The organism is Acidaminococcus sp., from assembly GCF_050873445.1.
In the GTDB taxonomy this organism is placed as follows: domain Bacteria; phylum Bacillota; class Negativicutes; order Acidaminococcales; family Acidaminococcaceae; genus Acidaminococcus.
The window spans coordinates 57,672-105,165 of sequence record NZ_JBNMIU010000001.1; the positions used below are offsets into that span (position 1 = coordinate 57,672).

Sequence of the window (47,494 nt, forward strand, 5' to 3'; positions counted from 1 at the left end):
GCATCGGCGTGGATCCCTATTATTATCTGTACGAAGCCGAGCGGAAGGGGCACCTTTCTACCATGACCGCTGTCAGCCGGCGCATCAACAGCCATATGTCTGATTATGTGGTGGCCCAGACCCTGCGGGAGATGATCCGGGGGGATCTGCGGATGCGGCAGGCCCCGGTGGTGCTGCTGGGCATTACGTTCAAGGAGGACTGCCCGGATACCCGGAATTCCCGGTCCATGGATATCTACCATCAGCTGAAGGAACTGGGATTTACGGTGCAGGTGGTGGATCCCCAGGCGGACATGCGGACCTTGCCGGAAGAGATCCGGAAAGACATGATTCCCCTGGAACAGGTCCGGAACGCACAGGTGCTGCTGTTTGCGGTGCGGCACAGAGAATTCCGGGCGCTGAAACTGGCGGATCTGGATGCCATGTATGATCCGGATACACCGTCGAAGATCCTCATCGACGTAAAGGGCATGTACCACCGGGACGTGCTGGAACAGGCAGGGTATCAGTACTGGAGGCTGTGATATGCATCTGAAGAAGCATCTGCTGGCGATATTCAGTGTACTGGTGGTGCTGGGGCTGTTTTATTTTTATGCGATTTCGGATATTTTCCATCCCAAACAGATTGCTACCTACGAGAATTTCACGGCCATCGGAGAAGAGTACAACGCAGACCAGGAGCTGCAGCAGGCCAGAAAAAAATATGCGGACTCCCGGGAACAGGCAAAAGTCCTACAGGCCAGTCCCAGTCCGGGGCAAAAAGTCATCGCCCTGACCTTTGACGGCATGGAGAGCCGGGGGAACATGGAAGCCATTCTGAAGGCCCTGCAAAAACATGGCTGGCACGCCACCTTCTTTGTGGAAGGGTCCAATGCGGCCCGGGAAAGCACGGTGATCCAGAAGCTGGTCCAGGATGGCCAGGAACTGGGGAACTACAGCTTCGTGGGCATTGACAAGGCTGAACGGCTGCCGGCGGACCGGCTGCTGGAACAGTTCGTGAAGACCCAGAAGGTGCTGCAGGTGACCAGCGGCAAGCCGGGCACCCTGCTGAAACTGCCGGATACCCGGTATCTGCCGGCGGTGCTCCGGGCGGCCAAAGCCAGCGGTCTGGACTATGCGGTGCAGAGCACTGTGACCCTGCGGCCGAAAGAACTGGGCCAGCAGGGGGCCTTTGAAAAGGTACTGGCCCGGCTCCCGTCCGGGTCCATCCTTTCCCTGCGGTTGGATCATCCGGTGCCTCTGGTGAAGAAAACGAAAAAAGAGGCGGATGTACCCGCCATTGACAAACGGCCCACCATCAGTGATGCGGCGCAGACTGCAGTCAGCGATGTGCCCCTGGTACAGCTGCTGGAGCAGTTCTTCGATCTGCTGGCGGCCCGGGGATATACGGTGGTTCCGGTGGGAACCCTGATTCGATAATGGTGCTGGAAAGGAAGCTGTAGAATGAAATTCCTCAATCATAGAAAAATCATTTTGATCACCTCCTTCCTGGCAGCGCAGAACCTGCTGGGCTGGGGAATGCTGCCCAGTGAAGCGGCGGTACTGTCCCCGGAGGAACAGGCTGTCCATGAAGCAGAGCTGAATCTGATCGCGGCCCAGAAGCGGCTGATCGAAGCCCAGCGGGCGCTGATTGCCAAACAGCGGCGGGAACTGGACAGACGGGGAACGTCTGCAGCCGGACGGACGATTCCTGCGGCAGAGGTACAGGAACCGGAAAATCCCATGACCGGGTCCTTCTTTGATGGAACGGCGGACAGTGGGGTGTCAAGTGCTCCTGTGGCAGCAGAGCCGCCTGTGGAACAGCCCAGACGGGAACAGCTGCCGAAAGCCCTGGAACCGGCGGTACTGCCCCAGAAAGTGGTAGCAAAACCCGAAGATGCGGCGGTACCTTCTCTGCAGGGAAAAGCACCGGCCGGCTACGGACGGGCAGTCATCAGTTCCCTGCTGAAGCAGAACAGGGGACAGCTGGCCAGGGAAGAAAAACAGCTGTATACCACGGCTCAGGCGGTACCTTTTACGTTTACCGGCTTCAGTCGGAAGGAAAGCGTGGATGCGGTACTGCGGGCACTGAAAGCCATCGGGGGCCGGGGGACGTTTTTCATTACAGAAGGAGAACTGAAAAAATATCCCCAGACGCTGCGGGCTGTGATCGATGCCGGACAGGAAGTGGGCATCTGCATCTATCCCAAAAAGTCAGAGAATACGGCGGATATTGTGGCGGATATCCTGCGGACCCGGCAGGAACTTCAGGCCTATGGGGTGGATACCCGTCTGGTACGGCAGTTCTCCGGGACCATCCGGCCGGAGACCCGGGAAGCGGTGGCGGCAGCCGGATGCCGGCTGATCAGCAGTTCGGTGAATGCCGTCCAGAGCCGGCACAAGGATTACACCAGCCCGGAAAAGATCCTGGGCGAAATCTACGGACCCGCAGTGAAATCGGCCAACAGGGGCGGCATCATCCAGATCCGCATGGACTGGTATACGAAGCCCGACCTGGCAGCGGAGCTGCTGCTGTATTTGAAACGGAAGAAAATCGACAACATTGCCTACAACGGATTCGGAGATGTGAGCGGGGTGAATCCGGCCAACGATTCCGCCTACCGGATTACCAGCGTAGGGGATATCCTGGCGGACAAGGCCCATCTGTGGCAGTATCCGGTGCCGGAAAAGGACTGGCTGCCCCAGCTGAAACGCCGGCCCCTGCTGGAGCACGGAGCCTCCCATGAGGAACTGATCGATGAACTGTCCAAACGGTATATCGGAGAACCTACGGTGAAGGAAGACCGGTCCATCGGACTTACGGCCAAAGATTTCCAGAAACTGGATCTGACCGGGACGGTAAAAACCGAGGAACCGGTGGTGTTCTTCACTTTTGATGACTGGGGCTATGATGATTCGGTGAACAAGGTCCTGTATGTGCTGCGGAAGCATCACGTTCCAGGTACGTTCTTCGTGCTGACCCATAATGCAATCTATAATCCCAACCTGCTCCGGGCCATCGCCCAGCAGGGCTGTGATATCGGCAGCCATACCAATCTGCATAAGCCCATGGCTACGGAAGATGCCCACGGAAAGGAACAGCCCACGGAAAGCTACGAAGAATATTTCCGGGATGTGGATACCTCCTACAGGCGGCTGGAAAGTACTCTGGGCGACATGCACTGGGCCAACGGCCGTCCGGTGCTCACTAAGATGCTGCGCCCGCCCACCCTGGCCATCAGCGCCATGGGCGTACGGGCCATCCTGGAAAACGGGTTCGAGTACATTGTGAACGGCCATACTTCCACGGAAGACTATGCGGCGCCGGACCTGGTGACTGAACTCCAGCGGATCCGGGATGGCCTGTACTATCGTGGCAAAGTCCGCAATGGTGCGGTGTTCGTGATGCATATGACCAGCGGAGCCCGGTATACTCCCATGGCCCTGGATGTGCTCCTGACGGAGAATGAGAAGAAACCGGAGGGGGATCCTACCAAGTTCAAAGTGGGCCTGCTTTCGGATTACCTGAATGATGGGTATTCCCAGGCCAAGAGTGAACAGCAGCTCCGGGAAGAGAAAAATCGGATCAAGTGGTGGTAAGTTTATGGCAAAGAAAATCCATGGAGAAGTACTGGAAGATGTACTCATGCGGGAACGGCCGGACCGGCGCCTGCTGCCCCATGTGCCGGGGAAGCGCCGCAGCGGCCACAGCAGGCGGGCTTTGCCCGACGAGATCCTGGAAAAATACAGCTATCTGAAGTTTTCCAGCGGGGAAATGGCCAACGAGCGGTACCTGGTGGATTATCCGGTGCGTATCAGTATCGGGGGACGGACCTTCCAGGGAGTGGCGCAGGATATTTCTGTCACCGGGATGGGGCTCATGGTCACGCCGGAGGAAGCGCGGAACCTGATCAAAGCAGGGAAGGCAAAGCTTTCCTTCGAAATCACCCCGGGTACCATGCCGGAAGGAATGGAAATGAAGGTGAAAGTGGACGCTCACGTAGTGCGGCCTTCTGCAGAGCAGCTGGAAGCCGACCTGGCCCGGCAGCAGGCGGAGGGAAAGGACACGGATAAAGTCCTGGTGGGCCTTTCTTTCGACCAGAATCTGCTGGACGTGAGCCAGCACAACAGCCGGTTCGATGTGCCCTTCGTGTCCAGCCTGCTGGCCATCATTTTCCTGTGCATCGTCCTTATGCGGACGGAATCCATCATCTATTTCAAATTCGATAAGTATCTGTACCTGTACAGCATCATTGCCAGTACGTTTTTGCTGGTCAAGTACATCTTCGGGGCCTTCTACCGTCCGGTGAAGGTGGATCCCAATTACACCCCCGGGGTGACTATCATCGTACCCTGCTTCAACGAGGAGACCTGGATCCGGCGGACCATTCTGTGCGCCATGGACCAGTTCTATCCGCCGGACAAGCTGGAAGTGATGGTAGTGGATGACTGTTCCACGGATCATTCGGTGGAGAAAATCAAAGAGACTATTGAAGAAATCAGGATCAAGGAAGGGCCGGAAACGGCAGAGCGGGTCAGCTGCCTGGTACAGCCGGTGAACAAGGGCAAGCGGGATGCACTGGCCTGGGGTGCGAAAAAAGCGAAACATGAGCTGGTGGTATTCGTGGACAGCGACAGCTTCCTGGATCCCTACGCCGTGCTGAACCTGGTGCAGCCTTTCAAGGATGCCCACTGCGGCGGGGTGTCGGGACGGACGGATGTGGCCAATACGTATACCAACTCCCTGACCAAGATGCAGTCCGTGCGGTACTACATCGCCTTCCGGGTGATGAAGGCCGCCGAGGGTCTGTTCGATGCGGTGACCTGCCTGTCGGGGCCTCTGTCCTGCTACCGGAAGGATCTGGTGCTGAAGTATACCGATGCCTGGATCAACCAGCGCTTTCTGGGCCACAAGGCGACCTTCGGGGACGACCGGGCCATGACCAACCTGATCCTGCGCCAGCATCATACGGATTATCAGGACACGGCCATCTGCTACACCATCGTACCCAACGACTATGATGTGTTCCTGAAGCAGCAGATGCGCTGGAAACGGAGCTGGCTGCGGGAAAGCCTCATTGCCTCCACGTTCATGTGGAAGAAGGAACCTTTTGCTTCAGTTTCGTTCTACATGGGGGTGCTGGTGCCCATTGTGGCGCCGCTGTGCGTGTTGTACAACCTGATCTACATTCCCCTGATCCACCGGATCTTCCCCTTCACCTTCATCTTCGGCATGTTCCTTATGGCCGGGCTCATGAGCGCCTGCCAGTTGCTGCTGCGGCGGAGCAGCACGTGGCTGTACGGCCTGTGGTTCTGTCTGTATTATGAACTGGTGCTGCTGTGGCAGATGCCTGTGGCCTGGTTCACGTTCTGGAAATCCACCTGGGGTACCCGAATGACTCCGGCGGATGTGGCGGAAGCAGAGCGGAAAGCAAAGAAGAAGGCCGAGAAAGAAGCACGGAAACAGGGAGGAGGAGACCACCATGCTGGCTGATGAGGAGTATACCCGCCAAAAAGACCGGCACAAGAGGAAACGGGCCATCCTCCAGGGCATCATCCTGGTGGCACTGGTGGGTGTCTGCATCGACGCCCTGTTTGTGTTCTCCACGTATAAACCCTATGCGGCAGACCAGGTGTCCGGCCAGGACCGGGGCTTCGTGGCGCTGAGCTATTTTGGCGTGGACCGGACGGGCAGTTCCGACCTGATCGGTTCCGACCTGCTGGATGAGCATCTGACTGCCCTCCAGCAGAACGGCTTTGTGACCATCACCGGCAAGGATATCGAGAACTACTACAAGAACGGCCAGAACCTGCCGGCCCATGCCCTGTTCCTGAATTTCGAGGACGGCCGCCGGGATACAGTGGTGTTTGCGGAAAAACTGCTGGAAAAGCACAATTACCACGGCACCGTGTCCACCTATGCGGACAACCTGAAAGGAGACGACAACAAGTTCCTGCGCCCCAAAGAGCTGCTGGACCTGACGAAGTACGGCTACTGGGAGCTGGGCAGCAACGGGTACCGGCTGTATTTCATCAACGTGTTCGACCGGTGGGATCATTACCAGGGGAACATGAACCCGGTGATCTATTCCCACATGGCCTCCGTATTGGGGCGGAAATACAATCACTACCTGATGGACTACATCCGGGATGACAAGGACTTCCCTGTGGAAAGTTATCAGGCCATGAAGGACCGGATCACCGATGACTATACCATGCTGCGGGATACGTACACTGAAAAACTGGGTTATGTGCCCGCTGTCTATACCCTGATGCACGCCAACACCGGCCGGTTCGGCAACCATCCGGACGTGAGCGCTGTGAACGAAAAGTGGATCCGGCAGCTGTTCGCCATGAACTTCAACCGGGAAGGGTACAGCGTGAACAACCGGAAGAGCAGTATCTATGACCTGACTCGTATGGAGCCCCGGGCCTACTGGCCGGTGAACCACCTGCTTATGCGCATTAAGGACGATGGGTATCCGGACATCCGGTTCGTGGACGGGGACCCGGAGCAGTACGCCCAGTGGAACGTACAGAAAGGGGCGGCCGAGTTCAAGGACCAGGCTATCTACCTGACCACGGACAGCAAACAGAGCGGTCTTATGGAACTGAGGGACAGGGACAATCTGCAGGATGTGCGGCTGACCGTGGCCCTGAAGGGGAACCAGTTCGGCACCCAGAAGATCTATCTGCGGGCCGGAGAAGGTCTGAACCGCTATGTGACAGTAGGCCTGGTGAACAACCATCTGGTCATTGGTGAGAAGTACGGATCTGCCGAAAAGACCCTGCAGGATCTGGATCTGCAGCTCTTCGACGGGCAGTCCTATGATTCTGTGGAACAGGATCAGAAGGCTGTGGCGGAACAGGAACGGGAAGTGATGCTGCGCTATGCGCCCAATACCACTGTGGCCCAGAATCAGCTGGAGCAGCTGCAGAAAGTGCAGCAGCAGAAGGCCAGGACTGTGGAGGAAGGGTCGCCGGAATACCATCCCACCCTGAGCTACCACAAGCGGGGGAACCGGAAGCTGGAAATCGAACTCCACGGCAACCTGCTGACGGTCAGCGTGGATGGAAGGGCGGCTGCGGCCAATCTCAATGTGTCCGTGACGGGGCCCGGACGGCTTTATCTGGAAAGCCGCTGGCCCGGGTACGGCTACAGCCAGACCAACCTGGCGGACGATGTGTACGACGGGGTGTTCGATGGGCTGAAGGTACAGCAGTGGAAGCCGGAAAAAGGTGACAAGGCGCCGGTACTTTACGACCTGCACTATACCGGCTGGAAGAATGTGAAGTACCAGGTCAGAAAGAACGGCTATCGGGTACTGGATAAAGTACTGAGCTTTGTGAAATACAGGATGAGGTAAGACTATGAAAAAATGGATGAAAATCGGTTCCGGGGTATTCCTGGGCTGCGCTCTGGCAGCAGCGGGGGTAGTGCTCTCGCTGCTGCCGCCCCGGGTGACATCGGCCAGGCAAAGGCCCCAGCCTGCTTTCAATAATAATGCCTGGGTGGCGTCCTGGGACGAGAAAGAGGGCAGCAGCGAGGCGAAGGAGATCAGCAGCCAGCTGAATAGCCTGAGCTATTTCGGCGGGGCCCTGGACAGTGAGGGGAATGTGATCGTACTGGGGCCGGTCCGGCAGTTCCGGGAGGAAGTTTTTCCCCGATATAAAGTGCAGGTGAAGAAATATCTTTCCGTGGTGAACGATGTGTATACGGACAGGGCCAAAGGGACGGCAAAGCTGAAGGATACGGATCTGCTCATGACGTTGCTGGCGGATGCGCCGGCCCGGAAGGCCCATATGGACAAACTGTTTGCAGCCGTGAAAGACTACGGCTACGACGGGCTGGAAATCGACTATGAACGGGTGTGGCGGAATCCGGTGGTGGCCTACCGGTATGTAAAATTCATTCAGGAACTGAATCAGGAGGCAGAAGCACGGAAGGTGCCCCTGCGGGTGATCCTGGAGCCGGAGGTGCCTGCCAATACCCTGGTGTTCCCGGAAGGGCCGGAGTACGTGATCATGGCCTACAACCTGTACGGTCTCCATACCACCCAACCCGGTCCCAAGGCGGATCTGGCCTTTGTGGACAAGGTCATGGGGAAGGTGCGGAATCTGCCCCGGCCTCACAGCATTGCCTTCGCTACCGGCGGCTGTATCTGGACGGAGGGGGAGAAAACCCGGTTCGTTACGGAAAAAGAGGCTGCAGCCCTGGGGAAACAGCTGAAGGCCGAACCCCAAAGAGATGAAAAGAGCCAGGCCATGGTGTTCAGGGGCAAGGACAAACAGGGCCGCCAGGTGGAAGGATGGTATGCCGATGCCCAGACCCTGCGGGCATGGAAATACAGTGCCCTCCAGCAGCAGGCCGATGGCATCAGCCTGTGGCGGCTGGGAGGGAATGAAAAGATCAGGGAATATTATCCCGGGATGGATCGAAAGTAAAAAAAGTCCGGGCCTTGAACCTGGAGACAAAAAAAGAGCTGCCGTTTCGATGGCAGCTCTTTCGCGTTGCAGCAATTATTTTACTTCGTGGATCCAGCCTTTCGGTCCTTCGATTTCGCACATCTGGATGCCGCGCAGGGTCTTGTACAGTTTGGTCAGCACAGGGCCCATTTCGTCCATACCGCTGGGCAGGCAGATTTCCTTGTTGTTGGCTCTGTCCACGATCTTGCCCACAGGGCAGATGACGGCAGCAGTACCGCACAGACCAGCTTCTGCAAAGTCGCCTACTTCGGAGAACTTCACCGGACGATGTTCCACTTTCATCCCCAGCATATCCTCGGCGATGGTGATCAGGGAGCGGCGGGTGATGGAGGGCAGGATGGAGTTGGATTTCGGAGTGACCAGGGTACCATCCTTGGTGACGAACAGGATATTGGCGCCGCCGGTTTCTTCCACGTAGGTCCGGCTTGCCGGATCCAGATACATGTTTTCATCGAAACCGTTCTGGTGAGCCAGGATGTACGGATACAGGCTCATAGCATAGTTCAGACCGGCTTTGATGTTGCCGGTGCCCCGGGGTGCCGCACGGTCGAAGTCAGCCACGCAGACGGTGATGGGTTTTACGCCGTTCTTGAAGTAGTTGCCTACGGGAGTACCGAACAGACGGAATTGATATTCATCAGAGGGTTTTACGCCGATGACCGGGCCGGTAGCGAACAGATACGGACGCAGATACAGGGCACCGCCGCTTTCGAAAGGAGGAATCCAATCCTTGTTGGCACGGACTACTTCGTCGACGGCTTCCATGAACATTTCTTCAGGAACCGGCGGCATTTCGATCCGTTTGGCGGAGTCTACCATCCGTTTTGCGTTCTGGTCCGGACGGAAGGTGACCGTACGGCCATCTTTGGTCTTGTAAGCTTTCAGGCCTTCGAAGACCTGCTGACAGTATTGCAGGATACCGGAACATTCATTCAGTACCACGTTGGCATTGTCGGTCAGGCCGCCTTTGCCCCATTTGCCGTCTTTAAAATTGGCTACATACCGTTGGGAGATGGGCTGATAAGCAAAACCCAGGCTTTCCCAGTCTAAATTCACTTTTGACATAAAAACCCCTCATTTCTTTTATGGAACTATAATGTTACAAAATTGAATTTTGTATACCACACATATTAGTCTTTTGCAACGGCTTTGTCAACAGAATCTGGAAAAAGAGTTTTTATGCACTTTCTCTGTACTATCATACTTCTCATTGTCTACGAGGATTGCAGAGAACCGCCGGGAGAATTATAATAAGGATAAAAAAACAGTCACCGATCTGACTTCCTATTAATAGGAAACAGAGAGGAGACCGGACTGAAGCGCGAGGTGGTTCCCATGACCAGAAAATTGTATGAAAATGATTCTCTGCTGCAGACCTGTGAAGCCCAGGTGCTGTCCTGCGAACAGAAGGATGATCATTATGAAGTGACATTGGACCAGACGGTGATCTTCCCGGAGGGGGGCGGACAGCTGTCCGATCAGGGCTGGCTGGATGCCGTGCCGGTGTTCTATGCCTCCGAGGCAGGGACAGATGTACATCACTGGACGAAGACGCCGGTGGAAGTGGGAAAAAGAGTCCAGGTGAAACTGGACTGGGCCGTGCGGCTGGACCGGATGCAGCAGCACTGCGGGGAACACATCCTGTCCTACGCCTTCTGGAAGACCTGCGGGGCCAACAACGTGGGCTTCCATATGAATGAAGACAGCGTGTTCATCGACCTGGACAAGGAAATCGATGAAGCGGCTGCCGAAAAGGCGGAACAGATGGCCAATGAATGTCTTTGGGCCAACGAACCCATTACCCTGCACTATGTGGATTCCACGGAACTGGGCAAATACCCGCTGCGGAAGAAAAATGAAAAACTGCGGGGTACCGTGCGGCTGGTGGACATCAAAAACGGGGATATCTGCACCTGCTGCGGCACTCACCCGCCTTATACGGGCATGGTGGGGTCCATCCAGATCATCCGTTTCGTACACCACAAGGGCGGCAGCCGGGTGGAATTCTTGTGCGGGGCCCGGGCACGCAAAGAGATGCACAAGCGGAACCGGATCCTGGAGGATACCAGCAACTTCCTGTCAGTGAAGGCGGACGAAGTACTGCCTGCCGTGGAGAAGCTGCACCAGGAGATCCTGGACCTGCGGGGCAAGGTACGGGAAAAGACACAGGAACTGATCCGCTTCCAGCTGCCGGAACTGCTGGAAAAGGCCCCGAAGATGGCGGACGGTACCCGTCTGCTGGTATTGACCATGGAAGGCACGGCTCAGGAAGGGAAAAGTGCCATGAAGCTGGCCTCTGCGGAACCGAAGGTACTGGCTGCCGTGTTCACCAGGGACGGGGAGCGGCTCATGTACCAGTTTGCCCTGAGCGACGGCGCCACCGGCGACTGCAAGGCATGCTGCCAGCTGGCCAATGCGATGTTCAGCGGCAGGGGCGGCGGAAGACTGCAGAGCGCCCAGGGAGGCGGTACTGCCGGGGACGACTGGCAGGAAAAAATCAAGGAGCTGGAAAGCAGGATCCTTGCGGGGGCATGACGCATAGCGCAGCCCAATAAGGCTCTTGCAACAATTGTAACAAATATGCTATAATCTAAGTCGCTGTGATTGCACAGCACCCTATAACACACACGCAGAGTCAGGACGCGGCTGTCCTCTTTTGCCGAGAGGCCAAGCGAAAAATGCTCTGCGGAGGTAAAACAGGAGGAATTACAATGGCAATCGTATCTATGAAACAACTGTTGGAAGCAGGCGTACACTTCGGTCATCAGACCCGTCGCTGGAACCCCAAGATGGCTCCGTACATCTTCACCGAACGGAACGGCATCTATATCATCGATCTGCAACAGACCGTGAAGAAAGTGGAAGAATGCTACAGCTTCCTGCGTGAACTGGCTGCTCAGGGCGGTACCGTACTGTTCGTCGGCACCAAGAAACAGGCTCAGGCTGCTATTAAAGAAGAAGCTGAACGCTGCGGCATGTTCTATGTGAACGAAAGATGGCTGGGCGGTATGCTGACCAACTTCAAGACCATCCAGACCCGTATCAAACGGCTGCATGATCTGGAAAAAATGGAAGAAGAAGGCACCTTCGACGTTCTGCCGAAGAAGGAAGTCATCGTCCTGCGCCATGAAATGGCCAAACTGGAAAAATACCTGGGCGGTATCAAGAACATGAAGAAGCTGCCGAGCGCTCTGTTCGTAATCGATCCCCGGAAGGAACACAATGCCATCCTGGAAGCCCGGAAACTGCATATCCCCATCGTAGCTACCGTTGATACCAACTGCGATCCGGATGAAGTGGATTACCTGATGCCTGCCAACGACGACGCCATCCGTGCCGTTCGTCTGCTGACCAGCAAAATGGCTGATGCTGTCCTGGAAGGCAAAGCCAGCGCTGTGGACGAAGAAGCTGCTGCCGCTGAAGAAAAGGCTGCTGCTGAAGATAAAGACGCTGAATAAGATTTCTATCCGTAAAGTACAGGAGGAATACTGATGGCAATTACTGCTAGTATGGTAAAAGACCTGCGTGAACGTACCGGCGCAGGCATGATGGACTGCAAAAAAGCCCTGACCGCCACCAATGGCGATATGGATGCGGCTATCGATTTCCTGCGGGAAAAAGGCCTGTCCAAAGCTGCCAAGAAGGCCAGCCGTGTGGCTGCTGAAGGCCTGGTAGAAGCTTATGTGGACGAAGCCAATAAAGTAGCCGTCCTGGTCGAAGTGAACTGCGAAACCGACTTCGTAGCCAACACCGATGAATACCGGAACCTGGTCCTGTCCATTGCCAAACACATCGCTGCCAACAAACCGGCTGATGTGGATGCTCTGAAAGATCAGACCTTCCTGGGAACTGACAAGAAAGTCAGCGAAGTCATCACCGAAGCCATTGCCAAGATCGGCGAAAAGATCGACATCCGTCGTTTCACCGTTTACGAATATGGCAATGATACCCTGGGTCATTACATCCATGGCGCCGGCAAGATCGGTGTCCTGGTTGATCTGGAAGGCGGCGACGCTGAAGTCGCCAAGGATGTGGCTATGCACATCGCAGCTGCCAACCCGTCCTACCTGGATCGGACCCTGGTTCCCACTGCTGAACTGGATCACGAAAAAGAAGTCCTGTCCGAACAGGCCAAGAACGAAGGCAAACCGGAAAAGATCATCGAAAAGATGGTCCAGGGCCGGATCCAGAAGTTCTACAAGGAAATCTGCCTGGTAGATCAGGAATTCATCAAAGACCCGGACAAATCCGTGGGTGCTCTGCTGAAGGAACACAATGCCAAGGCCAAAAGATACGTCCGGTATCAGCTGGGCGAAGGCATCGAAAAGAAAAAAGAAGACTTTGCTGCTGAAGTAGCCAGCTTCGTTAAATAACAATCCTGACAAGGGGCTTTCGCTTGGGCGGCAGCCCCTTGTTTTATAAACCTTTAAGATTTCGGTCTTGCAGGAAATGGTAATTTCACCTATAATGAGATGGAACGGACTTGTGGATATTTCGAGTGAGGGTTCGAAAAATCTCTACAGATGGAGAAACAATCCGGATGCAAGAGCGACGGAACTCGGTAGGAGGTACTGTCAGTGTCGGGTAAAAGAAAGTTCAAACGTGTCATTCTGAAACTCAGCGGGGAAGCCCTGGCCGGAGAAAAAGGCTACGGCATCGATCCCAAAACGGTAGACCATATTGCGGCGCAGATCCAGGCTGTCCACGAAAGCGGGCTGGGCGTGGCTGTCGTCAACGGCGGCGGCAACATCTGGAGAGGACTGGCCGGTGCCTCCAAGGGCATGGACCGGGCTACGGCCGATTACATGGGGATGCTGGCTACGGTGATCAATTCCCTGGCACTGCAGGATGCCCTGGAAACCCGGGGTGTTCCCACCCGTGTACAGACCGCCATTGAAATGCGGGCCATTGCCGAACCGTACATCCGCCGGAGAGCGGTGCGGCATCTGGAAAAGGGCCGTGTGGTGATCTTCGCCGCCGGTACCGGCAATCCGTACTTCTCTACGGATACCACGGCTGCCCTGCGGGCCGCTGAAATCGAAGCGGATGCCATCCTGATGGCCAAGAAAGGCGTGGATGGGGTCTACGACAGCGATCCGGCCAAAAATCCCAATGCTGTGAAATTCGATCATCTGGACTATATCGAAGTGATTCAACGAAATCTGGGTGTCATGGATTCTACCGCCATCAGCCTGTGCATGGATAACCATATCCCTATCGTGGTATTTAACATCGATAAGGAAGGCAATATCTTGAAAGCCGCTGCCGGCGAAGAAATCGGAACCCTGGTAGGAGGATTCTAAAATATGGCAACGATTGCAGAACTGCAAACCAAGACCCAAGAAAAAATGGACAAAGCCCTGAAAGCCCTGCGTGTGGAACTGACCAACATCCGTACCGGCCGTGCCACTCCTTCCCTGCTGGATCAGGTGAAGGTGGACTACTACGGAGCACCTACCCCGGTGACTCAGGTAGCCAACGTGTCTGTACCGGAACCCCGGATGATCATGATCCAACCCTGGGACCGGAGCCTGTTGAAAGTGATTGAGAAAGCCATCATGACCAGCGATCTGGGACTGAATCCCAATAACGATGGTCAGGTGATCCGCCTGAACCTGCCCCTTTTGACGGAAGAACGCCGTAAGGAACTGGTGAAGGTCGTGAACAAGAAAGGCGAGACCAGCCGGGTTGAAATCCGGAACATCCGCCGGGACTTCAACGAAGCTGTCAAGAAGATGCTGAAGGCCAAAGAGATCACGGAAGACGATTCCAAGGCCGCTCTGGACAAATCCCAGAAGCTGACCGATGAATATACCAAAAAGATCGATGACACCTTAGCCCAAAAGGAAAAGGAAGTCATGTCGGTGTGATGGACACCTCCCAGAAGGCGCCCGATGTACTGGCCCGACCGCTGGCCTATGCTCTCCGGAAACTGGAGAAGACGGGCTGGCAGGTCAAGGTGGTACGGGCAGAGCCTTATTTCCATCATCAATCGCAAGTCTGGCAGGATGCTTCCGCTTACGTACTGCGGCAGACTGTCCTGTCTGACCATACATTACAAATTCTTGTTGGTTGCAAATTTGAAGGGAGGTGTACTGACAATGGCACACAAAATTAACCAAGACGAATGCATCGGCTGCGGTTCCTGCGCTGGGACCTGCCCGGTAGGTGCAATCTCTGAAGACAACGGCAAGTACAAGGTTGACGAAGCTAGCTGCATCGATTGCGATGCTTGCTCCGGCGCTTGCCCGACTGGCGCTATCAAAGCTGAATAAGCTTGTAGCGTATTGCGCAGCCCGCAAATGCAGGCTGCGCAAATTTTTTTATAAGGGAAGGTTTGTATGCTGAAAAAAATATTGGGATTGACCTTGCCGAAATTCAAAGATCCGGAAGGACGGGAAATCGATATTTCCAAGATCCGGCCGGAACTGGTGCCTCAGCATGTGGCCATCATCATGGACGGCAATGGGCGGTGGGCACGGGCCCAGGGAAAACCCCGCACCTTCGGCCATGCAGCCGGAGCCAGGACCCTGCGGCGCATCGTGAAATTTGCTGATAAACTGGGCATCAGGACCCTGAGTGTGTATGCCTTTTCCACGGAAAACTGGAAACGGCCCATTACGGAAGTCCATTTCATCATGGATCTCCTTGTTGAATACCTGACCAAGGAACTGGAAGAATTCAACCAGTACAATGTGCGGATTCGCTTCATGGGTGCACGGGAGGGACTGCCCGACATCGTGAAGGAAAAAATGGACCACGCACTGGAAGTGACCCGCAATAACACGGGTATCATCTTGAATATTGCAATCAATTACGGCGGGCAGCGGGAGCTGGTAGGCGCTATGAAGGAAATTGGCGCCCTGATAAAAGAAGGTCAGCTGCAGCCGGAAGACATAAATGAAAAGACCATTGAAGAGCATCTGTACACCCGGGGACTGCCGGCACCGGATCTTTTGATCCGCACCGGCGGCGATCTGCGGGTGAGCAATTTCATGCTGTGGCAGATTGCCTACTCCGAGTTCTGGACCACGCCGGTCTTCTGGCCGGATTTCTCCGAAGAGCTCCTGGTAGAGGCAGTGCTCAGCTACGAGAAACGGGATCGCCGGTTCGGCGGTTTGAACCAGAAATAAGAGGCGAAGATTATGGGACAACGAATCCGGACGGCCATTGTGGCCATTCCGATTGCACTGTGTTTGATCAAACTGGGCGGCCTGCCCTTTGCCCTGGGTGTACTGCTGCTGGGCGTGGTGGGCTTCCGGGAATTCCGGAATATGCTCATGCAGGATGGTATCAAGGTCTACCGGGCAGCCGGAGTGATCGGCACTTTGATGCTGATCATGGCGGCCGGAGTGGGGCACAGCGAATGGCTGCTGCCCCTGGTGACCCTGTTTTCCCTGCTGGTGATGCTGGAAGGGCTGTATGAGTATGCCCAGGGGCATTTTCCCGAGAATACCGGGCTCACCTGTATGGCCCTGGTGTACCTGGGTCTGCCTTTTGCCCATTTCATCCTGCTGCGAGAACTGACGGGCCCGGTACACACTTTGCCTCTGTGGGGCCGGATGAGCCTGGGAGAAGCCCTGCTCTGGACGGTCATGTTTGCCACCTGGGCCAGTGATACCTTTGCTTACTTCGGCGGCCGTGCTTTCGGCAAAACGAAGCTGCTGCCCAGAGTGAGCCCCAAGAAGACCCGGGAGGGGGCCCTGTGCGGGTTCATCGGGTGCGTAGCCACGGTGTGGCTGCTGGGGAATGTATGGCTGGGATATCCGCTGCTGCCCATCCTGCTGCTGGGCATCGGCATCGGCATCTTCGCACCGCTGGGGGATCTGGTGGAAAGCATCCTGAAACGGTCCTGCGCTATCAAGGATTCCGGGAACTTCTTCCCCGGCCACGGGGGTGTGCTGGATCGGTGCGACAGCCTGATCTTCTCCGTACCCTTTGCGTACTATTTCATTACCTTATTTTTGCTGCCTTAAGGAGGTCCTATGAAGAAAATCGCGATTTTGGGGTCCACCGGTTCCATCGGGACCCAGACCCTGGATGTGGCAGCGGCCAACCCGGAGCACCTGACGGTGGTGGCCCTGGCGGCCCATCAAAACGATACCCTGCTGGAGGAACAGATCCGGAGGTTCCGTCCTGTAGTGGCGGCTCTTTCGGACGAGAAGGCTGCGCAGCGGCTGCGGCAGCGGTATGACGGCCCTACGGAAATCCTCAGCGGACCGGAAGGGGTCATGGCCGCGGCCACCTGCAGCGATGCGGATACGGTGGTGGGAGCCATGGTAGGTTATGCGGGGCTGAAGCCTACGCTGGCCGCCATTGACGCCGGAAAAAACATCGCCCTGGCCAACAAGGAAACCCTGGTGGCAGCCGGCAGCCTGGTCATGGATGCCATCAGGAAAAAAGGTGTGCACCTGACACCGGTGGACAGTGAGCACAGTGCCATTTTCCAGTCCCTCCAGGGGAACCATCATAAAGATTTGAAACGAATCCTGCTGACGGCTTCCGGGGGTCCCTTCCGGGGTAGGAGCCGGAAAGAACTGGAAAAGGTGACCGTGGAACAGTGCCTGCATCATCCCACCTGGACCATGGGCACCAAAGTGACCATCGATTCTTCCACCCTAGCCAACAAGGGTCTGGAAGTGATCGAAGCCCACTGGCTGTTCGATGCGCCCTATGAAAAGATTGTTCCCGTCATCCATCCCCAGAGCATCGTCCATTCTCTGGTGGAATACAGTGACGGAGCGGTCATTGCCCAGCTGGGGGTAGCGGATATGAAGCTGCCCATCCAGTATGCCCTCAGTTATCCGGATCGGTGGCCTGTGGCTTTTGACCAACTGGACCTGGTCCAGTGCGGGTCCCTGACATTCTTTGCTCCGGATACGAAGGTATTCCGGGCGCTGCCCCTGGCCATCGAGGCCGGAAAGACGGGCGGCATCCTGCCCTGCGCGTTCAACGCAGCCAATGAAGTGGCGGTGGCGTCCTTCCTGCAGGGGAAGCTCACGTTCCTGGGGATTGCCGACCTGATCGAAAAAGTGCTGGAGGCCACACCGAAGGTGCCGGCGGATTCCTATGAGACAATCGTGGAAGCCGACCGGAAGGCCCGGGAACGGGCAGAAGCCTTTGTGCGGCAGGCACAGTAGGAGGAAGAAACTTTGCTGACTATCCTGGCGGCTGTCGTATTGTTCGGTGTGCTGATTACGGTCCATGAACTGGGCCATTTCCTGGTGGCCAAAGGCACGGGGATGCTGGTAACGGAATTCTCCATCGGTTTTGGCCCCAAACTGCTCCAACGGAAAATCGGGGAGACGATGTATTCCCTGCGGCTGTGCCCCCTGGGAGGGTATAACCGGATCACCGGTATGGAACCGGGAGAACCGGTGACACCCCGGGGGTTCAATGGTCGGCCCCTGTGGGCCCGGATGCTGGTGATCCTGGCCGGGCCCTTCATGAACTTTCTGCTGCCGGTAGTGATCTTCTTCGGAGTGTTCGCTGTCAGCGGCCTGACTCTGCCGGTGGACAAGCCCGTGGCAGGGTCTCTCATGGCCGGCTATCCCGCTGTGGAAGCGGGTCTGCAGGAAGGGGACACAATCCTGCGCATCAACGGTACGCCCCTGACCCATTGGAAGGACATCAACAGCCAGGTACAGGCCAATGGACCGGTGCCGGCGAAACTGCTGGTGCAGCGGGGCGACAGCCAGTTGGAACTGACACTGAAACCCCGGTATGACGGGGAAAGCGGACGGTTTCTGATCGGTGTGAGACCGCCGGTGGAACACCGGGACCTGAGCATCGGGGAAAGCATGAAGACGGCAGTCACATCTGTGTGGAAAATCTCTGCCGCCATGGTGGACGGCCTGCGGAAAATCGTCACAGGCAAGGTGAAAGCCGAAATCTCCGGGCCCATCGGCGTGGCTCATATGGCGGGGGATGTGGCCGCCCAGGGCGCCGTTCCCTATCTGGAATTCATGGCGTTCCTGAGTCTGAACCTGGCCATCCTGAACCTGGTCCCCATCCCGGCTCTGGACGGGGGACAGTTCCTGGTGCTGGTGGTGGAAGGCCTGCTGGGCCATGCCCTGGCACCCCGGGCCAAAGAGCTGATCCAGCTGGTGGGAGTGGCCTGCATCATTGCGCTGACCCTCTTTGCCACCATGCACGATTTGCTGCATTAGGAGGGAGAATATGGAAAGAAGGAAATCCCGTCCGGTCACCATCGGCAGTGTGACCATCGGCGGAAACCATCCGGTGGCGGTCCAGTCCATGACCAATACCCGGACGGAAGATGTGGCCGCCACGGTGGAGCAGATCCACCGGCTGACGGACCGGGGCTGTGAGATCGTCCGCTGTGCTGTGCCCACTATGGAAGCAGCCCAGGCCCTGGCTGAAATCAGGAAACAGATCGCCATCCCCCTGATTGCCGACATCCATTTCGATTACCGTCTGGCGCTCCAGGCCCTGGAAAGCGGGGTGGACGCCCTGCGGCTGAACCCGGGGAATATCGGGGGACGGGACCGGGTGGAAAAAGTGGTCACCGCTGCCAAAGCCCGGCAGATCCCCATCCGCATCGGGGTGAATGCAGGTTCCCTGCCCAGAGACCTGCTGGCCAGGTACGGCCATCCTGCGGCGGAAGCCATGGTGGAAGCTGCCTGGCGGCATATTCATATTTTGGAAGAGATGGATTATAATAATATCGTCATTTCTTTAAAGGCCCACGACGTGCCCCTGACCCTGGAAGCCTACCGGCTCATGGCAAAGGAGTGCGAGTATCCCCTCCATGTAGGGGTGACGGAAGCCGGTACCATCCACAGCGGCCTCATCAAGAGCGCTGTGGGCATCGGTACCCTGCTGGCCGAGGGTATCGGCGATACCATCCGGGTTTCTCTCACTGGGGATCCGCTGGCTGAAATCGATGCCGGGTTCGAAATCCTGAAATCCCTGGGCCTGCGGCAGCATGGACCCACCCTGGTTTCGTGTCCCACCTGCGGACGGACCAGCGTCAGCCTGGAGAAAATGGCTAAAGAGGTGGAAACCCGACTGGCCACCATTTCGCAGCCCATTACCGTGGCGGTGATGGGATGTGTGGTGAATGGACCGGGGGAAGCCCGGGAAGCCGATGTGGGTATTGCCGGCGGCCGTGGTGAAGGTCTGATCTTCCGCAAGGGCGAGATTTTGCGGAAAGTGCCGGAAGACCGGCTGGTAGAAGAGTTGTTCAATGAAATCGATACGATCATCAAAGAAAGGAAGAACTGAGAATGCGCGTTTCCCAATTGTATGCACCTACATTAAGAGAAGTACCGGCAGAAGCTGTTATCGAAAGCCATAAACTGATGCTGCGGGCCGGATATATCCGGAAGGTGGCCGGCGGACTGTACAGCTATCTGCCCCTGGCCTGGCGGAGCCTGCGGAAGATCGAACAGATCATCCGGGAGGAAATGGTTCCCACCGGCGCCCAGGAAATCATGATGCCGGTGCTGCAGCCCTCTGAAATCTGGCAGGAAAGCGGCCGGTGGCCTGCGTATGGTGCTGAGATGTTCAAACTGAAGGACCGGCATGGCCGTGACTTCTGCCTGGGGCCCACCCATGAAGAACTGGTGACCACCCTGGTGCGGGACGACCTGCGTTCCTACCGGCAGTTGCCTGTGACCCTGTACCAGATCCAGAGCAAGTTCCGGGATGAGAAACGGCCCCGGTTCGGCCTGATGCGCAGCCGGGAATTCATCATGAAGGATGGTTATTCTTTCGATAAAGATGCCGAAGGCCTGGATCGATCCTACCAAAACGAATACGACGCTTACAGCCGGATCTTCACCCGGTGCGGGCTGGATTACCGGCCGGTGGAAGCCGACAGCGGTGCCATCGGCGGTAAGGGCAGCCATGAATTCATGGCGCTGGCTGACAGCGGCGAAGCCGGCATCGTATATTGCGATACCTGCGACTACGCCGCTGACGTGGAAAAGGCTGAATGTGCCGCCATCCCCGCACCTGCCGAAGATCCGAAACCCCTGGAAAAGAAGGAAACCCCGGGCTGCAATACCATCGAAGCGGTGTGCAAATTCCTGAATGCCCCTGTGGAAAAGAGCGTAAAGGCGGTAGCCTTCGTCACCGATGAAGGCAAGCTTGTGCTGTGCTTTGTCCGGGGCGACAAGGAAGCCAATGATACCAAAGTGGTGAACGTGGTGGGCTGTAACGAAGTGGAGATGGCTCCCGATGAACTGATCCTGGAAGCCGGCACTGTTCCGGGTTTCATGGGCCCTGTGGGTCTGGATCCGGAAAAAACCATCATCATCATCGACCATTCCGTCATGAACATGCACAATGTGTGCTGCGGCGCCAACGAAAAAGATGTGCACTATGTGAATGCCGAACCGTCCCGGGATTTCAAATACACCTATGTGGCCGATATCAGCGCTGCCGTGGCCGGGGACAAATGCCCCCACTGCAACGGCCATCTGAAGGAAGCACGGGGCATCGAAGTGGGCCAGGTGTTCAAACTGAATACCAAGTACAGTGAAGCCCTGCATGCCACCTATCTGGATGTGGACGGCAAGGAACATCCGCTGGTCATGGGGTGCTACGGCATCGGAGTAGGCCGTACCCTGGCAGCTGCCATCGAACAGCATCACGATAAGGACGGCATCATCATGCCCAAGAATATCGCTCCCTATCAGGTGATGGTGCTGGCCATGAATGTGAAGGACGAAGCAAGCTACAACAAGGCTGTCGAAATCCATGACGCCCTGAACGCCGCCGGTATCGATACCCTGCTGGATGATCGGGATGAACGGGCCGGCGTGAAATTCAAGGATGCCGACCTGATCGGCTGCCCGCTGCGGATCGTGGTAGGGCCCAAGACCATGAAGCGCAATGCCATGGAAACGAAACTGCGCTGCAATGGCGAAATGCAGGATGTACCTTTCGAAGGGGATTACATCAAGGCCATCCGGGAGATCCTGGATAAAGCATTGTAACTGACAGAATCCGAAAAGGAGGCGGGACCATGGATATGTTGCTGGCACAGCTGACCTTGCGCATCCTGCTGGCAGCGTTCCTGGGCGGTCTGATCGGCCTGGAACGGAGCTCCGGTGACCGGCCGGCGGGTCTTCGGACCCATGTGCTGGTAGCTACAGGTTCCGCTCTTTTGATGGTGATTTCCATTTACGGCAGTGATGGCTACACCCAGGCACGGGATCCTTCCCGGATTGCCTCCCAGGTGGTGAGCGGCATCGGTTTCCTGGGTGCCGGTACCATTCTCCACGAAGGGCTCACTGTGAAGGGGCTGACCACCGCCGCCAGCCTGTGGATCGTGTCGGCCATCGGCCTGACCGTGGGCTGCGGCATGCTGTCTCTGGGCATCTTTGCCACCGTGATTACCCTGGTGACCCTGATCCTGATCCGGGGCCTGGAGAAAAAGGTGCTGCCCGCCGGGCGGCCTACCAAGTGCATCCTTCATGTAACGGTGAACAAGAATCCGGACAGCATGATGGAAGTCATGGATTATCTCCAGGAACGGAACATCAAGACCCGGATCCTGGGCATGCGCAATGATCCCCAGCGGAATGTGCTGGAAGTGGATCTGGCAGTGAAAATCGGCAAGTATTACAATGCCAATGCCATCATTGATGGCTTGAAGAATACCAAGGCGGTGCAGGGCATCGTCCTGAAAGATGAATGATTTGAGGTTGGAATGAGCTGTTATAAAATCGTACCCAACAGGCATTGCTTCCTGGATTTCATGGTGACCCTGGAGCTGAGTCCGGAACAGCGTCACTGTGTGGAAGCCTTTCCCATCCGGTCGGTGGAAGTGGATGAGGAACGCAATACCTGGAAAATCAATTATGATGCAGCAGCTACGCCTCTGGAACAGCAGGAACTGGCAGCGGTCGCGAAAAAGCTGGCCGCTGCCTGTTCTGTTGCCCAGGTGACGTTTGTGAACCAGAATGCGGATCAGCTGGCAGCTCCCTGCCTGGAGGACGAGGAGATCCCGCTGCCGCCGGAGCCCCCGGAAGAGGAGGAACCTCCCCTTCCGGAAGAACCCCCAGAGGCGGAAGAGAACTTCTTCCAGAGTGAGGAATACCAGAAGGCACTGGCCAGCATCACCAGCCAGACGGCGGAAGGCCGGAAGAAGGACGGCGTGGTCTACGGCCGGAAGATTACCAAGAAAGCACGGACCATGGCCGAAGTGGTGGAAGAAGAGAACGGCGTAGTGGTGGAAGGCACCGTGGTGGGTTTCGATGAACGGGAACTGCGTACCGGGGCCATCATGCTCACCATCAAGGTGGCGGACGACACCGAGGGCCTGTTCGTGAAAATCCGCTTCGGCGAACGGAACGAGGGCAACGATATTGCCCAGAACCGGAAGGCCTGTGCCGAACTGCAGCAGCAGATCCCGGAAGGGACGAAAGTCAAGCTGCAGGGCAACGTCACCGTGGACAAATACGCCAACTCGGAACTGGTCATGGTGGGTGTGAAGGGCATCATGATAGAGCCTTCGGATACCCGGGAGGATCACTCGGCAACAAAACGGGTGGAACTTCACTGCCATACCAAGATGAGCAAGATGGACGGTCTGACGCCCATCGAGAAACTGGTGGATACGGCGGTGGCCTGGGGCCATAAGGCCCTGGCTCTGACGGACCACGGGGTGGTGCAGGCATTCCCTTTTGCCTACGATGAAGCCAAGAAGCTGCGTGACAAGAAGGGCTGGGAAATCAAGCTGATCTACGGCTGCGAAGGCTATCTGTGCCATAGCCGGGAGGACAAAAAGAACTACCACATCATCCTGCTGGCGAAAAACGTGGAAGGACTGCGGAACCTGTACCGGCTGGTTTCCCTGAGCCATCTGCAGTATTTCGGCGGCAAGCCCAAGCGGCCCCGGATGACCAAGGGACTGCTGGACCAGTACCGGGAAGGGATCATCGTGGGTTCGGCCTGTGCGGCGGGGGAAGTGTACAGGGCCATCCTGGCCGGGGTGCCTCACAAAGAACTGAAGGAAATCGCTTCCTACTACGATTACCTGGAAATCCAGCCTACGGGCAACAACAATTACCTGATCCAGGACAGCCGGTTCCCTGACATCACCTGTGTGGAAGATCTGCAGGCCATCAACAGGAAAATCCTGGCCCTGGGAGATGAACTGGGGAAACTGACCGTGGCTACCTGTGACGTGCACTTTTTGAACCCGGAAGACGCCCTGGCCCGGAAGATCCTCCAGGCCGGCATGGGCTATGCGGACGAGGAACAGCCGCCCCTGTACTTCCGTACCACGGAAGAGATGCTGGCGGAATTCGCTTACCTGGGTGAACGGGCTTATGAAGTGGTGGTGGAGAACACCAACAAGATCAACGATATGGTGGAGCGGTTCAAGCCTGTACCCGACCGGGATCAGCTGTATTCGCCCTCCATCCCCGGCGCCAAAGAAAAGGTGCAGTCCCTGAGCTACGCCCAGGCCCATGCCTGGTACGGGCCCAAGCTGCCCAAAATCGTGGAGGACCGGCTGAAACTGGAACTGAATTCCATCATCGGCAACGGGTTCTCCGTGCTGTACTATATCGCCCACCTGCTGGTGAAAAAATCCAACGATGACGGTTACATGGTAGGTTCCCGGGGATCCGTAGGGTCTTCCTTCGTGGCTACCATGCTGAACATCACGGAAGTGAATCCGCTGGTGCCTCACTACAGGTGCCCCCACTGTTTCCATACGGAATTCTTCACCGACGGCAGCGTGGAAAGCGGGTTCGACCTGCCGGAGAAGGATTGTCCCGAATGCGGTACGCCCATGATCCGGGATGGGCACAACATCCCGTTCGCTGTATTCCTGGGCTTCCATGGGGATAAGGTCCCTGATATCGACTTGAACTTCTCCGGGGAATACCAGCCCCGGGCTCACAAATATACGGAAGAACTGTTCGGCCGGGACAACGTGTTCCGGGCCGGTACCCTGGGCACCATCAAGGACAAGACGGCCTACGGGTACATCAAGAAGTATTACGAAACCCGGGGCGAGCCCAAGCGGACTGCCTTCATCGAGAGCCTGATCCCCAAACTGGCCGGGGTGAAGCGGACCACCGGGCAGCATCCCGGCGGCATCGTGGTCATTCCCCGGAACCTGGATGTGCATTACATTACGCCTGTCTCCCATCCGGCGGACGATCCTGCCTGTGGTACCATCACCACCCACTATGATTTCCACTCCATTGACGAACGGATCGTCAAGCTGGATATCCTGGGCCACGATGATCCCACGGTGATCAAGATGCTGGACCGGATGCTTGGCGAGGATTACTGCAAGCACATCCCCATCGGGGATAAGGATACCATGGAACTGTTCTTGAGTACCAAATCCCTGGGCGTGACTCCGGAGCAGATCGGCACGGAAGTGGGAACGTACGGGGTACCGGAATGCGGCACCCGGTTCGTGCGCCAGATGATCTCGGACGTTAAGCCCAAGAATTTTTCCGACCTGCTGCGTATTTCCGGGTATTCCCATGGTACGGACGTGTGGCTGAACAACGCCCAGGATTTGATCAAAGCAGGGACACCTACGGAAGATACCATTTCCACCCGTGACGACATCATGAACTGGCTGATCAACAAGGGCATGGAACCCAGCATGGCTTTTGGCATCATGGAATGGAGCCGGAAAGGGAAGGCCCACAAGAAAGGGTTCAAGCCCGAACAGCTGGAAGCTTTCAGGAAGGCCAATATCCCCGAGTTCTACATTAAGGCCTGCACCACACTGCAGTACCTGTTCCCGAAAGCCCATGCCGTGGCCTATGTACTGTCGGCCTACCGGATCGCCTACTGCAAGGTGCATCATCCCAAGGAGTTCTATGCGGCCTACTTCACCGTACGGGCGCCCCACTTCGATTACGCCCTGGTCCACAAGGGTCTGGATTATATGAAGCGGTTCATCAAGAATGTGAACGCCCAGGGCACCAAGGCTTCGGTGAACGACAAGGATGCAGCCACCTATATGGAACTGTGCGTGGAGATGCTGGAACGGGGCTTCGTGTTCGAAAACGTGGACCTGTACAAATCTGACGCCCATAAGTTCCTGGTCACTGACAAGGGGCTGCTGCCGCCTTTGGGTGCCATTGGCGGTATCGGCGGTGTAGCGGCGGAAGGCATCGTGGAAACCCGGAAGAAAGGGCCTTTTATTTCTCAGGAGGACCTGCGGAATCGGGCCAAGATCAGTACGTCCAATGTGGAGATCCTGGACGAACTGGGCATTCTGGAAGGCATGCCCAAGACGGATCAGATCGAGCTGTTTTAAACCCGAGCTGTTTGAAAAAGGTGCTGCCGTGCGGGGCGGCACCTTTTTCCTTGCCATTTCCATCTTCCGGTGCTATAATGATTTAGAAAACTGAGGCAGACCTTAGAGAGTGGGTATTTTATACCCGCTCTTTCGTTTACTAGGAAAGAAGCAGAGGTGCCGAATGGATAAAAAGAAAATCACCGAACGGGTGACGGCCCTGGTAGCTCCCATTGTGGAGGCTGCGGGGCTGGAACTGGTAGATGTGGAGTACGTGCGGGAACGGGACTGGTTCCTGCGGGTCTTCATCGACAAGGAAGGCGGCATCGACATTGATGACTGCTCGGCGGTCAGCAATGCCCTGGCCAAAAAACTGGATGAAGAGGATTTCATCAGAGAAAAATATTATCTGGAAGTTTCTTCGCCCGGCATCGACCGTCCCCTGAAAAGGGACAAGGACCTGGTTTCCCACTACGGGACCAAAGTGGACATGGCTTTCTTCGCTCCCTATGAAGGGAAGAAGCAGCTGACGGCGGTGCTGAAGTCCCATGACCGGGACAACCTGGTACTGGAAGATGAAAAGAAGAAAGAACTGACTATTGCACGGAAGCTGATCGCTTCGGTGCGGCCCCATATCGATTTTTAACGAAGTTAGAGGAGGAAATAAGAAGTGAATGCGGATTTCGTGAAAGCCATTGCGCTCTTGGCCAAGGAGAAGGGGATTTCTCCGGATATCTTGTACAGTGCAGTGGAGGAAGCCCTGATCACCGCCTATAAGAAAAACTACGGTTCTGCCCAGAATGTACGGGTTTCCATGCATAAAGAAACCGGGGAGATCCATGTATATGCCCGGAAGAACATTGTGGAGGAAGTCACGGATCCGACCACGGAAATCAGCCTGGCCGATGCCCAGAAGCTGAACAGCCACTATCAGGCGGGGGATATCCTGGAAACAGAAGTCACCCCCAAGAATTTTGGCCGCATTGCTGCCCAGAACGCCAAGCAGGTGATCGTACAGCGCATCCGGGAAGCGGAACGGGGTATGGTGTATGAACGGTATTCCGACCGGGAGAACGATATTGTCACTGGTACAGTGCAGCGGATCGAAGGACACAATGTGTTCGTCGACTTGGGCACTGCGGAAGGCCTGCTGCTGCCCAACGAACAGATCCCTCATGAAACCTATGAGTTCCATGAACGGCTGAAATGCTACGTGGTGGAAGTGAAGAAGACCACCAAGGGTCCCCAGATTATCCTGAGCCGTACCCACCCCGGCCTGCTGAAGCGTCTGTTCGAACTGGAAGTTTCTGAAATCCAGGACGGCACTGTGATCATCGACAGCGTGGCCCGTGAACCGGGCATGCGCAGCAAAATCGCCGTGCACAGCACGAACCCCAGCGTGGATCCGGTAGGCGCCTGCGTAGGCCCCAAGGGCATGCGGGTACGTGCCATCGTGGACGAACTGCGGGGCGAAAAAATCGATATCGTGAAGTACAGCGACGATCCGGAAGAATACGTGGCCAACGCTCTGTCTCCTTCCAAGGTGGTTTCTGCCACGGCGGACAAGGATGAAAAAATCTGCCGGGTGGTAGTGCCGGATTACCAGTTGTCCCTGGCCATCGGCAAGGAAGGGCAGAACGCCCGTCTGGCAGCCAAACTGACCGGCTGGAAGATCGACATCAAGAGCGAATCCCAGGCGGCAGCAGCTCAGGAAACCGAACAGGCCCCTGAGGAAAGCGGTGAGGACGCATGAAAGCCAAGAAAATCCCCCAGCGGACCTGTATCGGCTGTGGAGAAGTAAAGAATAAAAAAGACATGGTCCGGATCGTCCGTTCCCCCGAAGGGAATGTGAGCCTGGACCGTTCCGGCAAGAAACCGGGCCGGGGCGCCTATGTGTGCCCCGACGCCACCTGCATCGAAAAGGCCTTCCAGAGCAAAAGCCTGGAGCGGGCCCTGCAGGTAAAGGTATCTCCGGAAACCAAGGAAGCCTTACTGACGGAGCTCTCCCATGAAAACGGATGAGCAGCTCTGCTTTGCATTGGGCCTGGCCCAGAAGGCGGGCAAGCTGGCATCCGGTGATCAGGGCATATGGGACACGCTGAAGAAGAAGGGACGTGCCCGCTATGTGCTGATTGCCGCAGATGCCTCCCAGCGCACGACGGAAAAAATCGTGCACTGGTGCGACGCCAACCAGGTCCCTTACGGAAAACGCCTGGACCGGGTACGGCTGGGTGTGGCCATCGGGAAAGCACCCCGGGCTGCAGTGGCCGTCCTGGACGACAATTTTCGAAAGATGATGGGATTTTAGGGTAACAATGGAGGTGTGCGGATGACAAAATATAGAATCTATGAGATTGCTAAAGAAATGAACGTGGACAACAAGAAGGTCCTGGGTTTCCTGGCTGACCATAAAATCAGCGTCAAAAACCATATGAGCACGGTGGAAGCCAATGTGCGGGATATGATCATCAAGGGCCTGAAAGACAACAAGGGTCCGGTGAAGGCTGCCGCCCAGAAGGTGCAGGCCAGAGCCGCCCAGGCGGTGAAACCGGTGGACGGGAAAGCAGCCGGTCAGGCCAGCCATGGGACCCAGCAAAAGCCCCAGGCCCATACGGAACAAAACCGTGACCGCCGGGATAACCGCAACGACCGCAGTGAATACCGTGGAGACAACCGTCACCAGGGTGAACGCAGCTTCAACAATAACGGCCGCCGGGACGGGAACCGTCCGAAAGGCAGCCATCAGAACAACGGCCAGAACCGGGACAACGGCCGCCGCAGCGACCGGCCCCAGAATGCCGGCAGCCGGAATGGCAACGGCAGCGGCAACAGCCGGTTCAGCCATAACGACCGGAACAATGCCCGCAACGGGAACAACCGGAATGGCAACAACAGCCGGAAAACCCAGAATGGACGTCCCAATAAGCCGTCCGCTCCGGTGAACATGAACAGTGCCCATGCCGGCAAGGAAATGGGCAAGCGGAACAACAACCACAACCATCAGGAAAAACGGGAGAAGATCAAGGGCTCGTACGCTACCCGGGAAGACCGTCCGACCCGCAGTGCTGATCATATGATGAAGAATCACAAACATAAGAACAACAACCGGAATGCTGCACCGGCTAAAAAGGCCGAAGTAGTGAGACCTGCCAGCATCGAAGTGGGCGAAAGCATCAGCGTAAAGGATTTTGCCAAGCTGCTGTGCCGTGACGTGAATGAAGTCATCAAGAAACTGTTCATGCTGGGCAAGATGGTGACCATCAACCAGGAAATCGACCATGAAACGGCTGAACTGGTGGGCATGGACTTCAACTGCGAAATCAAGGAACCGCCGCCTGAAGCGGATCCCACGGAAGTGCCGGAAGTGGAAGACGACCCGGCGCTGCGGGTACCCCGTCCGCCTGTGGTCACTGTTATGGGCCACGTGGACCACGGCAAGACTTCTCTGCTGGATGCCATCCGGAAGACCCACGTGACTGCACGGGAAGCCGGCGGCATCACCCAGCACATCGGTGCTTACCGGGTCATCTGCCAGGGCCGTCCCATCGTGTTCCTGGATACTCCGGGCCATGAAGCCTTTACGGCCATGCGTGCCCGCGGTGCCCAGGTGACGGATATTGCCGTACTGGTCGTGGCTGCTGATGACGGCGTCATGCCCCAGACCATCGAAGCCATCAACCATGCCAAATCCGCCAAGGTGCCCATCATCGTGGCCATCAACAAAATCGATAAAGAAGGGGCCAACCCGGACTTCGTCATGCAGCAGCTGTCTGAACACGGCCTGATTCCCGAAGCCTGGGGCGGCGACACCATCATGGTGCCCGTTTCCGCCCGTCAGAAGACCGGCATCAATGACCTGCTGGAAATGATCCTGCTGGTGGCTGATATGCTGGAACTAAAAGCCAACCCGGATCTGCCGGCTCACGGCACCGTTGTGGAAGCCAAGCTGGACAAGGGCAGAGGCCCTGTGGCTTCCGTGCTGATCGACCGGGGCACCCTGCATATCGGGGACTCCATCCTGGTGGGCACCTGTTACGGCAAGGTCCGTGCCATGGTGAACGACCGGGGCGAAAAGGTGAAGAAGGCTCTGCCCTCTACGCCTGTGGAAGTGCTGGGCCTGAACGATGTGCCGGAAGCCGGGGACATCATGGATGCCTGCGATGAACATATCGCCCGGAGCATCGCTGAAAAGCGGATGGCCAAGGCAAAGGAAGAAGAACAGAAGAAAGCCAAGGTTTCCCTGGACGATATTTTCAACCGGATCCAGGAAGGTGAACTGAAAGACCTGAACATTGTGGTGAAGGCCGACGTACAGGGCACCATCCAGGCTCTGGAACAGGCCCTGGGCAAGATCAAGAACGACGAAGTGAAAGTGGTCATCGTGCACTCCGGCGTAGGTGCCATCAACGAATCCGACGTCATGCTGGCTTCTGCGGCCAATGCCTTGATCATCGGCTTCAACGTACGGCCTGACGCCAATGCCCGGAAGACCGCCGAAGCGGAAAAAGTGGATATCCGGACCTACCGGGTCATCTATGATGCCCTGAACGACGTGCAGGCTGCCATCAAGGGTATGCTGGCACCGAAATTCAAGGAAAAGGTCATCGGCCATGTGGAAATCCGGAAGGTGATCCCCATCAACAAGATTCTGATCGCCGGGGCCTATGTGAAGGACGGCAAGATCACCCGGGCCTGCAAGGTACGGCTGATCCGCAACGGCATCGTGGTCCACGAAGGAGAACTGGATTCCCTGCGCCGGTTCAAGGATGATGTGAAGGAAGTGGCTGCCAGCTATGAATGCGGCCTGACTCTGAAAGATTATCGGGACGTCAAGGAAGGCGATCAGCTGGAAGCCTATGTGATGGAAGAAGTGGCTGCCGAATAAGGAGAGACTATGTCGAAACTTCGTGCTGAAAAATTGCAGGCGCTGATCAAGCAGGAACTGAGCAACATGCTGATCCGCGACGTGAAGGATCCCCGTGTGAAGTTTGTGACCATCACGGGGGTGGAGGTGAGCAACGACCTGAGCTATGCCAAGGTCTATGTGAGCCTGTATGGCAGTGAAGAACAGCAGGCACAGGCCTGGAAGGGGCTCCAGCATGGGCTGGGCTTCTTCCGGACCGAAATCGCCAGACGCATCGATCTGCGGGTGGCGCCCCAGCTGAGCTTTCACAAGGATACCTCCATGGAATACAGTGCTCACATCGAATCCCTGCTCCATGAGCTGAAGAAAGAAGAGCACCATGAGTAAGGAAGTGGACTTGAAGGAAACCTGGCAGCTGCTCATGGGTGCCGGAAGCCTGGTACTGGTGAGCCATGTGGGACCCGACGGGGATACCCTGGGCTCCACCCTGGGCCTGGCCCGGGCGTTGAAACAGGCCGGCAAACAGGTACGCCTTCTGGTGGATGATACCCTGCCTGCGGTATACCAGTTCCTGCCGGAAATGGATACCTACGAACAGCCCAAGGCCGGGCAGTCCATTGCCTGCGATTTGGTGGTGGTGGTGGACGCCAGTTCCAGGGACCGGATGGGGGAGGCGGAAAAGTGCCTTTCCGCACCGATCCTGAACATCGATCACCACATCTCCAATACCCATTATGCAGACTATCTGCTGCTGGATCCCCAGGCGGCAGCCACCGGGGAAATCATGTACCGGCTGCTGACTGCCAACCGTGTACCCCTGGACAAAGAACTGGCTACGGATCTGTACACGGCCATCGTCACCGACTGCGGTTACTTCAAGTATGCCAACACCACCCCCAGCTGTATGCGGGTGGCAGCGGATCTGGTGGCTCTGGGTGTGGAACCCAACGAAATCTCCGATCTTCTGGAGATCAAGGCTCGGAATTCTGTGGAACTCCTGGCCAAGGTGCTGCCCAGCCTGACGTTTTATGCGGACGGCAAGATCGCTACCCTGGAGATTCCCCTGAGCCTGTACGACAAAAATGTGTCCACGGAAAGCTTCATCTATCATCCCCGGTACATTGCCGGGGTGGATGTGGCCGTGCTGTTCAAGCAGGTGGAACCCAAAGCCACCCGGGTAAGCATGCGTTCCAAAAAGGTGGATGTAAGCAAGGTAGCCGTGGCTTTTGGCGGCGGGGGCCATCCCAAGGCAGCAGGCTGCACCATCGGCCTGCCGCTTGCAGAAGCCAGGAAAGCCCTGGTCCAGGTCATTGAAAAGGCCATGGAGGCACTGTAATGGACGGGATTTTCAACGTACTGAAACCACCGGGCATGACCAGTCATGACGTGGTGGGGGCCCTGCGGAAAATCCTCAATATGAAGAAAATCGGCCATGCCGGAACGCTGGATCCTCTGGCGGCCGGAGTGCTGCCGGTATTTACCGGTATGGCCACCCGGTTCCTGGAATATGCTTCCCATGAGGAGAAAACCTACCGGGCGGAGCTGACCTTCGGCTTCCAGACGGATACGGGAGATACGGAAGGAAAAGTGGTGGCAGAAAGTCCCATCCGGAAGCTGACAGCGGAGGAAATCGAGACTGCCCTGGAGCAGTTCCGGGGGGACGGCACCCAGATCCCGCCCATGTATTCCGCCATCAGCGTGGGCGGCAAGAAATTGTACAAGCTGGCCCGGCAGGGCATTGAAGTGGAACGGAAACCCCGTCCCATCCATATTGCTCTGCTGGATCCGGTGGACTACACCGGGGATACCCTGGTGTTCGACGTGACCTGTTCCAAGGGGACATTTATCCGGACCCTGTGTGAGGACATTGCCGGGCGCCTGGGCATGAAGGGGACCATGAGCTTCCTGCTCCGGCGCCAGGCCGGAGTCTTTACTCTGGAAGAAGCCCATACTCTGGAAGAAATCCAGGCGGATCCGGAAGGGTGCTGCCAGGGAGTGGACAGTGTGCTGGCCCAGTTCCCGGAGGTGCGGGTGAACGCCCTCCAGGGACGGCGCATTGCCCAGGGCGTAGCCACTACGGTTCCCCATATCACCGATGGCCTGCTGTACCAGGTTCGCACCAGGGAAGGACTCCTGGTGGGGCTGGCCAGGGCTGTGGATGGTCGGCTGCGGGGCCACAAGATCATCCATATCCCGGAAGTAGAGGACAGAAAGAACCATGAAACTGATCACATCACTGGAAGAACTGAATAACGCACAACTGCTGCCTTCTGCTGCAGCCCTGGGTACTTTCGACGGAGTCCACCGGGGCCATCAGGAAGTGATCCTGACCACAAAGGAATACGCCCGTCAGCACCATCTGCAGCTGATGGTGTTCACCTTCAGCACCCATCCCCTGGCCAGCCTGAAACCGGAACTGGAACCGGCCCGGCTGCTGGACAATGAGGCCAAGGTCCATCTGATGGTGGAGCTGGGGGTGGACATCTTGGTGAACATCCCCTTTACGAAGGAGCTGGCTGCCCGCAGTGCCGACGAATTCCTGTCCCTCCTGGTGAAAGCGGGGGTCAGGGCTGTGGGCATCGGTGACAACTTCAGTTTCGGTGCCGGTGGCAGGGGCAATGTGCACCTGCTGAAGGCAGAGCATACCAGGTATGGGCTCACCGTCCTGTCCCGGCCGCTTCTGAAAGTGGACAGCATGGTGGTCAGCAGTACCAATATCCGCAGGGCCATCAAAGAGGGCCGGGTGGCACTGGCCCGGGAAATGCTGGGACGGCCCTATGAGATCCGGGGCAAGGTGGTATCCGGTGATCACCGGGGCCGCAGCCTGGGGTTCCCCACAGCCAATCTGAAGCTTCTGGGCACCCATATGGCCATCCCGGCTTTCGGGGTATACGCCGGGTCCGTCAAAGTGGGAAAGCAGCGGTATGATGCCATGGTCAACGTGGGGGACAATCCCACCTTTGCCAATCAGGAAACCCGTCTGGAAGTCCATCTCTTCAATTTTGACGGGAATCTGTATGGGCAGGAAATCCGGGTGGAGTTATGGCTGCGCATACGGGGAGAAAAGAAATTCAGTTCCCTGGAGAAACTCATAAGGCAGCTGCAGGAGGATGAAAAGATGGTAAAAAGCCTCCTGGCCAGTGAAAAAGCCCGGATTGCCCAGGAAAAGGCAAAAAAGGAACAGAAATAAATCCGAAAATGGCTTGCACAATAAAGCCATTCATGCTATTATATTTCGGTAAAGCTAATTGGTGGAGGTGAGAACATGCCGAATATTAAGTCTTCCGTTCGTAGCGTTAAGACTGATGCCGAACGGCGCGCTGCCAATGGCCCGGTGAAAGCTGAAATCCGCAGCACCGCACGTAAGGTTGAAGCTTTTGCTGCTGCAGGATCCAAAGAAGAGGCCCAGGCCACTTTGAAAGTAGCGGCGAGCTTATTAGATAAAGCTGCTCGTAAAGGTACGGTTAACAAAAAAGCCGCAGCTCGCAAGAAATCCCGTTTAGCCAAGAAAGTCAACGCTGTAAAGTAAGACTTGTGGCTGGACATGAGGAAGGCTGACAACATTCGTTGCCGGCCTTTTTTGTTGCCCGAAAAGCCCGGGACTTCGACAACAGGCCCTTTTGCATGGTATAATAAAATATTGAACGAAATCAGCAATGTGTTTTGAAATAAACGGAGAGTGAGAAAGCTTATGGCAAAACGTGACCATATCCGAAATTTTTCCATCATCGCCCATATCGACCATGGCAAATCCACCCTGGCCGACCGGCTCATCGAGATGACCGGAACCTTGTCCAAGCGGGAAATGGAAGACCAGATCCTGGATTCTATGAGCCTGGAACGGGAACGGGGCATCACCATCAAGGATCAGGCCGTACAGCTGGACTATAAGGCGAAAGACGGCAATGACTATGTCCTGAACCTGATCGACACCCCGGGGCATGTGGACTTTACCTACGAAGTATCCAGAGCCCTGGCGGCCTGTGAAGGGGCCCTGCTGGTTATTGACGCAACCCAGGGCATCGAGGCCCAGACTCTGGCCAATGTTTACCTGGCCATGGACCACGACCTGGAGATCATCCCGGTGATCAACAAGATCGATCTGCCCAGCGCCGATGTGCCCCGGGTGGAAAAAGAAATCGAGGACATCCTTGGCATTCCCAAGGAAGACTGCGTATTGTGCAGTGCCAAGACCGGCCTGGGCGTGGATCAGGTACTGGAGGCCGTGGTGAAGCGGGTGCCGCCCCCTAAGGGCGACCCGGCCCAGCCGCTGCAGGCCCTGATCTTCGACTCCAAATTCGACTCCTACAAGGGTGTGCTGCTGTACGTGCGGGTGGTGAACGGCTGCCTGCGCAAGGGCATGGCCATCCGGCTCATGGCCACCGGCAAGGTGTACGATGTGACGGAAGTGGGCGTATTCAAGCCGGCCATGGTGAACGTGGACGAGCTGGGTGAAGGCCAGGTGGGCTTTTTGGCGGCTTCCATCAAGACCGTCAAGGATGCCCGGGTGGGCGATACGGTGACGGATCATAACCGGCCCGCCAAAGAACCGCTGCCCGGCTACCGAAAGGCCACTCCCATGGTGTACTGCGGCCTGTATCCGGTGGAAAACTCCGATTACGACAACCTGCGGGATGCCCTGGAAAAACTCCAGCTGAACGATGCGTCCCTGTCTTTTGAACCGGAAACTTCTACGGCCCTGGGCTTCGGCTTCCGCTGCGGCTTTCTGGGCCTTCTGCACATGGACGTGGTGAAAGAACGGCTGGAACGGGAATACAACCTGAGCCTGATCACCACAGCTCCCAACGTTATCTACGAAGTGGTGAAGACCAACGGGGACATCGAGATGGTGGACAACCCCTCCCAGTTCCCCAATCCCACGGTGATCGAGCATGTGGAGGAACCTTTCGTGAATGCCACCATTATCGTGCCCAAAGATTTCGTGGGACCGGTGATGGAACTGTCCCAGGACAAACGGGGCGAATACCAGAACATGACGTACCTGGACGAGACCAGAGTCATGATCCATTATGCTCTGCCCCTGTCGGAAATCATCTTCGATTATTTCGACCGGCTGAAAAGCGTGTCCCGGGGCTATGCTTCCCTGGACTATGAACTGAGCGGCTACCGGACTTCCGATATGGTAAAGGTGGACGTACTGCTGAACGGGGATCCGGTGGATGCCCTGAGTGCCATCGTACACCGGGATCGGGCCCAGTACTGGGGCCGTGCCCTGGTGGAGAAACTGCGGAAACTGATTCCCCGCCAGTTGTTCGAGATCCCCATCCAGGCCGCCATCGGCAGCAAGATCATCGCCCGGGAAAACGTCAGCGCCCTGCGGAAGGACGTATTGGCCAAGTGCTACGGCGGTGATATTACCCGGAAACGGAAATTGCTGGAAAAGCAAAAAGCCGGGAAAAAGAGGATGAAACAGGTGGGCAGTGTAGAACTGCCTCAGGAAGCATTCATGGCCATTTTGAAGATGGACGACAAATAAGGGATCCTGTATCTGGACAGGGTCTGCTGATCATCACGGAAAGGAGTTCTCCCCTATGGTCCAATTGCAAAAATCCACCCAGGAACTGATCTGCCAGTCTATCCGCGGCCGGATCCAGGCGGGAACTCTTGCGCCTGGCACAGAACTGAAACAGGTGGACCTGGCCAAAGAATATGGCGTTTCCCGGATGCCGGTGCGGGAAGCTCTCCAGACCCTGCTGCTGGAAGGGGTGGTGACCCGGCTCAGCAACCGGCACATGGTAATCGCCCAGGATGCGGCCAAACACCTGCAGGGCAGGAAAACCGCCCTTTCCGCACCGGCAGACAGGACAGAAGTGGAACCGCTGAATTACCGGCAGAGCAGTCTGGCCGAGTCGGATCAGGTGGGCAAGATCCATATGCTTCCAGCCCGGCAGCAGGTGGCTTCCTATTTGCGGAAAGCCATCCTGCGCCGGGAAATCCCTGAAGGCAGCGTACTGACTCTGGAGGAGACGGCCCGGCATATGGGGGTTTCTACCACACCGGTGCGGGAAGCCCTGCAGCTGCTGGCCAGTCAGGGCCTGGTGAAACTGCGGCCCAACAAGGGAGCCGTGGTGCTGGGCATGGATGAAAAGGCCATCCGGGACCATTTCGCCGTCCGGACCCTGCTGGAGGGGGAAGCAGCTGCCCTGGCCGCCCGTCCGGGCAGTGACCTGACCGAAGTGGAGAAAGTGTATCAGGCCATGCGCCAGTGCCTGCTGGATCACCGGTATGCCGATTACAAGCATTACAACGAAAGCTTCCACATGGCCGTGTGGGATGCAGCCGATAACCCCAAGCTGGCCCAGATCCTGGGCAGCCTGTGGAATGGGCTTTCCCTCGGTTTCCTCATGACGGAAACCGATTACGCCAAGATTTCCTATTTCGAACACGAGCAGCTCATGGAGGTCCTGCGGGCCCACGAACCCGAAAAGGCCCGCCAGCTCATGCGGGAACATATGCACCGCAGTATGGAAAATATCCTGACCAACTATCGGGAACAGGTGAAGGGGAAAAAATAACATCAGCCGCTGGCTGATGCCGGCAATCAAACAGGAACTGGGAAGGATGATTTCTCGGTTCCTGTTTGTATATATGATATTGTAGCCAAAAATAAGATAATTCAAAAACTCCATTGACTCTTAGAGCCGGTGGAGTTATATTATAGTCAAGAAATGGATACATTATCAAATATCAAAACAAATCCAAGCGCGCAGGATGTGTGGAGATCCAAGGAGGAGAAAAAAAGAATGTCACCGATCGCCATAACGCTTTGCCTGCTGCTTTTTGTCATCATCCTTTTCGTCACCGAAAAACTTCCCCTGGCAGTCACTTCCATGATTGCCCTGATGGTCCTGGTCCTCACCGGAGTGCTGACACCTAAGGAAGGTTTCGCCGGATTCGTGGATACCAACCTGATCCTGTTCGTTGCCATGTTCATCATCGGCGGAGCCTTCTTTGAAACGGGCATGGCCAACAAGGTGGGCGGCATCGTAACGAAGTTTGCCAGGACCGAACGGCAGCTGATTGTAGCCGTGATGCTGGTTACCGGCATCATGAGCGGTATCTTGTCCAACACCGGTACGGCCGCTATCCTGATTCCTGTGGTCATCGGCATTGCATCCAAATCCGGGTTTTCCCGGTCTCGGCTGCTGCTGCCCCTGATCTTCGCTGCCGCCATGGGCGGGAACCTGTCCATCATCGGCGCTCCCGGCAACCTGCTGGGCAAGAGCGCTCTGGAACAGATCGGTCAGGATCTCAGCTTCTTTGAATATGGTTATGTAGGCCTGCCCATCCTGCTGATCGGCACCGCCTTCTTTGCCACCATCGGCCATCGGTTCCTGCCCAGCAAGCAGGGGCAGGGCAGCGAAAGCATCTACGACAAGGCTCCTGATTTTTCCAAGGTTCCGGCCTGGAAACAGAAAATGTCCCTAATCGTCATGGTGCTTACGATTATTGCCATGATCTTCGAAAAGCAGATCGGTATCAAATTCTACCTGTCCGGCTGCATCGGGGCTCTGATCCTGGTGGCAACCAGCGTGATTTCTGAAAAACAGGCCTATGCTTCCATTGATATGCAGACCCTGTTCGTGTACGGCGGTACCCTGGCCCTGGCCAAGGCGCTTTCCAAGACCGGTGCCGGCAAGGCCATTGCTGATACGGTGATCGGGACCCTGGGGCAGAATGCTTCCCCCATGGTGCTCCTGGCAGTGATCCTGCTCCTGAGCTGTGTCATGACCAATTTCATGAGCAACTTCGGTACCGCCGCTCTGCTGATCCCCATCAGCATCAACATTTCCCAGGCTATGGGCGCCGACCCCAAAGCGGTGATCGTAGCAACGGTCATCGGGGCTTCCCTGGCGTTCGCCACTCCCATCGGGATGCCGGCCAACATGATGGTTTTCGCCCCCGGCGGCTACAACTTCAACGATTACGTGAAGGCGGGCATGCCCATGGTGATCATCGGGTACATCACATCCCTGATCCTTTTGCCGATTCTTTTCCCCTTCTATCCCTGATGGAACGGAAAGTTTCAATGTATAATGTATAAAACAACCCTACTGCTTACGCACTGTTAAGGAGGAATTGCAATGTCTAAAGAAGCCCAAGTGGAAAAAATGACCGACATTATGGCCAAATTCGTTGGCTATACGGCCAAGGTCCTGCCCGATGACGTGGCAGCCAAACTGAAGGAACTGGCCGAACAGGAAACAGTTCCCATTGCCAAACTGCTGTATGAAACCTATGCCAAGAACCAGAAACTGGCTAAGGAACTGAACCGTCCGTCCTGCCAGGATACTGGTGTGCTGCAATACTTTGTGAAATGCGGCACCAACTTTCCGCTGATCGGCGAACTGGAAGGGCTGCTGAAGGAAGCCACTGTAAGAGCCACCTTTGCCACTCCGCTGCGTCACAACAGCGTAGAGACCTTCGATGAATACAACACCGGCAAGAATGTAGGGAAGGGGACTCCTACCGTGTTCTGGGAAATCGTCCCTGATTCCGATGAGTGCGTCATCGACACCTACATGGCCGGCGGCGGCTGCACCCTGCCGGGCCATGCCATGGTACTGATGCCGGGCGAAGGCTATGAAGGGGTCACCAAGTTCGTGCTGCAGCGCATGTACACCTACGGCCCCAACGCCTGCCCTCCGTTCCTGGTGGGTGTGGGCGTGGCCACTTCTGTGGAAACTGCTGCCTTGCTGTCCAAGAAAGCACTGATGCGTCCGCTGGGGTCCCATAACCCCAATCCCCGGGCTGCTGAAATGGAACGGCTGCTCACCGACGGCATCAACAAGATGGGCCTGGGGCCTCAGGGCATGACCGGTTCCGCTTCCGTCCTGGGCGTACACATCGAGAACACTGCCCGTCATCCGTCCGCCATCGGCGTGGCTGTGAACATCGGCTGCTGGAACCATCGCCGCGGCCACATCATTTTCGACAAAGACCTGAACTACACCATCACTTCTCATAAGGGGGTTGAATTATAATGGCTAACAAAGTAGTGCTGCATACGCCCATTAAATCCGAAGATATCGAAAACCTGAAAATCGGTGATATCGTTTATCTGACTGGCAAGATCACCACCTGCCGTGACGTGGCTCACCGCCGTCTGATCGAAGAACACCGGGATCTGCCGGTGAACCTGGAAGGGGGCGCCATTTTCCATGCTGGCCCCATCGTCCGTCCCATCGAAGGGAAGGATAACGCCTATGAAATGGTTTCCATCGGGCCGACCACGTCCATGCGGATGGAAAAATTCGAAAAGGATTTCATTCCCAAAACCGGCGTGAAGCTGATCGTGGGCAAAGGCGGCATGGGTCCTGATACCATGGAAGCCTGCCAGAAATACAAGACCATCTTCTGCGTGTTCCCTGCCGGCTGTGCTGTGGTTTCCGCTGTGCATTTCAAGAAGATCATCGATGCCCAGTGGAAGGATCTGGGGATGCCGGAAACCCTGTGGACCAGCGAAGTGGAAGAACTGGGGCCCCTGATCGTAGCTGTGGATACCAAGGGCGGCAACCTGTTCGAAGAAAACAAGAAGGTCTACAAGAAGAGAGCCGAAGAAGTGTACGAGGAAATCATCCCGCACGTACGGTTCATCAAATAACAAAAGCCGAAAGGCATCAGCTGGTCTCCATCGGCTGGTGACTCATGAAGAGGGTGTGGAAAATATTTTTCACACCCTCTTTTGCTTGCGGGGAAAAAGTAGCGGCGTCTTTTATTTTATGATACAATTGTTTTATTTTATGATACAAAATTTTATTTGAGTGGGAGAAAGAAAGCATTATGGAGAAAGCCAAAGGAAATCTGTTGCTGCTGCTCACGGCCCTGATCTGGGGCAGCGCTTTTGTGGCCCAGAGCGTGGGCATGGAATATATCGGCCCTTTCACCTTCAGCACCGTGCGGAACCTGATCGCCATTGTGGCGCTGATCCCGGTGGTGTGGGTGTTCGGGTGTTCCCGGGAAAAGAGGAGCCAACTGCCTCTCTGGCAGCGGCTGAAACCCGATCCGGTGACGTTGAAAGCCGGTGTCCTGTGCGGTGTCTGGCTGGGCATCGCCAGCATCTTGCAGCAGGTGGGAATGGTCATGACCACCGCCGGGAAGGCCGGGTTCATCACTGCCCTGTACATCATCCTGGTGCCCGTCCTGGGCCGCTTCCTGGGACGGCCGGTGCGGAAGATCCTGCTTCTGTGCGTGCCCATGGCTCTCACAGGGTTCTATCTGCTGTGTGTGAAAGGTGGCTTTACGGTTTCCTTCGGCGATTTCCTGATTTTTCTCTGTGCCATCTTCTTTGCCGGACAGATCCTGACCATCGACCATTTCCTGCTGAAGGGGGCCAACAGCGTGAAGCTTGCCTGGGTGCAGTTCGCGGTGACCTTCCTGATTTCAGCGGTACTCACCGGCCTGTACGAAAGACCGGTCCCGGATGCCCTGTGGGACGCCCGCTGGGCGCTCCTGTATACCGGCCTGCTCTCCAGCGGCGTGGCCTATACCCTGCAGATCGTGGGGCAGAAGTACACGGATCCCACCACGGCCACGCTGCTCATGAGCCTGGAATCGGTGTTTGCGGCGCTTTCCGGATGGCTGTTCCTGGGTGAAACCATGACCGCCAGGGAAGTGATCGGCTGCGTGCTGGTATTCGTGGCAGTGCTGCTGGCCCAGATCCCCATCAAAAAGGGGCTGTGAAAAAGTCCCAGCGTTGAAAGGAGCATTTTCCATGACTCGTTCCTGGTCTGCCTATCAGGGCATTTATGTACACATCCCCTTTTGTGTGCACAAATGCGCTTACTGCGATTTTGCCTCGTATCAAATCTATAACGACCACATCATGGCGGACTATACCCGGCGGCTGGTGGAGGAAATCCGCCAGTGGCAGCCGGATCTGCCCATCCGTACCGATGCCACTGTTTATTTCGGCGGAGGGACTCCCAGCGTGCTGCCGATGGGGCTGCTGGCCCGGATCGTAGATGCCCTGAAGGAACGGGGTTTCTGGAACTGCCCGGCAGAGGCCACTTTGGAGGCCAATCCGGGGACGGTGGATCTGGAATGGCTCCGGGCCTGCCATCAGCTGGGCTTTGACCGGCTGAGCCTGGGTATCCAGAGCTTTCAGCCTGCGGAACTGGCGGCCATGGGACGGATCCACACGGCGGATGAGGCGAAAGAAGCCATCGCCCTGGCCCGACAGGCGGGATTTACCCGGATCAGCGGCGATTTGATCTACGGTTATCCCGGCCAGACTGTGGACAGCGTCAGGGATTCCCTGCAGCAGCTGCTCCAGACCGGGGTGGACCATGTGTCCGTGTACGGCCTTACCGTGGAGGAGGGAACCCTGGTCCATGCCCAGCTGGAGAAGGGGCAGGCCACCCTGCCTTCGGAAGAAGCTGCCGGGGCCATGTACGGCCTGCTTATGGACGAACTGCCCAAAGCCGGTTATGCCCGGTACGAAATCTCCAACTTCGCCCGGCCGGGACAGGAATCCCGCCACAACCAGATCTACTGGCACTACGATCCCTATATGGCCTTCGGTGCGGCGGCCTGCCGCTTCAATGGAAAGCGGCGGGAAACCAATGCCCGCAGCCTGGTGGCCTATCTGAAGGGAGAAGTACCGGAAAGGGAAGAACTGACACCTGAAATCCGCCGGGAAGAACTGGTATTCATGAGCCTGCGTACGTCCAAGGGATTGTCTCTGACAGAATTCCAGGAGCGGACGGGAGAAGATTTCTTTCATATATATAAAGAAGGCTGGGAACATTGCCAGAAACGGGGCTGGATCCGGCAAAAGGGAGACCGTATCGCCCTGACTTCCCTGGGGATGCAGTACGGAAACCTGGCTTTTGAAGAATTTTTGTAGATTGGAAAATATTTTCAGGAAAAGTGTTGACAATTTGACTAAAGAGGTGTATCTTTACCATTAGATGTTAGCACTCTAACGAAAAGAGTGCTAACAATCCAGAAAAGAGATGATTACAGTGCTAAGTGACCGCAAGAAAAAAATACTTCAACTGATCATTGAAGATTATATCGAAACGGCTGAGCCTGTAGGATCTCGCAGCATCGCCAGAAAATACAACCTGGGGATCAGCCCCGCAACCATCCGGAACGAAATGTCCGATCTGGAACTGCTGGGGTATCTGGAACAGCCGCACACCTCGGCGGGCCGTGTCCCGTCGGCGGCGGCTTATCGGTATTATGTGGACAGCCTGGTGAAACCCACTGCGCTGGCGCCCAATGATGTGGCACTGATCAACAGCTGGTTCCGGGAACGGGTCCACAGTATCGATGATATCTTTCAGTCCACTGCCAAGATTCTGTCGCGGATGAGCAAGAACGTATCCGTGGTGCTGGCCAACAAGGACAGCGCTGGGGTGTTTTCCTACCTGCGGTTCCTGCCGCTCAACGAGCATCAGGCTATCTTGTGCATCGTAGCCGATGACGGGCAGATGGACAACAGTGTGATCCAGATCCCGGCGGGGATGAACCGCGTGGAACTGGATGCTCTGGCCCAGCGGGTGACCAATAAACTCCACGGGATGAAGCTGGACGATATCACAGACCAGGACCTGAAGGAAGTCAGGGATACTCTTGCCGGGGATAAGGCCCTGTATGCTTCTCTGATCCAGGTGGTCAGACAGATGCAGGATGGCCAGCAGGAGAACAAGATGTACCTTGGCGGAACCAAACAGTTGCTCAGCCAGCCTGAATTCAAGGATCCGGAACGGATCAAGGAGCTGCTGAGCGTGCTGGAGGAAGAGCAGATGCTGAAGGATATGCTGATGGCTGACAAGGACTCCGGTCTGAGAGTGACCATCGGCAGTGAAAACAAATTTTCCGGTATCCAGGACTGCAGCATGATCCAGGCTACCTACCGGCTGAATGGCCAGGTGGTCGGGACGCTGGCTGTCCTGGGTCCCACCCGGATGGAATATCAGAAAGTGATTTCTGTCATGGATTATCTCCACAATTACCTGCGGGTGGTCATGAATAAACTGGATGAAAAGTAGGGGAGGAACAATGGAAAAGGATACGCAGAAGGAAGCGGAAACCGTCAAGGCGGAAGCCAAAGCTACGGAAGCCAAAGCCGAAGAACAGGCAGCGTCCGCTGACCAGGACGGCAAGACTGAAAAGAACGAAGAAACAGCGGCTTCGGATCCGAAAGATGTAAAAATCGCAGCTCAGGAGAAACAGATCGCCGATCTGCAGAACCGGCTCCTTCGCCTGCAGGCAGATTTCGACAACTTCCGGAAACGGAACAACGAAGAACGGGAACGGCTGGGCCGGTATGTAACCGGTCAGGTAGTCCGGGAATTCCTGAAGGTGCTGGATAACTTCGAACGGGCGGAAGCCAGTCTGAAAACCAGCAAAGATGACAACGCTCTGCAGGTTGGGATGGAAAAGATCCACAAGCAGTTCGAAAAGGCGCTGCAGACCCTGCACATCGAGGAAATCCCTGCTCAGGGCAAACCTTTCGATCCCAATATCCACGAAGCCGTCATGCAGGGCAGCAATCCGGACCTGCCCGATGAAAGTATCGATCTGGTCCTTGAAAAGGGTTACAAGATCGGTGACGATGTGATCCGCCACTCCAAGGTGCGGGTCATCCGGAATGATTGATTGCAAACAACTTTTTTACCATAGAAAATTCCAGATTTGACAGGAGGAATTCATTATGTCTAAGATTATTGGTATTGACTTGGGGACTACCAACTCCGTAGTTGCCGTAATGGAAGGCGGCGAACCTACGGTTATCACTACCCAGGAAGGCGGCCGACTGACTCCTTCCGTGGTTGGCTTTACGAAAAACGGGGAAAAACTGGTCGGCCAGCTGGCAAAACGGCAGGCTGTATCCAATCCTGAACGGACCATCAGCTCCATCAAACGTCATATGGGCACCAAATACACGGTGACTGTCGATGGCAAGGACTATACGCCGGAACAGATTTCCGCTATGATCCTGGAAAAGATGAAGGGCGATGCCGAACGGTATCTGGGTGAAAAAGTCACCGAAGCCGTCATTACGGTACCGGCTTACTTCAACGACAGCCAGCGTCAGGCCACCAAAGATGCAGGCCGTATCGCAGGCCTGGATGTAAAGCGGATCATCAACGAACCAACGGCTGCAGCTCTGGCTTACGGCATTGATAAATCCGACGACCATACCATCCTGGTCTATGACCTGGGCGGCGGCACCTTCGATGTGTCCATCCTGGAACTGGGCGACGGCGTGTTCGAAGTGAAATCTACCAACGGTGATACCCATCTGGGCGGCGATGACTTCGATAAACGGGTCATGGACTGGATGTGCGATGAATTCAAAAAACAGAACGGCATCGACCTGACCGGCGACAAGATGGCCATGCAGCGGATCCGTGAGGCTGCTGAAAAAGCCAAGATCGAACTGTCCAACATGCTGACCACCAACATCAACCTGCCGTTCATTTCTGCAGGCCCTAACGGCCCTGTGCACATGGATCTGGATCTGACCAGAGCCAAATTCGATGAAATGACCAGCGACCTGGTTGACCGGACCCTGGTCTGCGTCAACAAGGCACTGAGCGATGCTCATATGAGCCCGAAAGACATCAACAAAGTCCTGCTGGTGGGCGGTTCTTCCCGTATCCCGGCTGTGCAGGAAGCCATCAAACGGACCATGGGCCAGGAACCGGCACACGGCGTGAACCCGGATGAATGCGTAGCCATGGGTGCTGCCGTCCAGGCAGGTGTTCTGGCTGGTGATGTGAAGGACGTACTGCTGCTGGATGTTACGCCTCTGTCCCTGGGTATCGAAACCATGGGCGGCGTGATGACCAAGATCATCGACCGGAACACCACCATCCCGACTTCCAAGAAACAGGTATTCTCTACGGCTACTGATAACCAGCCTTCTGTAGACATCCACGTGCTGCAGGGCGAACGGGAAATGGCCGCTGACAACAAGACCCTGGGTCGTTTCGAACTGGGCGGCATCCCGGCTGCTCCGCGGGGAGTGCCTCAGATCGAAGTGGCTTTCGATATCGATGCCAACGGTATCGTGAATGTAAGCGCCAAGGACCTGGGTACCGGCAAGGAACAGAAGATTACCATTACTTCTTCCGGCAGCCTGAGCAAAGAAGAAGTGGATAAGATGGTGAAGGAAGCACAGGCCAACGAAGCTGCCGACAAGAAACGGAAGGAAGCCGTGGAAGCCAAGAACCAGGCCGATACCCTGATTTACCAGGCTGAAAAGACCGTCAAAGACATGAACGGCAAGGGCCATGATGACCTGATCAAGAAGGTCCAGGATGCCATTGCTGCCCTGAAAGAAACCATGAAGAGCGACGATACCGATAAGATCAAAGCCGGTACTGAAGCTCTGCAGAAACCTCTGTATGAACTGAGTGCTGAACTGTACAAACAGAACCAGGGCGCTGCACAGGGTGCTGCCGGTGCCAATGCTGGTGCAGGGGCAGGCGCCAATGCCGGGGCTGAACAGAAGAAATCCGACGATGATGTGGTAGATGCCGAAGTCGTGGATGACGATAAGAAATAAGCTTTTCCTAGAGGGAGATACTGATGGCAGAGAAGAGAGATTATTATGAAGTGCTGGGCGTGTCCAAGAACGCTTCGGCGGATGAGCTGAAAAAGGCTTATCACAAACTGGCACGCAAGTATCATCCTGACTTGAACAAAAATGATCCGACTGCAGCTGATAAATTCAAAGAGGTCAACGAAGCCTACAGCGTCCTGAGCGATCCCCAGAAGAAAGCGGCCTATGACCAGTATGGCCATGCCGCCTTCCAGAACGGGGGCGCTGGTGCCGGCGGAGCGGGCAATCCCTTCGGCGGCGGGTTCCAGGGCTTTGGTGGTTTTGGCGGCGAAGGCATGGATGACATCTTCAATATGTTCTTTGGGGGTGCCGGCCGTGGCGGAGCTGGCCGTCGGGCCGACAACGGCCCTCGCCAGGGCACCGATTTGCGGGAGGATATGCCGATTACCTTTGAAGAAGCAGCTTTCGGTACGGAAAAGAAAGTCCGCCTGAACCGGGAGGAAGAATGTGAGACCTGTCACGGGTCCGGTGCGGCTCCCGGCAGCATGCCGGAAACCTGCCCGGACTGTCATGGGACAGGGGAAATCCGGGTTACCCAGAATTCTCTCTTTGGCCAGGTGGTCAATGTACGGTCCTGTCCGAAATGCCATGGTACCGGTAAGATCGTAACCAATCCCTGCAAGGATTGTCATGGGACCGGCCGGGTGAAGAGAAGGAGAATCCTGACCGTGAAGATCCCTGCCGGTGTGGATAACGGTTCCCGTCTGCGGGTGGCCGGAGAAGGCGAAGCAGGGCTGCGGGGCGGCCGTCCTGGGGATCTGTATGTGTACCTGTATGTGAAACCCCATGCGTTCTTTGAACGGGAAGGCACTACGGTGGCCTGCGAAGTGCCCATCAATATCGTGCAGGCAACCCTGGGGGCTGAAGTTGAAGTGCCGACCCTGTACGGCAAGGTAAAGGTGCGGATTCCGGAAGGGACCCAGCCCAACAAGGTCCTGCGGCTGAAGGGCAAGGGGATTGTATCCCTGCGCAACGGCCGGAAGGGCGATCAGATGGTACGGATCAAGGTTGTGATCCCCACCGGTCTGAGCGATGCCCAGAAGGAGGCTCTGCGGAAATTCGCAGAAGCCGAAGGCGGCAGTATCAATCCGGAAGAAAAGAGCTTCTGGAACAAGATCAAAGGTCTGTTCAAGTAAGTCAATTGAAAAACGTCCGCTGCGGAAACGCAGCGGACATTTTTTGTCGGGTTTGAAAACCCCACGCTATGCGTGGGGTTCTGGAAAGCTTTTAGCTATACCAAAAAATCCTCCTTTGGTAAAATGAAGATGGCTACCAACCACTTCATTTTGAAAGGAGGATATCCTGAATGGATATT

The 47,494-nt window shown here is 56.2% G+C and carries 43 protein-coding genes (1 of these 43 running past the window's edge); 42 read left to right on the top strand and 1 reads right to left on the bottom strand.

Features of this window, described 5'->3' with window-relative positions; translation table 11 throughout:
• The 6 genes in view from ACR0QW_RS00275 to ACR0QW_RS00300 are tightly spaced (at most 24 nt apart) and all read left to right on the top strand, a layout consistent with a single transcriptional unit that may run on beyond the window.
• Window positions 1-524, top strand: partial view of a nucleotide sugar dehydrogenase gene (locus ACR0QW_RS00275; protein WP_432641725.1) — the 3' end only. It extends 790 nt beyond the left edge of the window; 524 of the gene's 1,314 nt are visible here — the last part of the coding sequence; its start codon lies off the left edge, out of view; it ends in the stop codon at window positions 522-524.
• Between the two features lies 1 nt (window position 525).
• Window positions 526-1,419, top strand: coding sequence for a polysaccharide deacetylase family protein (locus tag ACR0QW_RS00280; RefSeq protein WP_432641726.1), 894 nt, complete (start codon window positions 526-528; stop codon window positions 1,417-1,419).
• Between the two features lie 24 nt (window positions 1,420-1,443).
• Window positions 1,444-3,579: a polysaccharide deacetylase family protein gene (locus ACR0QW_RS00285; RefSeq protein ID WP_432641727.1), complete on the top strand. Its 2,136-nt coding sequence runs from the start codon at window positions 1,444-1,446 to the stop codon at window positions 3,577-3,579.
• A gap of 4 nt (window positions 3,580-3,583) precedes the next feature.
• The gene (locus ACR0QW_RS00290; protein ID WP_432641728.1) at window positions 3,584-5,473 is read left to right on the top strand and encodes a glycosyltransferase; all 1,890 of its coding nucleotides are present in this window, start codon (window positions 3,584-3,586) and stop codon (window positions 5,471-5,473) included.
• The gene (locus ACR0QW_RS00295) at window positions 5,463-7,346 is read left to right on the top strand and encodes a glycoside hydrolase (protein WP_432641729.1); all 1,884 of its coding nucleotides are present in this window, start codon (window positions 5,463-5,465) and stop codon (window positions 7,344-7,346) included. Before ACR0QW_RS00290 ends, ACR0QW_RS00295 begins: the two co-directional genes overlap by 11 nt.
• A 4-nt stretch (window positions 7,347-7,350) precedes the next feature.
• Window positions 7,351-8,424: a glycosyl hydrolase family 18 protein gene (locus tag ACR0QW_RS00300; protein WP_432641730.1), complete on the top strand. Its 1,074-nt coding sequence runs from the start codon at window positions 7,351-7,353 to the stop codon at window positions 8,422-8,424.
• A 75-nt stretch (window positions 8,425-8,499) separates the two neighbouring features.
• On the opposite strand, the gene ACR0QW_RS00305 is transcribed toward ACR0QW_RS00300, so the two are convergent.
• Window positions 8,500-9,531, bottom strand: a complete 1,032-nt coding sequence (locus ACR0QW_RS00305) for a branched-chain amino acid aminotransferase (RefSeq protein WP_432641731.1) — start codon at window positions 9,529-9,531, stop codon at window positions 8,500-8,502.
• A gap of 270 nt (window positions 9,532-9,801) precedes the next feature.
• Here ACR0QW_RS00305 and ACR0QW_RS00310 point away from each other — a divergent pair, with 270 nt between their 5' ends.
• The 36 genes from ACR0QW_RS00310 (at window position 9,802) to dnaJ (ending at window position 47,315) form a co-directional block, all read left to right on the top strand.
• Window positions 9,802-11,001: an alanyl-tRNA editing protein gene (locus ACR0QW_RS00310; RefSeq protein ID WP_432641732.1), complete on the top strand. Its 1,200-nt coding sequence runs from the start codon at window positions 9,802-9,804 to the stop codon at window positions 10,999-11,001.
• A 176-nt stretch (window positions 11,002-11,177) separates the two neighbouring features.
• Window positions 11,178-11,924 (top strand): 30S ribosomal protein S2, encoded by a 747-nt coding sequence (rpsB, locus tag ACR0QW_RS00315; protein ID WP_432641733.1) that lies wholly within the window; start codon window positions 11,178-11,180, stop codon window positions 11,922-11,924.
• Between the two features lie 33 nt (window positions 11,925-11,957).
• Window positions 11,958-12,839: a translation elongation factor Ts gene (gene tsf / locus ACR0QW_RS00320; RefSeq protein ID WP_432641734.1), complete on the top strand. Its 882-nt coding sequence runs from the start codon at window positions 11,958-11,960 to the stop codon at window positions 12,837-12,839.
• Window positions 12,840-13,043: 204 nt separating this feature from the next.
• Window positions 13,044-13,769, top strand: coding sequence for a UMP kinase (pyrH, locus tag ACR0QW_RS00325; protein WP_432641735.1), 726 nt, complete (start codon window positions 13,044-13,046; stop codon window positions 13,767-13,769).
• Between the two features lie 3 nt (window positions 13,770-13,772).
• Window positions 13,773-14,336: a ribosome recycling factor gene (gene frr / locus ACR0QW_RS00330; protein WP_432641736.1), complete on the top strand. Its 564-nt coding sequence runs from the start codon at window positions 13,773-13,775 to the stop codon at window positions 14,334-14,336.
• Entirely contained in the window at window positions 14,333-14,584 is a 252-nt protein-coding gene (locus tag ACR0QW_RS00335; protein WP_432641737.1) for a hypothetical protein, read from the top strand. Before frr ends, ACR0QW_RS00335 begins: the two co-directional genes overlap by 4 nt.
• Complete coding sequence (locus tag ACR0QW_RS00340) at window positions 14,568-14,741, top strand: indolepyruvate ferredoxin oxidoreductase subunit alpha (protein WP_432641738.1); 174 nt, start codon at window positions 14,568-14,570, stop codon at window positions 14,739-14,741. The genes ACR0QW_RS00335 and ACR0QW_RS00340 overlap by 17 nt, the downstream gene beginning before the upstream one ends.
• A gap of 66 nt (window positions 14,742-14,807) precedes the next feature.
• Window positions 14,808-15,599, top strand: coding sequence for an isoprenyl transferase (locus ACR0QW_RS00345; protein WP_432641739.1), 792 nt, complete (start codon window positions 14,808-14,810; stop codon window positions 15,597-15,599).
• A 12-nt stretch (window positions 15,600-15,611) separates the two neighbouring features.
• A complete protein-coding gene (locus ACR0QW_RS00350; protein ID WP_432641740.1) occupies window positions 15,612-16,442 on the top strand; it encodes a phosphatidate cytidylyltransferase in 831 nt (276 codons plus the stop codon).
• Window positions 16,443-16,451: 9 nt separating this feature from the next.
• Window positions 16,452-17,606 (top strand): 1-deoxy-D-xylulose-5-phosphate reductoisomerase, encoded by a 1,155-nt coding sequence (locus tag ACR0QW_RS00355; RefSeq protein ID WP_432641741.1) that lies wholly within the window; start codon window positions 16,452-16,454, stop codon window positions 17,604-17,606.
• 12 nt (window positions 17,607-17,618) lie between these two features.
• Window positions 17,619-18,635, top strand: a complete 1,017-nt coding sequence (gene rseP, locus ACR0QW_RS00360; protein WP_432641742.1) for an RIP metalloprotease RseP — start codon at window positions 17,619-17,621, stop codon at window positions 18,633-18,635.
• Between the two features lie 10 nt (window positions 18,636-18,645).
• Window positions 18,646-19,713, top strand: coding sequence for a flavodoxin-dependent (E)-4-hydroxy-3-methylbut-2-enyl-diphosphate synthase (gene ispG, locus ACR0QW_RS00365; protein WP_432641743.1), 1,068 nt, complete (start codon window positions 18,646-18,648; stop codon window positions 19,711-19,713).
• Between the two features lie 2 nt (window positions 19,714-19,715).
• The gene (locus tag ACR0QW_RS00370) at window positions 19,716-21,431 is read left to right on the top strand and encodes a proline--tRNA ligase (protein ID WP_432641744.1); all 1,716 of its coding nucleotides are present in this window, start codon (window positions 19,716-19,718) and stop codon (window positions 21,429-21,431) included.
• Window positions 21,432-21,460: 29 nt separating this feature from the next.
• Entirely contained in the window at window positions 21,461-22,135 is a 675-nt protein-coding gene (locus ACR0QW_RS00375; RefSeq protein WP_432641745.1) for an MgtC/SapB family protein, read from the top strand.
• Between the two features lie 12 nt (window positions 22,136-22,147).
• Entirely contained in the window at window positions 22,148-25,735 is a 3,588-nt protein-coding gene (locus tag ACR0QW_RS00380) for a PolC-type DNA polymerase III (RefSeq protein ID WP_432641746.1), read from the top strand.
• 163 nt (window positions 25,736-25,898) lie between these two features.
• On the top strand, window positions 25,899-26,360 hold the full coding sequence (gene rimP, locus ACR0QW_RS00385; protein WP_432641747.1) for a ribosome maturation factor RimP: 462 nt from the start codon (window positions 25,899-25,901) through the stop codon (window positions 26,358-26,360).
• 24 nt (window positions 26,361-26,384) lie between these two features.
• Window positions 26,385-27,467: a transcription termination factor NusA gene (nusA, locus tag ACR0QW_RS00390; RefSeq protein WP_432641748.1), complete on the top strand. Its 1,083-nt coding sequence runs from the start codon at window positions 26,385-26,387 to the stop codon at window positions 27,465-27,467.
• Window positions 27,464-27,736, top strand: coding sequence for an RNase P modulator RnpM (rnpM, locus tag ACR0QW_RS00395; RefSeq protein ID WP_432641749.1), 273 nt, complete (start codon window positions 27,464-27,466; stop codon window positions 27,734-27,736). The genes nusA and rnpM overlap by 4 nt, the downstream gene beginning before the upstream one ends.
• Window positions 27,723-28,022, top strand: a complete 300-nt coding sequence (locus ACR0QW_RS00400; RefSeq protein ID WP_432641750.1) for a L7Ae/L30e/S12e/Gadd45 family ribosomal protein — start codon at window positions 27,723-27,725, stop codon at window positions 28,020-28,022. Before rnpM ends, ACR0QW_RS00400 begins: the two co-directional genes overlap by 14 nt.
• Window positions 28,023-28,043: 21 nt before the next feature.
• Window positions 28,044-30,599, top strand: coding sequence for a translation initiation factor IF-2 (gene infB, locus ACR0QW_RS00405; protein WP_432641751.1), 2,556 nt, complete (start codon window positions 28,044-28,046; stop codon window positions 30,597-30,599).
• A 9-nt stretch (window positions 30,600-30,608) separates the two neighbouring features.
• Window positions 30,609-30,965, top strand: a complete 357-nt coding sequence (gene rbfA, locus ACR0QW_RS00410; RefSeq protein ID WP_432641752.1) for a 30S ribosome-binding factor RbfA — start codon at window positions 30,609-30,611, stop codon at window positions 30,963-30,965.
• The gene (locus tag ACR0QW_RS00415; RefSeq protein WP_432641753.1) at window positions 30,958-31,914 is read left to right on the top strand and encodes a DHH family phosphoesterase; all 957 of its coding nucleotides are present in this window, start codon (window positions 30,958-30,960) and stop codon (window positions 31,912-31,914) included. Before rbfA ends, ACR0QW_RS00415 begins: the two co-directional genes overlap by 8 nt.
• Window positions 31,914-32,831 carry a tRNA pseudouridine(55) synthase TruB gene (gene truB / locus ACR0QW_RS00420; protein ID WP_432641754.1) on the top strand — a complete coding sequence of 306 codons (918 nt, stop codon included), beginning with the start codon at window positions 31,914-31,916 and terminating at the stop codon, window positions 32,829-32,831. Before ACR0QW_RS00415 ends, truB begins: the two co-directional genes overlap by 1 nt.
• Window positions 32,797-33,768: a bifunctional riboflavin kinase/FAD synthetase gene (locus ACR0QW_RS00425; RefSeq protein WP_432641755.1), complete on the top strand. Its 972-nt coding sequence runs from the start codon at window positions 32,797-32,799 to the stop codon at window positions 33,766-33,768. Before truB ends, ACR0QW_RS00425 begins: the two co-directional genes overlap by 35 nt.
• Window positions 33,769-33,843: 75 nt before the next feature.
• Window positions 33,844-34,107 carry a 30S ribosomal protein S20 gene (gene rpsT / locus ACR0QW_RS00430; RefSeq protein ID WP_071142393.1) on the top strand — a complete coding sequence of 88 codons (264 nt, stop codon included), beginning with the start codon at window positions 33,844-33,846 and terminating at the stop codon, window positions 34,105-34,107.
• A 162-nt stretch (window positions 34,108-34,269) separates the two neighbouring features.
• Window positions 34,270-36,075 carry a translation elongation factor 4 gene (gene lepA / locus ACR0QW_RS00435; protein WP_432641756.1) on the top strand — a complete coding sequence of 602 codons (1,806 nt, stop codon included), beginning with the start codon at window positions 34,270-34,272 and terminating at the stop codon, window positions 36,073-36,075.
• Between the two features lie 55 nt (window positions 36,076-36,130).
• Window positions 36,131-37,114, top strand: coding sequence for a GntR family transcriptional regulator (locus ACR0QW_RS00440; protein WP_432641757.1), 984 nt, complete (start codon window positions 36,131-36,133; stop codon window positions 37,112-37,114).
• Between the two features lie 228 nt (window positions 37,115-37,342).
• Window positions 37,343-38,611 carry an SLC13 family permease gene (locus ACR0QW_RS00445; protein ID WP_432641758.1) on the top strand — a complete coding sequence of 423 codons (1,269 nt, stop codon included), beginning with the start codon at window positions 37,343-37,345 and terminating at the stop codon, window positions 38,609-38,611.
• Window positions 38,612-38,683: 72 nt separating this feature from the next.
• A complete protein-coding gene (gene ttdA, locus ACR0QW_RS00450; RefSeq protein WP_432641759.1) occupies window positions 38,684-39,583 on the top strand; it encodes a L(+)-tartrate dehydratase subunit alpha in 900 nt (299 codons plus the stop codon).
• The gene (ttdB, locus tag ACR0QW_RS00455; protein ID WP_432641760.1) at window positions 39,583-40,203 is read left to right on the top strand and encodes a L(+)-tartrate dehydratase subunit beta; all 621 of its coding nucleotides are present in this window, start codon (window positions 39,583-39,585) and stop codon (window positions 40,201-40,203) included. Before ttdA ends, ttdB begins: the two co-directional genes overlap by 1 nt.
• 179 nt (window positions 40,204-40,382) lie before the next feature.
• A complete protein-coding gene (locus ACR0QW_RS00460; protein ID WP_432641761.1) occupies window positions 40,383-41,282 on the top strand; it encodes a DMT family transporter in 900 nt (299 codons plus the stop codon).
• A gap of 31 nt (window positions 41,283-41,313) precedes the next feature.
• Entirely contained in the window at window positions 41,314-42,447 is a 1,134-nt protein-coding gene (gene hemW / locus ACR0QW_RS00465) for a radical SAM family heme chaperone HemW (protein WP_432641762.1), read from the top strand.
• 109 nt (window positions 42,448-42,556) lie between these two features.
• Complete coding sequence (gene hrcA, locus ACR0QW_RS00470) at window positions 42,557-43,597, top strand: heat-inducible transcriptional repressor HrcA (RefSeq protein WP_432641763.1); 1,041 nt, start codon at window positions 42,557-42,559, stop codon at window positions 43,595-43,597.
• Between the two features lie 10 nt (window positions 43,598-43,607).
• Window positions 43,608-44,207: a nucleotide exchange factor GrpE gene (grpE, locus tag ACR0QW_RS00475; RefSeq protein WP_432641764.1), complete on the top strand. Its 600-nt coding sequence runs from the start codon at window positions 43,608-43,610 to the stop codon at window positions 44,205-44,207.
• A gap of 55 nt (window positions 44,208-44,262) precedes the next feature.
• The gene (gene dnaK / locus ACR0QW_RS00480) at window positions 44,263-46,122 is read left to right on the top strand and encodes a molecular chaperone DnaK (RefSeq protein WP_432641765.1); all 1,860 of its coding nucleotides are present in this window, start codon (window positions 44,263-44,265) and stop codon (window positions 46,120-46,122) included.
• Window positions 46,123-46,145: 23 nt separating this feature from the next.
• A complete protein-coding gene (gene dnaJ, locus ACR0QW_RS00485) occupies window positions 46,146-47,315 on the top strand; it encodes a molecular chaperone DnaJ (protein WP_432641767.1) in 1,170 nt (389 codons plus the stop codon).
• Window positions 47,316-47,494 lie beyond the last annotated feature (179 nt).

Excerpts from the sequence above, each read along its gene's own strand:
- ACR0QW_RS00290 (WP_432641728.1), top strand. The coding sequence starts at position 3,584 with ATGGCAAAGAAAATCCATGGAGAAGTACTGGAAGATGTACTCATGCGG.
- ACR0QW_RS00380 (WP_432641746.1), top strand. The coding sequence starts at position 22,148 with ATGAGCTGTTATAAAATCGTACCCAACAGGCATTGCTTCCTGGATTTC.
- rbfA (WP_432641752.1), top strand. The coding sequence starts at position 30,609 with ATGTCGAAACTTCGTGCTGAAAAATTGCAGGCGCTGATCAAGCAGGAA.
- ACR0QW_RS00295 (WP_432641729.1), top strand. The coding sequence starts at position 5,463 with ATGCTGGCTGATGAGGAGTATACCCGCCAAAAAGACCGGCACAAGAGG.
- ispG (WP_432641743.1), top strand. The coding sequence starts at position 18,646 with ATGGAAAGAAGGAAATCCCGTCCGGTCACCATCGGCAGTGTGACCATC.
- ACR0QW_RS00400 (WP_432641750.1), top strand. The coding sequence starts at position 27,723 with ATGAAAACGGATGAGCAGCTCTGCTTTGCATTGGGCCTGGCCCAGAAG.
- rpsT (WP_071142393.1), top strand. The coding sequence starts at position 33,844 with ATGCCGAATATTAAGTCTTCCGTTCGTAGCGTTAAGACTGATGCCGAA.
- ACR0QW_RS00300 (WP_432641730.1), top strand. The coding sequence starts at position 7,351 with ATGAAAAAATGGATGAAAATCGGTTCCGGGGTATTCCTGGGCTGCGCT.
- ttdA (WP_432641759.1), top strand. The coding sequence starts at position 38,684 with ATGTCTAAAGAAGCCCAAGTGGAAAAAATGACCGACATTATGGCCAAA.
- rpsB (WP_432641733.1), top strand. The coding sequence starts at position 11,178 with ATGGCAATCGTATCTATGAAACAACTGTTGGAAGCAGGCGTACACTTC.
- infB (WP_432641751.1), top strand. The coding sequence starts at position 28,044 with ATGACAAAATATAGAATCTATGAGATTGCTAAAGAAATGAACGTGGAC.
- ACR0QW_RS00445 (WP_432641758.1), top strand. The coding sequence starts at position 37,343 with ATGTCACCGATCGCCATAACGCTTTGCCTGCTGCTTTTTGTCATCATC.
- ACR0QW_RS00355 (WP_432641741.1), top strand. The coding sequence starts at position 16,452 with ATGAAGAAAATCGCGATTTTGGGGTCCACCGGTTCCATCGGGACCCAG.
- ACR0QW_RS00350 (WP_432641740.1), top strand. The coding sequence starts at position 15,612 with ATGGGACAACGAATCCGGACGGCCATTGTGGCCATTCCGATTGCACTG.
- rimP (WP_432641747.1), top strand. The coding sequence starts at position 25,899 with ATGGATAAAAAGAAAATCACCGAACGGGTGACGGCCCTGGTAGCTCCC.
- ACR0QW_RS00425 (WP_432641755.1), top strand. The coding sequence starts at position 32,797 with ATGAAACTGATCACATCACTGGAAGAACTGAATAACGCACAACTGCTG.
- ACR0QW_RS00375 (WP_432641745.1), top strand. The coding sequence starts at position 21,461 with ATGGATATGTTGCTGGCACAGCTGACCTTGCGCATCCTGCTGGCAGCG.
- tsf (WP_432641734.1), top strand. The coding sequence starts at position 11,958 with ATGGCAATTACTGCTAGTATGGTAAAAGACCTGCGTGAACGTACCGGC.
- truB (WP_432641754.1), top strand. The coding sequence starts at position 31,914 with ATGGACGGGATTTTCAACGTACTGAAACCACCGGGCATGACCAGTCAT.
- grpE (WP_432641764.1), top strand. The coding sequence starts at position 43,608 with ATGGAAAAGGATACGCAGAAGGAAGCGGAAACCGTCAAGGCGGAAGCC.
- ACR0QW_RS00280 (WP_432641726.1), top strand. The coding sequence starts at position 526 with ATGCATCTGAAGAAGCATCTGCTGGCGATATTCAGTGTACTGGTGGTG.
- ACR0QW_RS00460 (WP_432641761.1), top strand. The coding sequence starts at position 40,383 with ATGGAGAAAGCCAAAGGAAATCTGTTGCTGCTGCTCACGGCCCTGATC.
- dnaK (WP_432641765.1), top strand. The coding sequence starts at position 44,263 with ATGTCTAAGATTATTGGTATTGACTTGGGGACTACCAACTCCGTAGTT.
- ACR0QW_RS00340 (WP_432641738.1), top strand. The coding sequence starts at position 14,568 with ATGGCACACAAAATTAACCAAGACGAATGCATCGGCTGCGGTTCCTGC.
- ACR0QW_RS00440 (WP_432641757.1), top strand. The coding sequence starts at position 36,131 with ATGGTCCAATTGCAAAAATCCACCCAGGAACTGATCTGCCAGTCTATC.
- ACR0QW_RS00415 (WP_432641753.1), top strand. The coding sequence starts at position 30,958 with ATGAGTAAGGAAGTGGACTTGAAGGAAACCTGGCAGCTGCTCATGGGT.
- ACR0QW_RS00345 (WP_432641739.1), top strand. The coding sequence starts at position 14,808 with ATGCTGAAAAAAATATTGGGATTGACCTTGCCGAAATTCAAAGATCCG.
- ACR0QW_RS00285 (WP_432641727.1), top strand. The coding sequence starts at position 1,444 with ATGAAATTCCTCAATCATAGAAAAATCATTTTGATCACCTCCTTCCTG.
- dnaJ (WP_432641767.1), top strand. The coding sequence starts at position 46,146 with ATGGCAGAGAAGAGAGATTATTATGAAGTGCTGGGCGTGTCCAAGAAC.
- ACR0QW_RS00305 (WP_432641731.1), bottom strand. The coding sequence starts at position 9,531 with ATGTCAAAAGTGAATTTAGACTGGGAAAGCCTGGGTTTTGCTTATCAG.
- ACR0QW_RS00310 (WP_432641732.1), top strand. The coding sequence starts at position 9,802 with ATGACCAGAAAATTGTATGAAAATGATTCTCTGCTGCAGACCTGTGAA.
- hrcA (WP_432641763.1), top strand. The coding sequence starts at position 42,557 with ATGATTACAGTGCTAAGTGACCGCAAGAAAAAAATACTTCAACTGATC.
- ACR0QW_RS00370 (WP_432641744.1), top strand. The coding sequence starts at position 19,716 with ATGCGCGTTTCCCAATTGTATGCACCTACATTAAGAGAAGTACCGGCA.
- frr (WP_432641736.1), top strand. The coding sequence starts at position 13,773 with ATGGCAACGATTGCAGAACTGCAAACCAAGACCCAAGAAAAAATGGAC.
- rnpM (WP_432641749.1), top strand. The coding sequence starts at position 27,464 with ATGAAAGCCAAGAAAATCCCCCAGCGGACCTGTATCGGCTGTGGAGAA.
- lepA (WP_432641756.1), top strand. The coding sequence starts at position 34,270 with ATGGCAAAACGTGACCATATCCGAAATTTTTCCATCATCGCCCATATC.
- hemW (WP_432641762.1), top strand. The coding sequence starts at position 41,314 with ATGACTCGTTCCTGGTCTGCCTATCAGGGCATTTATGTACACATCCCC.
- ttdB (WP_432641760.1), top strand. The coding sequence starts at position 39,583 with ATGGCTAACAAAGTAGTGCTGCATACGCCCATTAAATCCGAAGATATC.